At 61.6% G+C, this 48304-nt stretch carries 48 protein-coding genes; 11 read left to right on the forward strand and 37 right to left on the reverse strand.

Annotated features, from left to right (window positions below; translation table 11 throughout):
* Positions 1-171 precede the first annotated feature (171 nt).
* Positions 172-876, forward strand: a complete 705-nt coding sequence (gene traR / locus AC0CMF_RS23785) for an autoinducer-binding transcriptional regulator TraR (RefSeq protein ID WP_097143042.1) — start codon at positions 172-174, stop codon at positions 874-876.
* A 3-nt stretch (positions 877-879) separates the two neighbouring features.
* Here the strand turns inward: traR and AC0CMF_RS23790 are convergent, their stop codons facing one another.
* From AC0CMF_RS23790 to traA, 5 genes are all read right to left on the reverse strand, one after another.
* Entirely contained in the window at positions 880-1188 is a 309-nt protein-coding gene (locus AC0CMF_RS23790) for a transcriptional repressor TraM (RefSeq protein WP_097143041.1), read from the reverse strand.
* 319 nt (positions 1189-1507) lie between these two features.
* Complete coding sequence (locus AC0CMF_RS23795; RefSeq protein WP_097143040.1) at positions 1508-2137, reverse strand: TraH family protein; 630 nt, start codon at positions 2135-2137, stop codon at positions 1508-1510.
* A gap of 13 nt (positions 2138-2150) precedes the next feature.
* Positions 2151-3398: a conjugal transfer protein TraB gene (locus tag AC0CMF_RS23800; protein ID WP_472482494.1), complete on the reverse strand. Its 1248-nt coding sequence runs from the start codon at positions 3396-3398 to the stop codon at positions 2151-2153.
* Positions 3319-3831 (reverse strand): conjugative transfer signal peptidase TraF, encoded by a 513-nt coding sequence (gene traF / locus AC0CMF_RS23805; RefSeq protein ID WP_472482495.1) that lies wholly within the window; start codon positions 3829-3831, stop codon positions 3319-3321. Before traF ends, AC0CMF_RS23800 begins: the two co-directional genes overlap by 80 nt.
* Before the next feature lie 14 nt (positions 3832-3845).
* Entirely contained in the window at positions 3846-7148 is a 3303-nt protein-coding gene (gene traA, locus AC0CMF_RS23810; protein ID WP_097143037.1) for a Ti-type conjugative transfer relaxase TraA, read from the reverse strand.
* A 247-nt stretch (positions 7149-7395) separates the two neighbouring features.
* Between traA and traC the strand changes: the two genes are divergently transcribed.
* The 5 genes from traC (at position 7396) to AC0CMF_RS23835 (ending at position 10752) form a co-directional block, all read left to right on the forward strand.
* Positions 7396-7692 (forward strand): conjugal transfer protein TraC, encoded by a 297-nt coding sequence (traC, locus tag AC0CMF_RS23815; protein ID WP_064334954.1) that lies wholly within the window; start codon positions 7396-7398, stop codon positions 7690-7692.
* 4 nt (positions 7693-7696) lie between these two features.
* Positions 7697-7912, forward strand: a complete 216-nt coding sequence (gene traD, locus AC0CMF_RS23820; RefSeq protein ID WP_176526930.1) for a type IV conjugative transfer system coupling protein TraD — start codon at positions 7697-7699, stop codon at positions 7910-7912.
* Entirely contained in the window at positions 7899-9827 is a 1929-nt protein-coding gene (traG, locus tag AC0CMF_RS23825; protein ID WP_097143051.1) for a Ti-type conjugative transfer system protein TraG, read from the forward strand. The genes traD and traG overlap by 14 nt, the downstream gene beginning before the upstream one ends.
* A 248-nt stretch (positions 9828-10075) precedes the next feature.
* On the forward strand, positions 10076-10333 hold the full coding sequence (locus AC0CMF_RS23830) for a WGR domain-containing protein (RefSeq protein ID WP_064334951.1): 258 nt from the start codon (positions 10076-10078) through the stop codon (positions 10331-10333).
* 140 nt (positions 10334-10473) lie between these two features.
* A complete protein-coding gene (locus AC0CMF_RS23835; protein WP_097143035.1) occupies positions 10474-10752 on the forward strand; it encodes an HU family DNA-binding protein in 279 nt (92 codons plus the stop codon).
* Positions 10753-10793: 41 nt separating this feature from the next.
* Here AC0CMF_RS23835 and AC0CMF_RS23840 read toward each other — a convergent pair whose 3' ends face one another.
* The 6 genes from AC0CMF_RS23840 to AC0CMF_RS23865 form a co-directional block, all read right to left on the reverse strand.
* Complete coding sequence (locus AC0CMF_RS23840; RefSeq protein WP_176526929.1) at positions 10794-10964, reverse strand: hypothetical protein; 171 nt, start codon at positions 10962-10964, stop codon at positions 10794-10796.
* Between the two features lie 303 nt (positions 10965-11267).
* A complete protein-coding gene (locus AC0CMF_RS23845; protein ID WP_064334949.1) occupies positions 11268-11585 on the reverse strand; it encodes a DUF736 domain-containing protein in 318 nt (105 codons plus the stop codon).
* Positions 11586-12388: 803 nt separating this feature from the next.
* Positions 12389-12793, reverse strand: coding sequence for a type II toxin-antitoxin system VapC family toxin (locus AC0CMF_RS23850; RefSeq protein ID WP_097143033.1), 405 nt, complete (start codon positions 12791-12793; stop codon positions 12389-12391).
* On the reverse strand, positions 12793-13035 hold the full coding sequence (locus AC0CMF_RS23855; protein WP_097143032.1) for a type II toxin-antitoxin system VapB family antitoxin: 243 nt from the start codon (positions 13033-13035) through the stop codon (positions 12793-12795). Before AC0CMF_RS23855 ends, AC0CMF_RS23850 begins: the two co-directional genes overlap by 1 nt.
* Positions 13036-13180: 145 nt before the next feature.
* Positions 13181-14107, reverse strand: a complete 927-nt coding sequence (locus AC0CMF_RS23860) for an ArdC family protein (protein ID WP_097143031.1) — start codon at positions 14105-14107, stop codon at positions 13181-13183.
* Between the two features lie 319 nt (positions 14108-14426).
* The gene (locus tag AC0CMF_RS23865) at positions 14427-15014 is read right to left on the reverse strand and encodes a hypothetical protein (protein WP_097143030.1); all 588 of its coding nucleotides are present in this window, start codon (positions 15012-15014) and stop codon (positions 14427-14429) included.
* A gap of 529 nt (positions 15015-15543) precedes the next feature.
* On the opposite strand from AC0CMF_RS23865, the gene AC0CMF_RS23870 reads away from it, so the two are divergent.
* The gene (locus AC0CMF_RS23870; protein ID WP_064334944.1) at positions 15544-15849 is read left to right on the forward strand and encodes an alkylphosphonate utilization protein; all 306 of its coding nucleotides are present in this window, start codon (positions 15544-15546) and stop codon (positions 15847-15849) included.
* Positions 15850-15858: 9 nt separating this feature from the next.
* On the opposite strand, the gene AC0CMF_RS23875 is transcribed toward AC0CMF_RS23870, so the two are convergent.
* From AC0CMF_RS23875 to AC0CMF_RS23930, 12 genes are all read right to left on the reverse strand, one after another.
* Positions 15859-16074, reverse strand: a complete 216-nt coding sequence (locus AC0CMF_RS23875; protein ID WP_084438770.1) for a hypothetical protein — start codon at positions 16072-16074, stop codon at positions 15859-15861.
* On the reverse strand, positions 16071-16445 hold the full coding sequence (locus AC0CMF_RS23880) for a hypothetical protein (protein ID WP_097143029.1): 375 nt from the start codon (positions 16443-16445) through the stop codon (positions 16071-16073). Before AC0CMF_RS23880 ends, AC0CMF_RS23875 begins: the two co-directional genes overlap by 4 nt.
* Positions 16442-17329 carry a DUF7007 domain-containing protein gene (locus tag AC0CMF_RS23885; RefSeq protein ID WP_064334942.1) on the reverse strand — a complete coding sequence of 296 codons (888 nt, stop codon included), beginning with the start codon at positions 17327-17329 and terminating at the stop codon, positions 16442-16444. The genes AC0CMF_RS23880 and AC0CMF_RS23885 overlap by 4 nt, the downstream gene beginning before the upstream one ends.
* Complete coding sequence (locus AC0CMF_RS23890) at positions 17326-17799, reverse strand: hypothetical protein (protein ID WP_064334941.1); 474 nt, start codon at positions 17797-17799, stop codon at positions 17326-17328. The genes AC0CMF_RS23885 and AC0CMF_RS23890 overlap by 4 nt, the downstream gene beginning before the upstream one ends.
* 101 nt (positions 17800-17900) lie before the next feature.
* On the reverse strand, positions 17901-19745 hold the full coding sequence (locus AC0CMF_RS23895) for a ParB/RepB/Spo0J family partition protein (protein ID WP_097143028.1): 1845 nt from the start codon (positions 19743-19745) through the stop codon (positions 17901-17903).
* A gap of 566 nt (positions 19746-20311) precedes the next feature.
* Positions 20312-20749, reverse strand: coding sequence for a hypothetical protein (locus tag AC0CMF_RS23900; protein ID WP_097143027.1), 438 nt, complete (start codon positions 20747-20749; stop codon positions 20312-20314).
* A gap of 120 nt (positions 20750-20869) precedes the next feature.
* Positions 20870-26011, reverse strand: coding sequence for a DEAD/DEAH box helicase family protein (locus AC0CMF_RS23905; RefSeq protein WP_472482496.1), 5142 nt, complete (start codon positions 26009-26011; stop codon positions 20870-20872).
* Positions 26012-26116: 105 nt separating this feature from the next.
* On the reverse strand, positions 26117-26515 hold the full coding sequence (locus tag AC0CMF_RS23910; RefSeq protein WP_097143025.1) for a DUF3085 domain-containing protein: 399 nt from the start codon (positions 26513-26515) through the stop codon (positions 26117-26119).
* An 11-nt stretch (positions 26516-26526) separates the two neighbouring features.
* Complete coding sequence (locus AC0CMF_RS23915) at positions 26527-27129, reverse strand: DUF1419 domain-containing protein (protein WP_064334936.1); 603 nt, start codon at positions 27127-27129, stop codon at positions 26527-26529.
* Between the two features lie 145 nt (positions 27130-27274).
* Positions 27275-28234: a DUF3991 and toprim domain-containing protein gene (locus AC0CMF_RS23920; protein ID WP_097143024.1), complete on the reverse strand. Its 960-nt coding sequence runs from the start codon at positions 28232-28234 to the stop codon at positions 27275-27277.
* A gap of 219 nt (positions 28235-28453) precedes the next feature.
* The gene (locus AC0CMF_RS23925) at positions 28454-28636 is read right to left on the reverse strand and encodes a hypothetical protein (protein WP_003501420.1); all 183 of its coding nucleotides are present in this window, start codon (positions 28634-28636) and stop codon (positions 28454-28456) included.
* 284 nt (positions 28637-28920) lie between these two features.
* On the reverse strand, positions 28921-29187 hold the full coding sequence (locus AC0CMF_RS23930) for a hypothetical protein (RefSeq protein WP_245337580.1): 267 nt from the start codon (positions 29185-29187) through the stop codon (positions 28921-28923).
* Positions 29188-29443: 256 nt separating this feature from the next.
* Between AC0CMF_RS23930 and AC0CMF_RS23935 the strand changes: the two genes are divergently transcribed.
* Positions 29444-30982 (forward strand): Fic family protein, encoded by a 1539-nt coding sequence (locus AC0CMF_RS23935; protein WP_472482497.1) that lies wholly within the window; start codon positions 29444-29446, stop codon positions 30980-30982.
* 333 nt (positions 30983-31315) lie between these two features.
* On the opposite strand, the gene trbI is transcribed toward AC0CMF_RS23935, so the two are convergent.
* The 12 genes from trbI to traI are packed head-to-tail and all read right to left on the reverse strand — an operon-like array spanning position 31316 to position 41644.
* Positions 31316-32629: an IncP-type conjugal transfer protein TrbI gene (gene trbI / locus AC0CMF_RS23940; RefSeq protein WP_472482498.1), complete on the reverse strand. Its 1314-nt coding sequence runs from the start codon at positions 32627-32629 to the stop codon at positions 31316-31318.
* 11 nt (positions 32630-32640) lie between these two features.
* A complete protein-coding gene (gene trbH / locus AC0CMF_RS23945) occupies positions 32641-33114 on the reverse strand; it encodes a conjugal transfer protein TrbH (protein WP_097142906.1) in 474 nt (157 codons plus the stop codon).
* Complete coding sequence (gene trbG, locus AC0CMF_RS23950) at positions 33114-33968, reverse strand: P-type conjugative transfer protein TrbG (protein WP_097142907.1); 855 nt, start codon at positions 33966-33968, stop codon at positions 33114-33116. The genes trbH and trbG overlap by 1 nt, the downstream gene beginning before the upstream one ends.
* Positions 33969-33984: 16 nt before the next feature.
* Positions 33985-34662: a conjugal transfer protein TrbF gene (locus tag AC0CMF_RS23955; RefSeq protein WP_097142908.1), complete on the reverse strand. Its 678-nt coding sequence runs from the start codon at positions 34660-34662 to the stop codon at positions 33985-33987.
* Positions 34663-34678: 16 nt separating this feature from the next.
* Positions 34679-35875 carry a P-type conjugative transfer protein TrbL gene (gene trbL, locus AC0CMF_RS23960; protein ID WP_097142909.1) on the reverse strand — a complete coding sequence of 399 codons (1197 nt, stop codon included), beginning with the start codon at positions 35873-35875 and terminating at the stop codon, positions 34679-34681.
* A complete protein-coding gene (trbK, locus tag AC0CMF_RS23965) occupies positions 35869-36099 on the reverse strand; it encodes an entry exclusion protein TrbK (RefSeq protein ID WP_097142910.1) in 231 nt (76 codons plus the stop codon). The genes trbL and trbK overlap by 7 nt, the downstream gene beginning before the upstream one ends.
* Positions 36096-36905: a P-type conjugative transfer protein TrbJ gene (gene trbJ / locus AC0CMF_RS23970; protein ID WP_097142911.1), complete on the reverse strand. Its 810-nt coding sequence runs from the start codon at positions 36903-36905 to the stop codon at positions 36096-36098. The genes trbK and trbJ overlap by 4 nt, the downstream gene beginning before the upstream one ends.
* Entirely contained in the window at positions 36877-39345 is a 2469-nt protein-coding gene (locus AC0CMF_RS23975) for a conjugal transfer protein TrbE (RefSeq protein WP_097142912.1), read from the reverse strand. Before AC0CMF_RS23975 ends, trbJ begins: the two co-directional genes overlap by 29 nt.
* 9 nt (positions 39346-39354) lie before the next feature.
* On the reverse strand, positions 39355-39654 hold the full coding sequence (locus AC0CMF_RS23980; protein WP_097142913.1) for a conjugal transfer protein TrbD: 300 nt from the start codon (positions 39652-39654) through the stop codon (positions 39355-39357).
* Complete coding sequence (gene trbC / locus AC0CMF_RS23985) at positions 39647-40051, reverse strand: conjugal transfer pilin TrbC (RefSeq protein WP_097142914.1); 405 nt, start codon at positions 40049-40051, stop codon at positions 39647-39649. The genes AC0CMF_RS23980 and trbC overlap by 8 nt, the downstream gene beginning before the upstream one ends.
* Positions 40041-41012, reverse strand: a complete 972-nt coding sequence (gene trbB, locus AC0CMF_RS23990; protein ID WP_064334923.1) for a P-type conjugative transfer ATPase TrbB — start codon at positions 41010-41012, stop codon at positions 40041-40043. The genes trbC and trbB overlap by 11 nt, the downstream gene beginning before the upstream one ends.
* Positions 41009-41644: an acyl-homoserine-lactone synthase gene (gene traI, locus AC0CMF_RS23995; RefSeq protein ID WP_097142915.1), complete on the reverse strand. Its 636-nt coding sequence runs from the start codon at positions 41642-41644 to the stop codon at positions 41009-41011. The genes trbB and traI overlap by 4 nt, the downstream gene beginning before the upstream one ends.
* A gap of 375 nt (positions 41645-42019) precedes the next feature.
* On the opposite strand from traI, the gene repA reads away from it, so the two are divergent.
* The 3 genes from repA to repC all read left to right on the forward strand — a co-directional run bounded on the left by repA (position 42020) and on the right by repC (position 45691).
* Positions 42020-43210, forward strand: a complete 1191-nt coding sequence (gene repA / locus AC0CMF_RS24000) for a plasmid partitioning protein RepA (RefSeq protein ID WP_097142916.1) — start codon at positions 42020-42022, stop codon at positions 43208-43210.
* Positions 43211-43294: 84 nt separating this feature from the next.
* Positions 43295-44290 carry a plasmid partitioning protein RepB gene (gene repB / locus AC0CMF_RS24005; RefSeq protein ID WP_097142917.1) on the forward strand — a complete coding sequence of 332 codons (996 nt, stop codon included), beginning with the start codon at positions 43295-43297 and terminating at the stop codon, positions 44288-44290.
* A gap of 156 nt (positions 44291-44446) precedes the next feature.
* Positions 44447-45691 carry a plasmid replication protein RepC gene (repC, locus tag AC0CMF_RS24010; protein WP_097142918.1) on the forward strand — a complete coding sequence of 415 codons (1245 nt, stop codon included), beginning with the start codon at positions 44447-44449 and terminating at the stop codon, positions 45689-45691.
* A gap of 263 nt (positions 45692-45954) precedes the next feature.
* Here the strand turns inward: repC and AC0CMF_RS24015 are convergent, their stop codons facing one another.
* Positions 45955-46179 carry a hypothetical protein gene (locus AC0CMF_RS24015; RefSeq protein ID WP_141402138.1) on the reverse strand — a complete coding sequence of 75 codons (225 nt, stop codon included), beginning with the start codon at positions 46177-46179 and terminating at the stop codon, positions 45955-45957.
* 125 nt (positions 46180-46304) lie between these two features.
* Positions 46305-47861: an ISL3 family transposase gene (locus tag AC0CMF_RS24020; protein WP_097142919.1), complete on the reverse strand. Its 1557-nt coding sequence runs from the start codon at positions 47859-47861 to the stop codon at positions 46305-46307.
* Between the last annotated feature and the right edge of the window lie 443 nt (positions 47862-48304).

Below are 48304 nucleotides of genomic sequence, written 5' to 3' on the forward strand. Positions count from 1 at the left end.
TTTTGGTTCGTTTGGGAATCTTTGGGGTTCGTTTTACAATGTGCCAATCGGTGATAGAAGGCGTTAGAGTTCCATAATTATGCTTATGCAATCAAAGGTTGCATTGAAGAATGCCTACATATAAAGGGATCACATGATCTGTTCTAACTGACGATCCACAAGGAATTTTAAATGCGACACTGGCTGGACAAGCTGACCGACCTCGCCGCCATTCCTGGCGATGAAAGCATATTGAAGGACGCGCTAGCAAACTTTACCGAACATATCGGTTTTATAGGCTATGCCTATCTGAACATCCAGCCAGGACGCTCACTCGCAATCTCGAACTATCGTCGTGAGTTTCAATCCGACTACTTCGCGCGAGGCTATCTTGCGATAGACCCCGTCATTCGACGCGCCAAGTCCCTGAAGCGAGCCTTCACCTGGAGCATTAAGCAGGACAATCAACGACTGACCAAAGCTGAACGCTCGTTCTTTGCCCATGCAGCCGATTTCGGAATTCGCTCCGGCATCACGGTACCCGTCAGGGCCGCACATGGGTCCATGGCGATGTTTACGCTTGCCTCGGAGAAGTCGGCCATCGACCTGGACCGCGAGATCGACCCTGTCGAAGCTGCATCCGCAGTTGCGCAACTCCACGCCCGCATCAATTTTGCTGATTCGACCCCGAGTATCGAGGAGCCGATTGCTCTGGATCCCAAAGGGGCGGCCTATCTGAGTTGGATAGCTGTCGGGAAGACCATGGAGGAGGCAGCGGACCTTGAGGGCGTCAAATACAACAGCGTTCGAGTCAAAATCGCCGAAACGAAGAAGCGGTTTGACGTGCACACACTGACCCATCTCACTGCCGTCGCTATCCGCAGGAAGCTGATCTGAGCCTCAGTTCACCGACACTTTCGGAATATGACCAAGAATGGTGACCAGCGTGTTCACCACATACATCTGCGCATGCATCTCCATGCAGGACTGGATGTAAGTGAGGTGCTGCGCACCGCCCGCCTCCTTACCGGATTTGTAGGTGTCGGGCAGAGCCTGAAACAGCCGGTCTGCATCGTCGACCAGACGCCGATGGGTCCGGATAGCATCCACCGTCAAGCTCTCCAGGTCTGCCCTGGGCAGACCCTGCGTCAGCCCGTACACGGGACGCATTTCCAGTTTGTCTTCCGATGTCGGCGCGTCCGGTGTCATTCAATCCAATCTCCGGCTTGTCCGCGGTGCGCCCCCGCAAACGTTAATCCCTGATCCCAAGCCGGGGGTTGGAAACTGTGCTAGACAGTCCTGCGACCTTTAGTACCGAGGCACCTGGACATACGTCACAGGCCCCCGGCCACAATGGTCAGAGGATTCTGATGTCGAAACAGCCGACATCAACTGCTAGCAGGGGTTTCCACACCCCGAGGCAGCGCGTACTGCCCTGCCCGCCCTTATAGATGGCGGACGCTGAATTCGCCAGTGCAAACATGCACATGATCATGCTGTGGCATACTGACCTTCGCGAGCATCAATGTCATTTGGCACCGATCCCGGAGAGATCGACACGAATACCCGCCTTGTTGGGATCGTCGCTGTGGGCCGCGTCCTCAGAGGGCTTGCTCGCGTCCAATCCAGCAGAATCTGCTAACTCCTCGATAGCGTCGCTCGTGGGCTCGTCCCTACCACGTTCAGGGGCCTTCACCTCACCAGGGTCCTGCGCGCGAAATACGGCCACTCCCTCGAAATACCCCGTCTGCCAGGCGATGATCGCATCATCGAATACCTGTGGCAGCACTTCCTTCGCCGTCGGGTCGCCATACCATTTCATGACGATCCGGTAGACCTTGGCGAAGAGCGCCGAGCCCATGCGGAGATTTTCACAAGGATCGACCAGGTCCGGTTTCAGCGCTCCGGCCTCCATGATGCCAAGACCCGCCGGATATTGGGTGACGCCGACACGCACGATGTTGCGGCCGACATGCTGGCGGATCAGTTCCATCGCCTCGCCGGACGTGGCGGGCTTCGGCACCAGAACAATGCGGTTCCCGGATCGAACCGTGATCGCGAGTGGTTCCTGCGACCCCGCCCGCTCGATGAACTGTTCGACAATCGCGGGCTTTAAGCCCGGATCGGCGCATTGCTTGATGAGGGCAGCATCGACCATCTGGCGATCTCCATTATGTGTTGAAGGCCATGACGACGGGCAGGTCGAAGAGCTTAGCCCAGGCGGTCACGCTCGCCTTCTGGATAGCAACGATCGAGGTGCCTTCGGTCCACCAGCCGTTACCCGTTGCGACGATGACGCCAGGGGAATGCAGCATCGACTGCAGGACCGGCCAGAGGATGAGTTGCTCGTAGCAGATGAGCGGCGCAATCCTCGTTGTCCCAACCTCCACGACCGGGTTCGCGAACAGGTGCGCCTTGGCGCCGCCGCCCTGCCCTGTCCATCGCAACCATGGCTGCCACATGGAAACCGGAACCGGCATGCGCTCCTTGTAGAGGATGCCAGCGGCGCCGGAACCAACCGCCACTATGACGTTGTCGTAGCCTTGCGCATCGATGACGGCTGCGCCGGCGACGACCGTGAGGTCGAGCCCGTTCAACCCCTCCCGCCAAAGGCGAGCGACCGTCGGCGTCCAGAAGCCGAGCGCGCTCTCCGGAAAAACGACAACTTGCGCGCCCTTACTTGCGGATATGCGCGCTGTGGCGATCAGGCCACGGTGATGCTCGAGCGACCCGTCCCGGCCAAGGCTTCGTCCCAATTCAAGGTCTACGCCCATCCATCCTTCCGGTAGATTCGGCCCTGTCCACGTGGCAGTGGACCAGAGCCAGAAGCCTGCGAGGCCAATGGCGGCAGCCGACCAAAATCTCGTCACCATGACGAGCAAGCCGGCCGCAGCCGCAGCTAGGCCCCACCATCCCCATCCGGGAAACAGTACGCCGGCTGCGGTCAGCGGATGCGCCCATCCGCTGATGCCGAAGGGCGGCAGCCCCGTCAGCGCCGCAGCCACCAGATAGCGGAACGCCCTTCCTTTTCCCGGATGCCTTGTCAACGCGACCGCATGCACGGCGACGAAGGAGGCCGAGGCCGCCAGCCAAAGCAGAAGGCCGGGCCAGAGATCGGCAGCATAGAAGTTGGCGACGCCCTGCGGCAGACCGCGCGAGGCCGCCAGGAAATAGCCGGCCGACACGAGTGCCGCGACCCTGCGCGACGGCGACATCGCCCAAAGCGCCGGGAAGAGCATCGCAAGCGGAAGGGCGAGCACATTGCCGCTCCAGCCGAGTGGGCCGCAGGCAACGGATGCGAGGATGAGCAACACAGACCGCCAATGGTCAGAAATGTGGTCACGGATCAAAGGTGATGACCGGCCGGGCAAGGCCGAGAAGGCCGCTGTCGGGAACCGACCCGAAGTATCGGGAGTCATAGGAGCTCGCAAAAGAAGAGTAGAGATAGAGATGTCCTGATGGCACGATGCCACCAGGAAATGGCGTGATCGTCCTGTCCTCCCCGTCCGTCTTCCGGACGACAGATGCGGCAAGGGAACCGCCGTCGATCACGACGTGATCCGTGATTTCGACATGCTGTCCGGGAAGTGCTGCGATCATCTTGATCAGCGGCGCGAACCCACCGGCGCACAAGCCTCGTCGGAGATACCCTCGCCGTCGTGCCTCCTCGAATATTGCGGTCGGGGGCGGGCAGATGAAGACGAGATCTCCGGCCTCGAGCGGACGATCGAGTTTCTCGATACGCCAGAGCCCGACCGGTTCGCTCGGCGTCAGGTTCAACCTATAACCGCCGACGAACGCCGCTGTGATAAAGCAAGTGACAGCCACCATTGACGCGCTCAGCAGCATCATCGCGCCGCGCCGCCTCATTGCTTCACAACCGGAGTCTGGCGCTGCGCGAGACGCAATTCCTCTACCTGCCGCAGGGTCTCGGTCGTACGTTCATGGGCGGCGAGCTGCTGGGCCACGCGCATAATCGGCCAAGCTTCCTTCAGGCGTTCCTTCTCCTGTGGCTGCATTCCCTCGGAGAGCTTGTCGAAGAGTTTGCCCGATGGCTCACGTGCGGCATTGGTCAGCAGGGTGCGTTCGCCAAACCGTTGGGCCACAGCCTTGTTGAACTCGTCAATCTCCAGCTTCGTCTCGCGATTGCTCAGCGCATATGCAAGTGCGGCCGGCAGATCGTTCCTGTCGATCGCGTCGCGTACGCGCTCCAGCACGGCGCGCGCGGCCGGAGACAGCGCCGGTATGTCGATCGAGACACGCTGGCGCAGCGTGTTCTCTTCGGCTTCATGCCGTTGCACCGCGCTCTCGCGCATCTGCAGATAGCGTTCGAGGTCACGCCTGAGCGCCGGCACATTGATCTCGGCGATACGGCGCGCCTCGCGCTCCGCCTTGCTGGCGAGAATGCCGGTCTTGCCCCTGAGAGGACCGATCGACGCCGGCTCGGCCTCAAGCTTCTGAAGCGCCTGTCGCGCCATGTCCTTATCCGCCAGCACGGCGTCAAAGTTCATCGCCCGGAAGGCAGTTTCGGGATCTGCGAACACATAGCGGAACCGGATCGAAACCTCCTCCCAGTGCCTCTTCAATGCGGGATCAACGTCGAGCTTTTGCCCGACCGCGTCCGCAACGGAATTCTCGAACCGAGTTATGCCGGCGACCATGGGTTTCGACTCCTTAGCTGATTGGGTTGGCGGGGATTGCCGCAAGCCGAGCCGTTCGCCGAGAGCGCGAAGGCGGCTCGCGAGATCGGTGAGCTTGCTTTTCTGGCGCAGCGTCCAGTCGAGCCGGTCGCGCAGCAATGTTCGCGCCACCTGCAAGATGCGCAGCCCTCGGTTTTCGGCGAAGGCGAGCGCCTCGCGGTAGAGCGTACCGCGCTCGTAGTCGAGCGTCGTCTCCTTGGCGTTTCGCCGCGATAGGATCTTGGCCAGCCCGCCGTTCATCTCGAAGGAGCGGCGACCGAAATAGACCTGAAGGTCCTCTCGATGGCGCGTCATCGCGACATAGGTCAGGTGGCGATCCAGAGAAAGGGAAGCCAGTACCTTCACCCTATCGACGGTGGCGCCCTGGCTCTTGTGGATCGTGGTGGCATAACCGTGGTCGAGATTGTTGTAGAACCGCTGCTCGACCCTCACCTGCCGGCGCTGATCGCCCTCGCCCACCACCGCGACGATGCGGTTGGGCGCGGCCTCGATCACACGGCCGATCATCCCGTTCTTGACGTCGAGCGAACCCTCGTTCTTCAGGAAAACGATCTGGTCGCCGGCGTCGAACTGGCGGGTGCCGTCGGCGGTCCTGAAGACGTGTCCCTCTCCGACGATACCGCGCTCGACCAGCTTTGCGCGCGCCATCATGTTCAGCATGCGGACGTCGCGGCGCAGATGCGCCAGCATCAGCATCGACCTGGCGGGATCGTAGTCGTGGTTCCAGGCCGAGATGAGGCTCTCGACGGCTTCCGATTTCAGGTTTTCTCCAACGACATGACCGCGAGTGCGATAGGCCAGCAACCCCTGTTCGATGTTGCCGCGCGCGAGATCGAGCGAGGCATGCCGCATCCACTCCTCGCGCTGGCGGTAGATCGTCTCGAGCTCGGCGTAACCGATGCGATCGACGATGGCGCGGAAGGCAGCACCCGCCTCGATCGGCTGCAGTTGCTCGGGATCGCCGACGAGCACGATCTTCGCCCCCGCCCTGACGACGGCTTCGACGAATCCCGCCATCTGTTTCGAGGCGACCATGCCGGCCTCGTCCATGACGAAAACGGTCCTGGCATCGAGCGTGTCACGCCCCTGTTGCCACCGCAGCTCCCAGGAGGCGAGTGTGCGGGAGACGATGCCCGCCTCCTTCTCCAGTCCCTCGGCCGCCTTGCCGGCAAGGGCACCACCGACCACGCGATATCCGGCGAGTTCCCACGCCTCACGGGCCGCCTTCATCATGGTGGTCTTGCCAGCACCTGCGCGGCCGACCACGGCCGCGATGCGCGCGGAACCCGCAACATGCTCGATGGCAGTCCGCTGTTCTTCCGACAGACGCGAATGACGGGCGAAGGTGGCCTCCAGCACCTTGTCAGAGACGCCATGCGACGCGCTTGCCGCGAGCCAGCTCGATCGACGCGCCATCTCCGCCTCGAGCCGAATCAGCTCGCGCGTCGTGTAACGGGCCGGCACTCTTTCGCCGGTCGCGAAATCGATTGTGTCGCGCTGGAGACGCAGCACCTCCGGGCTCTGTATGATCCGAGCCAGAAGCTGCTGGAACACGGCCGGATCGTCGACATACCGGTTCAAAACCTTCGCGACATCCCGGCTGTCGAAGACGCTTTTCTCCCGCGTGATCAGGTCGAGCACGATCGCGGGATTGCGCAGAATACGGCGGGTATTTTCGCTGCGGCGTTTCTCGTTCAGCTCGATCCGTGCCAGCTCCGCCCGGACGCCTTGCCTCTCCGCCTTGCGCTCGATGGCCTTTGCCCCGACGCCGAGATGGATGGTCGGCTCAAGATCGATGCCCTGCTTCTCGTAGGAGCGGCCGTCGACGCGCAGCGAGATCCCGTTCAGCGCCAGGTGATGGTTGAGACGCTCGAACCAGGCGTCACGAAAAGCACTGAAGTCATCCGTCCCGCCGGCCCAGAGCTCGTAGACGATCTTTCCCGCCTTGTTGCGCAACGGTTGCCCGTCTTCGCCGAGAACCGGCATCTTCTTCGCGCCAAATCCGTCCTCGGTGAGCGGCCGCAATGTCGTCATCAGGTGGATATGCGGATTACCGGGGTTGTCATGATAGACCCAGTCCGCGACCATGCCCTTGGCGAGGATATGTTTCTCCACGAAATCCCGTATGAGCGCGATGTTCTGCTCGGGCGTCAGTTCCAGTGGCAGCGCGATGGTCAGGTCCTTGGCGAGTTGCGCATCGGAGCGCTTCTCGAAGGCCTCGACCTTGTTCCAGAAGGCTTCGGAGGCTCCCGGAATCGAGCGATCGGCTAACAGCATCCGCGCCCATTTCGGGGCGTCGACGGGCAAGACAAACTCCTCGTGCAGGAGCCCCTGTTTGCGGGTGTAGTCGATCGTGCGGGCCTCGCGCTCGTATTCCATCCTGGCGCAGTGCCGGTAGGCCGCCGACAGCACGGCGCTGCGGCCGTCGCCGCGGCTGACGATGCTGACGGAGAAGTGGGCAATGGCCACGGCGACAAAAGCTCCTGGTTCGAACCTCGTTCGTCGGAGCTGGCCAGGCCATTCAGAGCCCAACGCAAGGCGTCGCGTCAGCGACGTATAATTGCGCCCTTGGAACCGCTCCTTCGGAACGGCCGGGATCATCCTCCAAAGTGTAGGCCTTGCCGACGTGCAAATCTGCACATTTCCTTCCAAGGGCATCCGGAGGAGTTTTGGCGTCGCGCATGCAACGCCAAGACAGCCAGGGAGTGCCACCGGCATGAAGAAACCGTCATCGAAGATCAGGGAAGAAATCGCCAGGCTCCAGGAGCAGCTCAAAGCAGCAGAAACACGCGAGGCCGAGCGCATCGGCAGAATCGCGCTGAAGGCCGGTCTCGGCGAGATCGAGATCGAGGAAGCCGCACTTCAGGCGGCGTTCGAGGACATCGCCGGACGGTTTCGCGGAGGCAAGGGACAGACGACCGGAAAGAAGAATGCCGGCGACGGCAGGACCGGCGGCGACACGTCCACGGCGGTCGCGTCTGGCGCGGATGCGGGCGGCTCTGGCGAGGCTTGAGCGGATGCGGCGAACGACATCGACCGATGCCCGTAAGAAGGACACGCGCGAAAAAATCGAGCTGGGCGGCCTGATTGTGAAGGCCGGCCTGCGCTACGAAAAACGGGCGCTGCTGCTGGGGCTGCTGATCGATGCTGCCGGGCGTATCCGCGGTGACGAAACGGAGCGCTCGCGCCTGACCGCAATCGGTGCGGAGTCGTTTGGTCCTGACGGTGAATAGGCTCCTTCTTGCGACCCTGCCCGCGGCATTGATGATCACCACCATGTTGGCAATGCTGGGCATTGAGACCTGGCTCTCGGATTTCGGAGCATCGCCTCAGGCGAAACTGATGCTCGGGCGGATCGGTCTCGCCCTGCCCTACGCGGCCGCGGCCGCGATCGGCGTGATTGCCCTGTTCGCGACGGCGGGCGCGGCCAACATCAAGACTGCCGGTTTGAACGTATTGGCTGGTGCTTCCGTCGTCTGCATCGCAGCGATCGCACGCGAGGGGTGGCGGCTCCACGCTCTCGTCGATCGGGTGCCTCACGGCCAGTCGGTGTTCGCCTACACTGATCCATCGGCGATGCTTGGCGCATGCGCGGCCGTCTTCACAGGAATTTTCGCACTGCGCGTCGCGATCAGGGGGAACGGCGCCTTCGCGAAAGCAACGCCGCGGCGGATCGCGGGGAAGCGGGCCGTGCACGGCGAGGCCGACTGGATGAAGGTGGCTGACGCCGCCAGGCTGTTTCCCGATGCCGGCGGCATCGTGATCGGTGAACGCTACCGTGTCGACAAGGACAGCGTAGCGGCCATGCCGTTCCGGGCCGATGAGGCGCGGAGCTGGGGCGCCGGCGGCAAGTCTCCACTTTTGTGCTTCGACGGCTCGTTCGGTTCGTCGCACGGTATCGTCTTCGCCGGCTCGGGCGGCTTCAAGACGACATCCGTGACGATCCCGACCGCGCTCAAATGGGGCGGCGGCCTCGTCGTGCTCGACCCGTCGAGCGAGGTTGCGCCGATGGTTGTCGATCACCGGCGCAAGGCTGGACGCAACGTGATCGTGCTCGATCCCGCCACGCCCGCGATCGGTTTCAACGCGCTCGACTGGATCGGCCGTCACGGCAACACGAAGGAAGAGGATATTGTCGCGGTCGCGACCTGGATCATGACCGACAATGCGCGCACCGCGTCGGCCCGCGACGACTTCTTCCGGGCATCCGCCATGCAGCTCCTGACGGCGCTGATCGCCGACGTCTGCCTTTCCGGCCACACGGACGAGAAGGACCAGACGCTGCGCCGAGTCAGGGCCAATCTTTCCGAGCCGGAGCCGAAGCTGCGCGAGCGCCTGACGCGGATCTACGAGCAGTCGGAATCCGAGTTCGTGAAGGAGAACGTTGCCGTGTTCGTCAACATGACACCGGAGACGTTTTCCGGCGTCTACGCCAATGCGGTGAAGGAAACGCACTGGCTGTCCTATCCGAACTATGCGGCGCTCGTGTCAGGCGACAGTTTCTCGACCGATGATCTCGCGGAGGGCGGAGCGGACCTGTTCATCGCGCTCGACCTCAAGGTCCTGGAAGCCCATCCGGGACTGGCGCGCGTCGTCATCGGCTCGCTGCTCAACGCCATCTATAACCGCAATGGCAAGGTCAAGGGACGCACGCTCTTCCTGCTCGACGAGGTCGCGCGCCTCGGCTATCTGCGCATCCTCGAAACCGCGCGCGACGCCGGTCGCAAATACGGCATCACGCTCACCATGATCTTCCAGTCTATCGGCCAGATGCGCGAAGCCTATGGCGGCCGTGACGCGACCAGCAAATGGTTCGAGTCCGCGTCGTGGATCTCGTTCGCCGCGATCAATGATCCGGACACGGCCGACTACATCTCGAAACGCTGCGGCGACACGACGGTCGAGGTCGACCAGACAAACCATTCGACCGGGATGAAGGGATCGTCGCGATCGCGATCGAAGCAGCTCAGCCGTCGGCCACTGATCATGCCGCACGAAGTGCTGCGCATGCGCAGCGACGAACAGATCGTCTTCACATCAGGCAATCCGCCGCTCAGATGCGGTCGAGCCATCTGGTTCCGGCGCGACGACATGAAGGCCTGCGTCGGGCAGAACAGGTTCCATCGCGAAGAAGAGAGAGGTGGATGAGAGCCGCGCTCAAACGGGCTTTGTCTGATGCCGGCGTAAGCCGATCCGCGAGAGGATCGCAACCCGCATGGGACGAAACCGCTTGGCGGGTTCGGTGCGCTCCAGCGCATAGAGCCGTGCGGCAAAGCCGCCTCGCCCACGCCCCTCTTCCTCCGGAAGGGAAAACCATCAGCGAGATGAATCGATCACACCGCACCGATTCATGGAAGTCGTTGGACGCGGGCTCGCAAAGACGCGAGAATCCGGGCATGCAAAACGAGGAAACACGCCTGGTTCATCTTCACCGTATCGACGCTACACAGAATATGCGGCGCTTCTATATGCTCGCGATCCAGCCGACCCTGTTTGGTGGCGCCTCCGTCATCCGCAACTGGGGCCGGATCGGATCTAACGGTCAGACGATGATGGAAACCTTCGACTCTCAAGAAGATGCGGATACAGCGCTGTCGCGCCTCGAACGTACGAAACGAAAGCGGGGTTATCGCAACGTTCGCTGCGCCGAATGACACACCTTCAACATCCCGAGGCTGCTGTTTCCTGTGGTTTTCTCGCATCTGGCAACACTTCCAGCATTCGGACCTCTATCGGCGCCACACCTTCATCGTCATAGCTGAAGGACATCCACAAGCAGAGGAGACTGGCCTTCATGACCACCACCAACGAAATCGCCGACAAGATTGCCGCTGAGCAGAACCTGACCAAGGCACAGGCCAAGGCAATCGTCGAAAGCGTCTTCGGCCAGATCGCCGAGGCCGCAAAGGCTGGCGCGGAAACATCGATTCCCTCCTTCGGCAAGTTCAAGGTCAAGGAGACCCCGGAGCGCGATGGCCGCAATCCCGCAACCGGTGCAACGATCAAAATCGCTGCTTCGAAGAAGCTGACGTTCACGCCGGGCAAGGCGGTCAAGGACGCACTAAACGGCTGAGACGAGTGGGCTGCTGAGATCGGCAGCACTATGGAAGTCTCCTAGAAAGGAGGCTCCCCGCCGATGCGGCCGTCCTGCTCGGGCTCGATGACGGCAAGCTCGGCCAGCGCCATCTCCAGCTCCGCGGCAATCTGGCGGCGCTCGCTCGCGTCCAGAACGGCCCTGAGTTCAGCTTTCAATTCCTCGATTTGCATTTCGAGAGAAATCGTCATCGTCGTCTCCTTGACGTTTGTGAAAGACGACGCCGCGCGTCATGGCGGAGCGGAGGAGTCCAGGAGCGCGGAACGCGACCGGCGGAGCCGGCGAGTGGGGGAGCCGAAATGCGCCAGCATTTTGGGGGTACCGCTCGTGCTGGACGCCTTCGGTCCGCCATGGCATCCTCGGGCGCTCTGAGCAGACCCCCACCTCTCCGTATCACACCCGAAAAGCCGGAAGCGGGCTCGACGCCCGCGACCGGCTTCCTCTTGCGCAAGGAGAAGAGCCCCGCCATTTGGCGGAGCCCCTCGGGGTGGGGATCAGGCCTCCCGCTTCGGGCGGTTCCAGATGAGGGCGTATTCCCCTTCCTTCTCGCTCGGCCAAAGGGCCGCGGTGATCGGGGCGTTGAAGCTCGGGTCGTCCAGCTTGACCGAGATGTATTCCTCGCCGTCGTTGGAGACCGCCTTCCAGCCCGCGCCGACCTCGACGCCGTTGCCGGCGGTGATGCGGAAGTCCGGGGCGTCGCGCGAGACGCGCTCGATGGGGTTCAGGCGGGCCTTCATGCTGACCGTGAGCGTGCGGACGTTGCCGATGATCGAGTTGTTGCCGTTGGTGGTGAATTCGCCGATGACTGCCATTGTCGTGATCCTTTTCGGTTTGTTCGGGCCGCACCTGTCGCGGCCTCGATGGCGGTGTAAGGACCGGGGGCGATCGACACTGCACCCTCTGGGCCGAAACGAAGTGGAGGGCGGCCGGGAGCGGCTTTCTTGGACCGCGAGGAATGCGAACGCAGTTCGCAGGGGAAGAAAGTTGCGGATGGCCGTTGCGGGATGGCGATCGAGACGAAGTCGTCCTTCGGTCACACCAGATTCATCGAGGTCTGCGCGGGTGCGCCCCGCTTCAATCGGGAAGGAACCCGGCTTAAGGCCCGGAGTTCATCGGCGATCCCCGACGGCGACCGCGGTGATGGCACCGCTCTCTCACGATGGCTCCCGTCTGCACAGCCCGCCGTGTCAGTCGATCCCTCACCGACGCCCCATCCGCGTCATCTCACCGGCGAACGCGCTGACCGGCACCGATCGCATGGCGGCTCTTGCATCGGCCGCGTATTCTCGGACAAGCCGGCGACCGAGGTCTCACCGCACCTCCCTGGAGGCCGGTCGAGAAGAAAGGATGGGAGCGCTTCGAAACCAACAGGCTCGCGGCGTGCCTATATCGACCACACCTGATCCGCCGTCGCGCGGCGGGGCTCGTTCCGCGTGCCTGCCGACTGCGCCCGCTCGATCAGAGGGGCCTACACGTGATGATCGCCGACACTGCACGCGCCGTTAGACGTCGCTCGGCGAAATGAGCTTCGGCCCTCTCGTCGGGAGTGTCTGGCCGGGAATCTTCCAGGGCCTCCTGCACCTTCGCCCGGAACCAGCCGCCCTGGCTGGCCGCATCAGGGCACGGTTTCGATGTCTGTCTGTCTGAACTCATCTGCCGTCGCCAGAATGGGCACGTTGTAATATTTGGCGCATGCGTAATGCAGGCAGTCGCCGAGATTGAGGCCCCGGCGGCCTGCGCGATAACGATGCGCGGCGGAAAGCGCGATCCGGGTCGTCGCGTCCGCAGGCGGAAGATCGCGGATTTCGATCCCGCGCTCATCGAGGAACTCGATGACGATCGGTTCCACCTCCGCCACGGCGAGGCCGAACTTGTCGGGGCGGGCAAGGCCGAGCACCGCCTGAAGCACGGCAACGGGGGATGTGAAGGCGGCATTCGCGGACGCGATCGCATTGGAGACACGCTCCGCTTCCGGCTCGTCGGAGAGCAGCGCGATGATGGCGCAGGCATCGACGAACATCAGCTTTCCCACAATTCGTCATAGGCTTCGCGCGGAAGCGGCTGTCTCTGAGCCTCATCGAGTTTGATGCCATGTTGTTCGCGGAGGCGGGCAGCGGTTTGCAGCGGCGTCTCCTGGTGACGGCGGCGTTCGATCGCCTCTTTCATGGCAATCACGATGGCGTCGGTAATGCTGACGCCAGCCATATGCGCGAACTTGCGCGTGAGCGCGTCCGCTTCAGGATTGTTGACGTTGATCGGCATGGGTCACTCCATGTAGATAAATTCAGGAAGTAATGTAGATCGCCTCGCCCATATCTGCAAGGTTTCTCCAACGGGTGACACGAAGGTCGCGCGGCCGACGGGGAAGGCGTCTCGCCCTCCCCGTCGATCTCCGAGGCGGAAAGCATCAGGCGGCCTGCCGCCCGGTCTCCGCATTCGGCTGGAGGTCATGAAGATAGGCGACAGCGCGTTGCGCATGTGCGGCCGCCTGGAAGATTGCCCGGCGGTCACCGTCGAGCAGCTTCAACCACGAGGCCACATAGCTCGCGTGATCCGGCCGCGGCTCCAGTTCCGGGACGATCCCGAGATCGGCGCAGAGGAAACATGCCCCTATGTCGGCACAAAGCTCTTCGCGCGCGCGATCCGTGCGATCCTTATGGTAGCGGCTGAGATCTCTGTTCAGCCTATGGCTTGCGCCGACCCAGTGGGTGACCTCGTGTCCGAGGACGGCGTAGTAACTCTCGGCATCCCGGAACGTCTCGAAACCCGGCATCTGAATGCTATCGCTGGATGGCTGATAGAAGGCCTGTGACCCACCATGCCGGATCACCGCGCCGGTATTGGCGAAGAAACGATCTGCGTGCTCAATGCGCTCGAGCGGCTCTCCGACGGGTTCAGAGCGGCGATAGTAGTGACCCGGAAGCTCCTCGATTTGATCGCAATTGAACACCGTGTACGCCTTGAGGAACGGAATGTCGCGCTCGACTTCACCGCCGCCGGCATCCTTTTCTGTCTTCGTGAAGCGGCTGGCATAGACCACGGTTGCGCCGCTTTCGCCCTTGCGCACATGGGCGCCGAGTTCGTTCGCCTGGCGCAGCGTCATCCAAGTCGCCGACATGAACCCGCTGGCGATACTCTCGGACCAGAGCAGGAGGACATTCAGCCCCGTATATGGCTGTCCGTTGTGGCGCAGCGGCCGGGTGATCCGGCCCGACATGTTGCCGGCACTCCACGGCTGCACCCACGGGCGCACCCCCTTCTCCAGATCAGCGATGATCCGCTCCGTGATCCGTGCATAGATGTCAATCCTCGCGCTTTCTGATTTCCTGCTCATTCTTCTGACCTCCGTGTGCGGCCGCGCCCATCGCGGCCCGTCGCGGAGGGCCGATGGCAGGAGCAGTCAGGCGGCATGCGCACCGGAACGGCCGGAACGAAGAGAAGGACGGCGTAGCCGTTGCGCCTGTCGTCGGCTCCTGCAGGACCGACAGAAGGGACGGGCCGCGATGGCGGCTTTCTCTTGCCCCGATTTCTTTCTCTCTCACCTCTCCTGATGCGACTTCGCCGCGACGTAGAAACACGGAAAGCCGCCCCGCGAGGAGACGGCTTCTTCCTGGATACGATGAAGGCGGAGCCGAAGCCCCGCCAGGTCGGCCTCAATCGAAGGCCGACATCTGCGCCGCGGCCGCTTTGCGGTCGAGGGACTGGCCCGGATTGTCGACAGGCCGGTCGAAGGGCTTCCATGCCTCGCCGACGATTTGTTCGTAGGCGGCGACGGCACCTTCGGCGGCCATCCGGAGCGCGTGCGCCTGAACGCCCATGTCGGCCGCGAACTCGCGCTTGCGCTGGGCGGCACTGTCATAGCCGACAGGACCGTCGAGATCCTCGTCGCGCGCTTCGGCGGCCCCCTTGGCGGTGGCGTCACGCGCCTCAGTGACGGCGCGCGAGTAGAACTGGCCGGCGCCATGAGCGGATCCGACATAAGCGCCGACGATGCGCTGCAGATGGATCTGCATCGCCCGTTCGCTTAAGCCCTCGGAAAGGCCCGTGGCGGTCTCGACGATCAGGCGCTCATGCATGTCGCGGATGCCGTCGCTGTCGAGAATGGCGGTCCCGAAGCTCTCGGCGATCCGGAGCGCCTGCGTTTCATCGGGGCATGTCAGGCGGACCATTTCGATGGTGGCGCCCTTGCGGAGCTGGAGGACGCGGGCGGATTGGCGGGACTGGGTTGCGGGCTTTGCCATGATGGTTTCCTTTTTCGGTTTTCCCGAAGCGGTTCCGGCCCCTTGGCCGTTCTGCCCTTCGGTGCGGTCAAGAGGAGCCGGCGCAAGCCGGGCGTTTCAGGGTCCGGTCAGGCCAGATCGAGCGGAGCCGGTGCGCGGGCAAGCGGGTCTTTGAGACCTGCGAGGCCCGCGTTCCTGCTCTGCGACAAGCGGCATGACCGGCCGCCCCGCGGCGCGACAGCGGCCTTGAAACGACCGGCAGCCGGTTCAGACCGCAACGAAAGCGAAGGGCAGATCGGCAAAGGGATAGACATCGGATGCCAGAGCCGAAGAGGAAATCAGGCAAGGCGCGCGCCAAACCAGTTCCCATCTGCCGGAAGAGCTTCGATCACCAGGTTCGGAGTGCTTTGCCGCCCTCCTGATGTCCGCTGGTCTGCGAGGCGCTCTCGATGGGAAAGCGGCGGCGGTTTGCTCTCGGCGGCTTTCCGCGATAGATGCGCTCCTGACATGCGGGGCCGTTGCAAGGTCTCCTACGGAAGGGGCACAACAGATGAGCGACCAGAGCAACGACGATTACGTCTATGACGAAGCAACCGGGGAATGGCGGCCGGCCTCCGAACTTGCCGCGGAGAAGGCGAAGGCAGCCGAAGTCCGCGATGCCTCCGGCAATGTTCTCGCCGACGGCGACTCCGTCGTGCTGATCAAGGACCTGAAGGTCAAGGGCGCCGGCCAGACGCTGAAGCAGGGCACCGTCATCAGGTCGATCCGGCTCACCGATAATCCGGAAGAGATCGATTGCCGCCACGACGCGATCAAGGGGCTGGTCCTGCGCACGGAATTCGTGCGCAAGCGTTGACGGGGTGCGCTACCGTTTGGGCAAGCGGTAACGATCAAGCCAGGTGGGGCCGTGCGTGTTGCGAAGTCGGCGCAATATCCCGACATCGTCATGGGGCGCTTCGCCCATCCAGGCGTGGTTCAGGATGCGCTTCCACGAGCGGCCGTGTCTGGCGGCATAATCCTGAAGGGCATTCACCTCTTCCTCGGTCAGAGGTGGAAGCGGCTCGGCGTCAACGCGCCTCATGGCGCGCTCCTCTCACGACGGTGGTGACGACATTCTCGTTCCGGGCCCCGGGCGGAAGCATTGAATTCCGGTCGCGCCTGGAAAGCGGCGATGGCCGCCTCCTGGCGCGTGAGCTTGCGGGCAAGAGCATCGATCTCCGGCTGCCGTTCCGCGGTGATCGCCGCCAGACTGGAGCGATAGCGGGCGAGGAAGGCTTCCGGCGCGGGCGGTTTACCCCGCCGGTATCCGCTTCGGCGCCGCCCGAGCGACGGGACGAGAGCCGTCATCTTGGCGGTAATCTGCCGGTCGATCATGTCGAGCTGGCGTTGAGTCTGGCGGCGGGCCTCTTCCATCCGGAAAAGCAACGCCTGACGTTCCGGGGACCGGGTCATGATGTCTCCCTCCCCTGCCAGACGACAAAGCTCGACGGCCCGTCATAGGACCGATGACGATCGACATCGATGACGAAACCGAAACGGCCCGGTTCGTATTCGGCAGACGGCACGAGAAAACGTCGTTCCCCGGTATTGTGCTCCCGCTTCCCGCCGCGCGTGGCGATCACTTCGGTCATGCCGGGATGATGATCAGAGCGAAGGGCGGAGATGACGATCCAGTCACCGGCATGGGCCGCCTCGAAAGCGCGACGGTCCTTCACATGAGATTCACCGGGCGCCAGGGTCGTGCCGAAGATGGTTTCCCAGGCGTCGGGCCACCAATCCTTGATCGACCGTTCCGCGCAGCGGCGTTCGAACGCGGTGAACAGGAAGGGGAAGGTGATCGCGACGATCGCCCAAGCGGAGTCCTCCTCATAGAAGCCGTCTTTCGACCGCAGCAGCGGGTGAACCTTTCGGTTGCGCTCAGCCGAGAGCTTGAAGCCGCCGTGCCCGGCGGTGGAATGGCACTCGACGCCCTCCGCATAGACGATCGTGCGCTGCGACATTCCCCAGGGCGTATGGACACGGGTGAAGATCTCGCAGCGGCCAAGTGCCTGCCGTTCGCGTTGATGTTCGGCGTTCTCGATTACGCGTGCACGAAACGCCGCCTCGTCGGCGAGTTCGCCGGAATGACCGTAGAAGTCGGATCGCCGCCACTCGGCGAACGGCCGGGCGATCTTCCAGCCAGTGGCAAGATAGTGCCGGCCTTCACGGCTAGGCAACATCGCGAACGCCGTGTCGTGCAAGCGGGCGACCGGAAACCCGTCGGCGGATCGCCCAAAAGAGACCTCCGGATATCGGGAGGTATCATTGGCTTCGGTCATGACAGGGCTGGTGTTCATGCTGCCGCCCTCCCTTCCACGACGGCGGCTGCGACCTCATCCGCAGTGACGACCTCCAGCACGGCATGAGGATAACCATGTCGGGACAGCCATTCCTCTGCGACTTGGCGGTTCGCTGCGAGATGGACGAGCTCGGCATTGTCGCCGGCGCGGTCGAAGACCCGGCAACTGCCGATGGCAGGCCGTTCGACGATCGTGAACGTCAGACTTGTTTCCAGCGAAAAGCTGCGGTGGACGCGGATGGCGATGACGCCACCAGCGCCGTGGTCGGCCTCATGAAGCGTAAAATTAGCTGGCAGGATGATGTTGCCGGCGGCTCGTTCGTCCTGCTTGCGGATCAACCGGCCGCTGCTGTTATTGCTCTGCCATGCAGACAGCTTCCTGCGATGGCGTTCGGGTGGCTGCGGCGTGCCATCCGACCAGGCGATGAAGGAGCCGATGGGTGCCATAAATGCGATATGCGCTGACATGCAAGTTCTCCCTGAGTTTCGAGGGGTTGCGAAAACGAAACCGCCGCCGATGGAGATCACCGGCGGCGGAACATCATTCGGAAGGAAAGTGGGGCGTGCGGCTATTCCGCCGCGACGCGATAGGCGGCCTGCTCATCGTCGGGATCGGTTGTCGCCGGAGCATCGTCGAAGGTGTCGGGCAGATCGTCCCCGCCTTCGAACGGACCGAGACCGTCACCTTCAGCGGCGGGGCGGCCACCGCCCGGAGCGCCTTCACCAGTATCTCCACCCGTCTCCGTATCGACCGCGGCGCCCTCAACGGGCGCGTCGAGGCCATCCTCTGCGGCGTCAACCTGGGCTTCCTCGTCGTCGAGGGTGTCGGCATGCTTGATCAGATCGGCGACATCATTCGGATCGGGCGCGAAAAGCGCCAACGAATGAACGAAATGACCTTCCTTGAAGTGGTCGACCAGGGCCGCACGGGTTTCCCGCACCTTCTGGCGGGGGAGCACATTGGCCTCCTTCGCCGCCGCTTCCAGTGCCTGCCGCGACAGGCACAACAGGAAATCTTCCGAGCCCATGTTCGTGAGATACCCGTCGGCGCCGATGGCTTCACCGGCGATGCGGGAAACGACACCGCTGTTCGACATGCCGCGCCTGCACGACAGGACGTCGATCAACATGGAGCGGGCGGCGACGCGCACCGTCTCCGTATCGAAGGCGAGCTTTCCGTCCTGGGAAAACAGACGTGCGGCATGGCGCCGGAAACGCTTCGGTCCGAACACGGCGTCGTTGGAGCCAGAGTCGACGCGGACATTCTGGCCGGCAAAAGCGAGAACGAGCAAGGCCATGAGCATGTCGTCCTCGATCGGCGCGCGGCCGAGCGCCTCGTGCAGGGCGTCGGTGCGGAAAGCACCGATCATGTCATGGCCCTTCTGCGTGACGTCGGGACGCGGCTTCGGCGTGTCGATGATCCTGCCGTCATGGACATCGCCCTGCCCGCCTGTCGCGGAGACGCCGGACTTGCCCTTCGCTTGCCTGTCCTCCGGCATGCGGAAAGCAACTGACTGCACCTTGCCGTCGCGGTCGAGATACATGGCCACATGGTCGGACTTCGAAGGCTTGCCGTAAACGCGTTCGGCCTTCTTCGGCAGTTCCGGTTGACCCCAGTTGTTGACCTCGACGATCGAGCCCTTCTTCGGAAGGTTGTTGGTCATCCATTCCTGCTGGGCGCCAAGGAAAGCCTCGACATTGGTGGTATAGCGCGTGTCTTCGTCAGCCGGCGAAAACAGGTCCTCTACCCACTCGATGCCGTAGGCGGCGGCGAGATCGTCACCGAAGCTCGCATCCTTCGCATACATGCGCGTCTTCGAGAGCGCCCGGGAGATATTGTACCAGTCCGCCCGCTCGTTCTTCTTCGGCTTGTGCGCCTTCCACACCTCTTTCTGTTCGTCGAGCGAGGCTGCGGCGATGGTGCGGAGCTGCTGCTCGTTCGGCATGTCACCGAGCGCCATATGGTCGAGCATGGCCGGCAGCACATTGGCGAGTAGCCTGAGTTTCCTGATCTGGCGAACCGGCAGGGCGAGCGCAACGCCGATCCCTTCCTCCGTCCAGCCCAGCGCAACGAGCCGTTCTATGCCGCGCCACTGGTCCACCCCGTTGAGAGGTTCTCTCGCGATGTTCTCGACCATCGAACGCATGGCACCGTTATCGTTGGCCGCCTCGCGGACGATCACCTCGATTTCCTCGAGGCCGGCGACGATCGCCTGCCGGACACGGCGATGGCCAGCCTGGATGATATAGCCGTTCCCACCATCCGTCTGCGGCGATACGATGGGCGGCTGGATGATGCCGACCGCCTTCACCGTCGCCAGAAGCAGTGCGTCGGCCTGCGGCGACGATTTGGAACGGCGCGCGTCGTCGGGATTGTCCTTCAGCGCGCGGGGATCGAGTTTGAGGATCTGCATGGGATTTGCTCCTTCCGGGGTTTCGGAACCGGCACATCGCCGGCTCTTGTCCGCCTTCAGTTCTTTCCGAAGACATCTCCCGGACCGCAGGGCGGGCAGACCGGCGCAACTGCGCCCGAGCGGCCCTGCCGGTCAGGGCGAGCGGGGCGAAGCCTTGCGAGAACGACCGGCAGGGATGAGGAGGGGGCGGTTGAGCGCCAGCGGCGACGGGTCGACCGGTCTGCGAAAGGGTTTTCTCCTTGCTTTCCTCCTCTTACTTTTTCAGACGGGTGAGGGAAACGCGAGGCAGCACGGACAATCGAAGGCGCCTGCAGGTTCTGCCTGGCCCATGGTGTAGGGATTTATCCCCTCTCGGATTCGTCGTTGATATCCGTCTCCATGCCGGGCATGGTGGCCGATAAAGAGCGGACATCCTTAGCTGTGACCGTGCTGTCCTTGCACTCCACCACATACTGAAGGCGCAAAGCCGGGCTGAATTACCGGGCAGGCGGGATCGGCTTTATTGCTCAGGTGCAGGAAGACGTCGGAACCACTTGACCTTGCCTGTCTGCGTATCCGTATCACTGCTAGTGGGGTTTTATCAGCGATTGTTTCGCAGCCCATGTTTCATATTCCCGGAGGAAGTCCTCGACTACCGACCACTGCGGATATTTGCTCCGCAAGAGTTCATCGTGCTGGTCCACGCACGGTGACTCTCGCATAGCACTTTGCCGGAATGACTCGAGGGCGCTGTGGCGCATCAGGGCCAGGCATTCAGGCGACGACAGATCGCGTGGCAGATGTTCCAGCAAGCCGCTGACGATGATCACCCAATTGTTGACGACAAACGGACGACCAGCCTCTTCCACCTGAGCTGTGATCTCCTCCAACATCGACAGCAGCGCGACAAACCGCACGGGCCAGGCTTCGGCAAGGAATTGCGGCGCCATCATCTCGATCGTCCCGCGAATTTCCTCGGGTAGTGCGTCGCAGAAGCCGAGTTTCGAATATTCTATCCACGCCATTGACTGATCCTGGCATCCTTGACAGCAGATTTCCGCTCTCCGTTGAGGCGCTCCTGCGTTGCCCATCCTTATCCTTCGAGAGCGAGACAGGGCAAGGTCAGAAGCCACGTCAGAAACGTGCTAAGCGGCAATTTCCTCGGCCTCGGCATCACCGCGCGCAGACTTCGCCAGCGCCTCCTCGACCTCACGCAACTTCTGGCGCTTCTCAGCCAGTTCGTCGGCAAAGGCGAAGGTGCCACCCTGACGCGACTGGTAGGAGGAAAGCCGCCGCTGGTACTCATCCAACCTCAGGCGATAACGTTCCTGCTCCTCTTCGAACCCGCCGAGTGCATGCTCGAGGCGGGAGATGGCCCCAAGCGGCGTGACGGTCACCGGCAGATCGATCTCATAATCCGCGCCGGTGCGCTGAAGCAGGGTCTGGTAGTGGTAGTTGTCACCCCGGCCGAAGCGCTCGCCTTCATAGGTGATATCAAAGCCGCCGATCGACGCGATGTGAACCTCGCCCTCTTGTCCGAGCTGGACGAGGGTGAGGATCTCCTTCATCAACGCCCGACCGGCATCCTTCCGCTCCGTGTATGGCTTGCCCATCACGGTCATGGTGAAGGCATCGCCGGAGGTCGGAACCAGCCGTTCGATGTCCTGGCCGATTTCGCCGATACGGCGGTTTGCCGTCTCGATCTCACGCTCGGCATCGCGAAGCTGCCGGCGCACGGCGAACAGGTCGTCGTCATGGGCGGCGCGCAGGCGCTCAAGTCGGGCAATATCGGCTTCCAGGCCCGCTTTCTGCATCAGGCGCTCGTCACCACTGGCAATCGCCTTGGCCATGGCGAACTGGTTCGCCTGACCTTCGTTCAGATCTTCGAGCCGGCGGATGGAGGTATCGCCAGAGAGTGCCGCGGCGATGAACCGGGCCTTGCGCTCGTTCTGCTGCCACATCGTCGCGTCGAGGCTTCCCTGCGTGGCGTAAGCATAGATATCGACCTCGTCGTGCTGGTTGCCCTGACGCACGATGCGGCCCTCCCGCTGCTCGATCTGCGACGGCAACCACGGCACATCGAGATGATGCAGGGCCTTCAGGCGAAGCTGGGCGTTGACGCCGGTGCCCATCGTTTCGGAACTGCCGATCAGGAAGCGGACCTTGCCGGCGCGGACGTCGCCGAACAGGCGCTGCTTCGCCTCGGTCTTCTTGTAATCCTGCATGAAGGCGATTTCGGTCGCCGGCACGCCCATGCGGATCAATTCGTCGCGGATCCATCGATAAGCCGAGAAGCCACGGGTCTTCTCGACATTGATCGTGCCAAGATCGGAAAAGATCATCTGCGCGGCGCCGGGCAGGTCGTAGGCTTTGCCGTCCGGGCGCAGATAGCTGTTCTCCGAAGTTTCCTTCCAGATACGGAAGGCATTGCGGACGAGGAGATTGAGCTTGTTCTCCGCCTCGTCATCCATGGCCGGCATGACCAGGCGGAGGTCGATCGCGGCATGGCGGCCGTCGGTAATGACGGACAGCAGGATGTCGTCACCGGGCTGCACCGGCCCCTCGCGCATCTCGATCGCCTTGATGCGGGTTTCGAGGATCTGCTGGTAGGCTTTGAAGGCAGGCGTTGGCGCGGCGGTCAGGATTTGCCGCTTGCCCGTCGCGATCTCCGGCACCCTGACGTGCGCTTTAAGATCCTCCGGCATCACCACGTCGGCGAAGGCCCGAAACATAGCAATCAGTTCGGGGACGTTGACGAAACTGGCGAAGCGGCTGACCGGCTTGTATTTGCCGGATGGCTGAAGCTCCAGTTCGGTGCGTTCATCCCCGAAATTGCTCGCCCAGGCGTCGAACTCGTGAAGCCCGCGCTCACGCAAGGCCTCGTAGCCGAGCAGGCGCTGGATCGAAAACATCTCGCCGAGCGTGTTGGTGATCGGGGTGCCGGAGGCAAGCACGAGCGGCCGGCCCGGATTCTTCGTCTCGATGTAACGGGATTTCACATAGAGGTCCCAGGCCTTCTGCGAACCGTTTGGATCGATGCCCTTCAGCGTCGACATATTGGTTGCGAAGCTGAGTTTTCGGAACTCCTGCGCCTCGTCGACGACGATCTGGTCGACGCCGATTTCAGAGATGGTCAGAAGATCGTCCTTGCGGGTGGAGAGAGATTCCAGCCGCTCCTGCAAGGCCTCTTTCAGCCGCTCGAGCCGCTTGCGGGAGACCCGGTCCTCGTCTTCAACTTTGGTCAGCAGGTCCTCGTAGAGCTGCAGCTCGTCGTGGATCATCTGTTGTTCGAAGGCGGATGGCACGCCGATGAACCTGAACGCGGAGTGCGTGATGATGATCGCATCCCAGACAGCCGTCGCAGCCCGCGACAGGAAACGTTGACGCTTGTCTTTGGTGAAGTTGGTCTCATCGGCGACGAGGATGTTCGCCGAGGGATAGAGCGCCAGGAACTCGCGTGCCGCCTGTGCGAGGCAGTGGCCGGGAACGACCAGCATCGCCTTGGCGATCAGGCCCAACCTCCGCTGCTCCATGATGGCGGCTGCCATCGTCATCGTCTTGCCGGCACCCACGGCATGGGCGAGATAGGTGGAGCCGGAGGAGATGATCCGCCAGATGCCGCGTTTCTGATGCCCATAAAGAACGAAGGCGCCAGAGGCGCCGGGTAAATTCAGATGGGAGCCGTCGAATTTGCGCGGCGCGATGTTGTTGAAGCGGTCATTATAGACCCGCGCCAACCGGTCGGTGCGATCAGGGTCTGACCAGACCCAATTCTGGAACGCCTCCTTCATCCGCTGCAGCTTGTCGCGGGCCGCTTCCGTGTCGACGACATTCAGCACCCGGCGCTCGCCGTCGGCGTCCTTGAAGGTGTCGAAGATCTGCGGCACGCGGCTGTTCAGCGCATCTGCCAGAAGTTCGCCGGCATGGCGGCGGCTGGTGCCCCATTCGGAGGTGCCTGCGGCAGTGTAACCAAGCTGCCGGGCCTCGACCGTCCATGATCCAAGCTCCGGCATATGATGGATGCGGATGTCTGTCCCCATTATCTCCTTGACGAAGGCGACGACATCGGACGCCGGGATCCACGGCGCACCGAGGCGTGCGGTGATATCGGCCGGACGCAGATCGGCCGGCTGAACCTCCTGAAGTGCCGCGACATTACGCTCGAAAGCAGGATCCAGCGCAGCGGCGGCCTCCGCGGCCGCAAGCTTGGTGCGGACCGGGCCGGAGAGGTAGGCGTCGGACGTTTGCCACGAACCGTCGGTCGGATCGCGGAAGATGGCCTCGCCGAGGTCGGCGATCACCACCTCCGGATCGCGGTGCAGCAGCTCGGCGATGTGGTCGACATCGACGCGGCCGCGCTCGTTGAGCACGACCGCCAGTGCATCAGCGGCGCTGGTGATAACCGGCGCGGCAGGCGGCGAGATCACCCGTTCGGAAAAGATCGGCCCCGGTCTGGCCGTATCCGTTTCGAGGTCGTAGTCCTCGATGGAAGCGACCAGCCAGCAATCGGGATCGTCGAGGAAGGGCTGAAGGTTCGGTCGGCGGTGGCTTTCCCGGACCTCGCCGGTTTCCTCGTCCTCCGAGATCGAAACCGTCGTGTGGTTGATCGGACCGAAGTCGCGGACGAACGACGACCAGGCAATGCGCAGGCGGACCTGCATATCCCTCCAGGGATGGTCCTGCTCCTGCGCTTTCAGCACCTCGCGCACCGCATCCCTAACCGGGATCAGCTTGCTGATGATGCGGACGTGCTTTTCCGTCAGACCTTCGCCAGTGCGACCCTTGCGCACCTTGATCTGGACCGGCGAACCGTCGACCATCTGCATCAGGCCGTGCCTGGTGTCGATGAAGAAGCTGCCTTCACGAACCTTCTCGTTTCTGGGCCGAAGATCAACGATCTCCCCGAGCTCCTCCTCCAGGTCGATGTCGATCTTGGTCGGCTCGCCGTCGTAAAGGTCTTCCGGAAGGAGAGAGATGACGGCCTTCAGTGCCGTTTCGAGCTCGACGCCGGCGCGAGCGCGGCAGGTATAAGTCTCGCCGAAGGGGCCTGACGTCAGCGCGTGGGCGCCGAGCACGAAGCCGGGATGTTCGGCGAACCAGCGATTGACGCGGATAGCGCCTTCGTCCTCTGTCGCCGGACGTACTTCCTCCAGATCGAGCCACGACAGGTCGCCCTCCGGCTCGGCGACCTTGCGCTTGCGGAAAAACAGGATGTCGACCACGACGTTCGTACCGGCGTCCCGGCGGAAGCTGCCTTCGGGCAGGCGGATGGCCGCGATCAGGTCGGCGGACCTGGCGATATGCTCCCTGGCTGTCGCGTCGGCCTTGTCCATCGTGCCGGAACTGGTGACGAAGGCCGCAAAGGCGCCGGGCTTCAAAAGGTCGATCGACCGGGCAATGAAATAATCATGCAGCCTGAGACCAAGCGAGCGATATTGCCGGTCGGAGCGCACGGTGCGATCGGAAAACGGTGGATTGCCGATGGCGAGATCGTAGATCGGCGAGAGATCGGTTCGCGCGAAATCCCCTTCGATAATCCGCGCTTTCGGTTGAAGCAGCCGCACGATGCGCGCCGTGACCGGATCGAGCTCGACGCCGGTGACATAGCTGTTGTCGCGATACACCCTCGGCATCAGCGCCGGAAACAGGCCCGTGCCGATGCCCGGTTCCAGCACGCGACCACCGCGCCAGCCCAAGCGCAGCAATCCGGACCAGATCGCGCGAACGATGAGCTCCGGCGTGAAATGCGCATACTGCGTGCAACGCGACAGGCTGGAATAGTCGCTCTCCGAGACGGCACTTTCGAGCGAACGGGCGAGATCGTCCCAGCTGTCCCGAAACTCTACTTCACCCGGACGGCGAAACATGCCGTTGGCCAGCTCGGAGGCGCCGAAGCCGGTGAAGCGGATCAATCGCTTCTGATGCTCGCGCGTGACCGGAATGTTGTGCCGCTCGATCTCGTTCGCGGTCAAAATGGCCGCCACGTTCAATCTGGCGCGTTCCTTCCAGGACGCAGCAAGGCCGCGATCCTCGCCGACATCGAAATAGAAGTTTGCACGGTCGCCCTGCCGGCGTGGTGCTGACCTCTGGGGCAGCGCGATCGGCAGCGCCGGTGCGGGCGCCGGCGGCGTCGGATCGGGATCGTCGTCATTCGCAGGTTCGGGGGCCGTCTCGGGTGCAAAATCACCGAAGGCCGTGACGCCAAGGCCGAGCCCGGACGACAGGGCTGTATTCCCGAACATGTCGAGGGTGCCAGACGGATCAAGCGAAAATGGATCGTTGGACATGAAAATGCTCTCCTTGGAAAAGGGGCGAGCGCCATCGTTCCGCTGGAGATGAGCCTCTGGGCGGGGCGGTCGCGAAGTTGTTGGAAGGGTGCGGCAAACGCCGCGTCAGCGGCGGATCAGGCTGATGGATATGGACGCGTCGTCCATCACGATCTGCAGATGCGTCGCGTCGGGCTGAGCCGGGACGAGCTTTTCGAGTTCGACGGCGTCGATGAATTCGACCCCGTCATCGCCACCGAAATATCGTCGCTTGTAATGCCAGTAATCCGGATTGGTCTTCGGATCGCACTCCTCGGCATAGATGACGAGCGGACGCTGTCCCTCGGCGAGTTGCCCGTTCGAGAGAACATATACGCTCTCGTCACCGACCAGCCACAGGCCGGCTCTGGCCTCGGCTTCAGGGGATATTCCCTGATACGGAAGGCGAAATCCGCCGTTTGCGGCCGCGTCGGCCCGACCGCGGGCGAGCACAGCGCCGATGTCGGTGAGGGAGAAGGTGAACATGCCGCTCTCCCTCACGCTGCGATCGCGTCGGGCAGGTAACGCAGATGGACCGGCAGCTTCGCCGCGACCTCCGCGTCGGTCAGATCCTCCAGCACCTTGAGCGTGGTGCCGCCTGGTCTGGCGAAGAACATCACCGTGCGCTTGCCACGATCATCCTCTGGCCAACGCTCGCCGGCATAGCCGCGATAGTCGTCAGCCGTGCTGCTCCAGATGTGCTCCAGACGCTCCTCGCGCGTCATCGCCCGGACAGGACGGGATTCACGCTCGATGATCGCCGTGCGCATGCGCTGGGGCGAGCCCTTGTCGGCGAGGTCGCAATAACCGTGGAAGTGCCGGATTCGCCCGTCGATCGACAGCGTGAAAAAGATGCTGGTGATCGAGCCGGTGAGGAATTCGCGCATCGCGAACATCTCACCCCGCATCCAGAGGGGCGGCAGGATCTCGAACATGTAATCGTGGCAAGCCTCCCCGATCTCGAACCATTCGCCGCGATAAAGCGCACTGTCGTCGCACTCCCATCGGTTCGGGCGCTGCGCATGACGGTCGAACATGCGGAACATCTGGCGGCGATCGGCGATGCCCTGATAGACTTTACGGATGGGAGAGAGGTTCATGAGCGGGCTCCTTTCAGCCTCGTCGGGCTGAAGCGCGGCTCATCTTGGCGATGACTCCATCTTCTCTTCAGCCCTTCCTGACCCCTCCCCCGCGGCCGCCTCTCCGTCCGGTCGGGTCAAGGGCCGGCTTCAGCCGGGCGAAGCTTCACCCTTGACGCGGCCGGCGGGCATGCGGCAGGCCTCCCCTACCCACCCTTCTTTCCTTTTCTTCTCCTTTTCTCTCCTGCAATGCGTCGTTCCAGTCCTCAGCCGGCGGCGTCAGGCGGAACCAGTCGCAGCCGGCATCTTCTGCGATGTCGCGCAGGCGGCCGGCAAAGGCCTCGCCCTGACTGTTGGCATCCGTGGCGGCGACGAGCTGCGCGCCGGGGCGCGCGGCGAGCACGCGAACCGCGGCTTCTGTCGTCGGCGACCATCCCCCGCCTGTGCTGAGATAGAGGCTTCCCTCTCGCATTCCTTCGAACGCGGCCAGGCTCATGGCGTCGATCGCCGCCTCGGTGACGCAGAGGCGTGAGGCGTCGAGGGCGCCGAACCGGAACAGAACCTTTGACCCTCCTGTCGAGAAGCCACGCCAGTCGGGGCCGCGCTCCTCCCAGCCGGTGACGCCGCCATCGGCATCAACATGGGCGGCCCACATGCTGCCGTAGGGACCTTCCCGCAGCACATCGCTTTGGAGGGCGGCACGGATGATGGTCTCCGGCAGGCAGCGTTCAGCACGCAGATAGCGCCACGTCATCGACCCTCGCCAAGGCTTGCGGCGTTTTGCCCACCGCTCGGGGATGGTCGCGGCCGGAACGGGATCTCGAGCTTTTCGGGTCCACACCGGCTCTTTGGCGACAAAATCGACCAATGCGGCGACCTGGTCGAGCGCTTCGACGAAGGACACTCCTTCGAGATGCGCGGCGAGACTGAAGACGTCGCCTTTCGCGTCGGACAGGGGATCGAACCAACCCCGCCCGTCATGGATGACGATGACGATTTCCGCACCGCGCCGATATTTGACCGCCTTGCGGGTGCTCTCCTTCACGTCGACCGCAAAGCCGGACTGCTCCAACACGACGCCGCAGAGAACACGGTCCCGCAAGTCTTCCAGTTCTTTTTTCTCCATGCTTTCTGTCGGCGCTCGCACGTCCGCCCTTCTTGTCCGTTTCCTTTCTCCCCGCAGTTTGCGGGACCCCTTTCCGGCGGCCCGCGAAGAGCAAAGGGGGCAAGGGCGCGGCCGGCAAGGTGCAGATCTGCACCTTGCCGAGCTGGCCGTGCCAGCCGCGGCGAAGCTTCCCTTGCCGCCTGCCGCTCGCAAGCGGCACCTAAAAAGGGGAAAGCCGGCTCAATGAGCCGGCCCGTATTCGAAGGGATCGAATTCGGCGATGGTCTCGACCTCGCCGTCATCGAGTTCGTCGCTCGGGAGAACGCCAAACTCGTTTCCGGACCTGAAGAGCGTGACCGGGACCATCAGAGTGCGGGCAAGTGCGAATGCGTGGCGTTGAGCGAGTGCAAGATCCTGTGCCATGTGAGAAACCTCCGTCCGGAGCGGGCCGATCCCGCTCGATGGCTCCTCGAAGGACCGGGGACGGTCGCGATCACCGCGAAGGCGAAGCCGAGCGGCGGCAGCTTGCTAGCCGACCCTCAACGGGTTGATCGACGGAGATCCGGACCTGGTCCAGGACGCCATCCATAAAGAGCGGGGTTGGTTTGCTTCGGAGGGCCAGGCGGTTTTTCCGGCACAGATCTTTCACCGGTTCCGCAGCGACAGCCACGACCCGGCGTTCTTTCCATCACGCGCCATGCAGGTGTTTAGCGGCGACCGGCGCTTTCCTGATCGGCAATCGCCTTGACGACCTCGAAGTCCATCTCGGCATGCGGTTCGATGCGGGCGACTTCGCTGGCAACCTTGGCCCAATGCCAGTATTCACCGACATTACCTTGCGCTCGGCTGCGGGCGGCTCTTCGCTGCGCCTCGTAATAGGCACCAACCGGGTCCGTTGCGGCAAGCCGCCTAGCATCTGCCCGCCAACGGCGGCGGATAGCTCGCCGATGTTCGATCCTGCCGTAAGAATCCAATCACCACCAACTCACCTTTGCATCTTGATGCAGGCTGCTTAGCTCGACACGAAATGCTGTGATGAGTCACGACACCAAAGACGTGTTATGACTCATCATCAAAAACGTTTATTAAATCATCACCTTGAACGTGTATTGAGTCGACGTTCAAAACGCGCATATAAACGACATCAAAAACGTGCAATGATGCAGGCATTGCCTTATGAGACGCGGCATTGTGAGTTTGCGCAAGAACACCGAGGTCGTGAGAACCAAAATGGCTACACCAAATGAAAAGTTGGCTGACGCCCTGCAAGCCCTCAAAACATTGCAGGATGGCGGGCGTCGAATATTCAAGTCCGACGAGTTCAGCCGACTACACCGAGAGCGCCTTACACGGAGCGGATTTCTCCAAGAAGTCATCCGCGGATGGCAAATGTCAACGGGACCCCAGTCCCAAGACGGCGACACAACCCTTTGGTACGCTTCATTCTGGGAGTTCTGCTCCCTCTACTGCAACGACCGCTTTGGACGGGAATGGCATCTGTCACCGGAACAATCGATGCTACTCCACGCAGAAGCAACTGCGATTCCGCCCCAGGTGATTGTCAACAGCCCAAAGGCAATGGGCAACAATTTATCACTGCTTTTTGGCACATCCATCTACGATCTCAAGACCAAGCAAATGCCACCGCGCGAGGATCTTGTCGAGAAAAACGGATTGAGGTTCTATACTGCGGACGCCGCCCTGGTAAAAGTTGCTGAAGCGTTTTTCAAAAGATCACCTATCGAAGCCCAGATCGTGCTGAACTCCATGCGCGATGTGCCGGGTGTCCTCGGTCGATTACTCGACGGAGGGCATTCGGCCGTGGCAGGCCGTCTGGCCGGGGCGTTTCGGCGCATAGGAAAAGGCGAGTTCGCCGACGATATCTTGAAAACGATGAAAGGCGCGATGTACGACGTTAGAGAGACCGACCCGTTCGATCAAAACCAGCGAGTATCCACCTTAGCTGTCGGTGGATCTCCCATTGTGGCGCGTCTCAATGCTATATGGGAAAGCCAGCGTCAGGCGGTCCTCGATGTTTTTCCTGCTGCACCCGGACTTCCCTCGGACACCGTCGCTTTCATGAAATCGGTCGAGGACATATACAAGAACGACGCATACCATTCACTTTCGATCGAAGGGTACAGCGTTACTCCGGAACTCATTGATCGCGTGCGCGCTGGTACGTGGGATCCGGATGTGGATCAGCAGGATAGGCAAAACCGGGACGCCCTGGCAGCACGCGGTTATTGGCAGGCATTTCAGAGCGTGAAGGAATCTGTTGCGGAGATTCTCCGCGGTGCACCGGCTGGAGCCGTTATCCGTAAGCAACATAGGGATTGGTACCGCGAACTGTTCGGTCCCTCCGTAGCCGCAGGTATCCTGAAACCCAGCGCCCTCGCGGGCTATCGAAACCACCCTGTATATCTCCGCGGATCATGGCATGTACCACCGCGTTCCGAAGCAGTTCCGGATGGAATGGAGACCCTGTTCGATCTACTGGAGAAGGAAAGCGAGCCGGCGGTTAGGGCAGTCCTTGGCCATTGGTTGATAGGCTATGTTCATCCCTATCCTGACGGCAACGGACGGATGGCGCGCTTCCTGATGAATGCCATGTTCGCCTCGGGTGGTTTTCCATGGGCAGTGGTTAGGGTTGAGGATCGGTCAACTTATTTGGCCGGCCTCGAACAGGCGAGCGTCCATATGAACGTCAAACCGTTCGCGGAATTCATCGCCGAGCGCACCTCTTGGTCGATGAGTAAGCAACTCTAAAATCATCGATCGCCTTGACAGGATTCGAACCACCGACCCGTTCGCCCGCCCCTAAAATCAGCGAACGCTTCGGCTCTTGATTTACTGATTGTCGATAGGTGATCCTTGAGCGCAGCGTTTGGGACGTTTTGCTCGACCCAACGGTTTTGTGAAGACGCTAATCAGGTCGTTTTCAGCGGCGACGCTGGCCGTGGAGCGGGTCGGCTAAAGCGTCCAGCCGCTTGCCGAGGCGCGGCGCATTTTGATAGTCGCCGTGAATGTCTGAACTCGCATAAGGGAACGGTCCTTCCACTTCCGGCCATGGACCACGCACGGCTTGCCGACCGTCGAAGTCTAGGTTCGGTATGTCCCTGGGAATATGATGTCCTGATCTACAAGAACGTTGAACCTGTAGCCGGGCCGAATCTTCAGTGTTGGCTGGACATTGAAATTGCGACTGATTGTTTGCTCCGCGAAGCGACCGAAGCTCTCCGCGAAATTCCGCCTTGCCGCATCTGATGCCGTATCCTGCGTGGCAAGCGTCGAACTTTCGGGTATTGACGCATCGATCCCGGTTCCAATCAGCGCGATCAGCGCCGCTGAGCCGAACGTCCTCCAATAATGGTTGTTCACCTTGTCGTGGAAGCCACCGTACCCTTGCGTGTCCGTGCCCGCCATCCCGCCAATCTGTAGCGTGGATCCATCAGGGAAGATGATATCGGTCCAGACGACGAGAACGCGACTTTGCCCGAACGACACCTTGCTGTCGTAGCGCCCGAAGAGCTTCGCTCCTTGCGGGATCAGCAGGCGATGCCCTGTAGCGCTATCGTAGACATTCTGACTTACCTGGGCTGTGATGCGACCGGGAAGGTCCGAATTGATGCCTGATATGAGCGTCGCCGGAATGACCGAACCGCGCTTGAGTTCATACGGTGATTGCTGAGGCACGACCCGATTGGGGAGATATCCGAGTTCTTTGAGATCGGCGTTGAAAAAGTCCTCCTTGGAGGACTGTCCGTTCGGATCGACATTCTGCCCCCCGAGCCCGGCCCGCAACGCGGCGGCATATAGATCCGAGGTGGCGTCGGTGGTCGTCGATGACGCAGCGTTCGTAGTCGTTCTTGCCGAGTTTGTCTCGTCTGCCCTCGCCTCCAGCTTGCTACGGTCAATCGCGAGCGGCGCGTCATAGGCCGCGTCATTCGCCTGCAATCGAGCCATCCGCTGGCGATGGCGCTCGCGCAGGTATTGCTCCCTCTGCTCGCGCTCGAGGCGGGCGCGCCAGACCGCTTCGTTTTCCAACTCCTGCCCGCGCTGCTGTTCCTGGTTTTGTCCCGGCTGCGGCGTGAAGGGATTGTTCGCCTTCTCGTCCTGTCTTGTCTCGACGGGTGTCGGCTGGAACGTGGTCTGTTGCTGCGGCTCGCCGATGATGCCGTCCGTCACGCCGCGCTTGATCTGGTCGGCGAAGGTCGAGGCCGGATTGCCCGAGCTCGTTTCGGGACCGCTGTCCTTTCCGAAGTAGAGACCACGGGAGGAAAGCCCGTAGAAAATCACGCCCAGGAAAGCGATGACCAGCACGATCACCACTATAGTCGGCAGGCGATTGATCCGCTTGATGCCTGATTCCGCCTCAGCATTTGTTGTGCCACCGAGTTGCAAGGATTGGACCATGATGCTTCCCTTCAGCCACGTCGCATCAGCGAGAGTGCGCTCGCAGGCGCAGCACCGCTGGCAGTCACGGTGTAGGCGCGGCCAAGTTCGACATTATCGGTCGAAAGACGCGCCAGCACTTGTCCGTCGAAGGGCACGATCATATAGGCGAGTGGGATGATCTTCGTGCCGTCGTCCGTCTTCTGGTCCGTTACGACGCCATAACCCCAGCCTTTCAGCGCCGCCTCCAGAGCCTGCCCGAAGGGTGAAGTATCTGCCTTCAGCGCAACGGTCGCCTTGCCAGGGCCGATCTGCTCGGCAAGCCGGCTGACCATATCGCCGGCGATGGCGCTTGCCGCCGGGCCGGAGATTTCCGCCGGTGCGTTGCTGGCGACGAGACCGTTAGTCCCCAACGACTGGCATCCGGAAAGGAGTATGGTGAGGGCGAAGGCTGTGGCAAGGGTGCGGATGGGGCGCAAGAGGAGATTGTCGGCAAAGGTTCGCATCACTGCCCTCCCCTTCTGATCGTCACCTTCTCCTGTTTCCAGCCGACGCCGGAGACGAGCACCGCGCGATCGACATGATAATCGACCACCATCATGTCGCCCTTCATCCGGTAGTTGACGATGCGGTTCTGGCCGCCAGATGTAACGAAGAGAACCGGTGCATCCTGGCCGGAAATCGAGCGCGGGAACTGGATGTAGGTTTTCAGGCCATCGGAGTAGACCCGTGTCGGCCGCCAGCCGGCCCTGCCTGAGACCGAATAGGAGAAGTTGAGCTGCTCGGCCGGAACGCCGGCGCCGGGTATGGTGCTCGCCTCGAGGCGGGCATTGATGTCGGCGAGTTTCGCCGAAACGTCTTCCGGATATTCGAAGCCGACGCGGGCCATATATTGGCTCGAATGCGATTTGAGCTGGATATGATACGTCCGCCGTGATGTCGTCACCACCATCGAGGTGAGGAGACCGGGCTCAGACGGCTTGACGATCAAGTGGATCGCCTGGCCGCCCGCCGCCCCTGATGTGGCAGGTTCGATCTTCCACCGCACAGTGTCGCCAACGAGTACGTCGCGAACGACCTCGCCTCCCTGAAGCTCGATGTCGCACACCTGCAGAGGTGAGCAGACGACCGACGGCTGAACCTCGCCGTAAAGAAAGATCACCTTGCCGTCGGCGCCCTTGGTCACGAGACCACGCGATCCGCGCCACTGGCCGGAGATGCTCACGCCCTTCGCCTCATTGGCTGTGACGCCATCGGCCGCAACTGCATCGAGATGTGCAAGGGCGGAGAACGCCAGCGCCGCCGATATGATGGCGCCGGCAGTCAGCATGGCCGAATAATTCTCAAATCGGATATTCATGTTCGGGCCATGCCTTTCAAAGCTGCGCAGTCCAGTCGAAGTCCCTGACATAGAGACCGATGGGGTTGAGACGGATGACGCCCTCGTCCTGCGGTGGCGTGAGGGTCACGGTTGCGATGCCGCGGAAGCGGCGGGTGGCCGTCTCCTTGCCGCGGCGGTCGCGCTCGAATTCGGTCCAGTCAACCTGATAGGACTGGTTCGATAGAGCGACGATGTTGTTGACCTCGACCGCCACCGTCGCAGTCTTCGCTTTCTCGAAGGGCGAATTGGAACGGAACCAGGCATTGACCTTCTCTGTTGCAGGGTCCGAGGTCCTGAGTAGCGCATACGTCCGGTCGATATATTGCTTCTGCACCACCGCATCCGGCGTCACGCTCCGGAAATTCGAGACGAAGCTGCCGAGCGTGGCGCGCACCACACGCGGGTCGGCATATTCGATCTGCTGCGGGAAGCCGGCATTGGAGGCCGTTCCGAGCTTGTCGACCTCGACGATATAGGGAACGAGCTTCACCTGCGTGCTTTGATAAAGTGCGTAAGTGAAGCCGATCACCGCCATGGTCATGCCCGTGATGCCGACGATGCGCCAGGCCGCGGCCGCCTTCACATAGGAGCCATAGCGCTCGTTCCATTCGTTGCGCGCAGCGAGATAAGGATTGGCGATATGGGGAATATTTGGCGGATTGCGTCCGGCCATGGGGATAAACCTCCAGCTACTTGTTCTCGTTGATGGGTGGGGGCGGAGGTGGCGATGTTGGTCGGCCCGGCTGACGCGCCTGGTCGAGCTTGGCGTTGGCAAGCCCGAGCAGTGACCCGGCATAGGCACCGGGAGACGCGATCGCCTTATCCTTGGCTGCCGATCCGGCAGCCCATCCAGCGCTTCCAATACCGGACGCCATGCCGCGCAGTGCTGCACCCGCCATCGACGAGCCCCCTGCCCGCGCCGAACTCGCTGTCTGCGCCCCTTTCGTTGCAGCACTCGCACCGAGGAAAGCGCCGCCGGCTGCAAAGGTCGCTGCCTGGCCGCCGTGGCGGATCGCTTCCATGCCGCCGGCTATGGAGGCGCCCTGGACCACGCCCTGCAGGATCGGCGGCACATACATGGCGATGACGAAGACCACCACCGAGATGCCGGCGATCGCAAGCGTGGTGATGAACTGCTCGGAGGTGGCCGTCGGCGCCTCGGCGAGCCCCAGCAGGATGTCGGAGCCGATCTTGGCGATCATTACCAGCGCCATCAGTTTCATGCCGACGGAGAAGGCATAGACAAGATATTTGACCGCAAAATCCTTGGTGAAGGACGAGCCGCCGAGACCGAGCATGATCATGCCGGCGAGCAGGCCGACATACATCTCGACCATGACGGCGACGAAAATCGCGGCAACCAGTGAGAAGGAGACGACGACCACGACCATGGCGAAGACCGCGGCGATCGCCAGTGCATTGTCTTCCCACAAACCGAACTTCGCCTGTTCGGACATTTTTGTCGCGACCCGAATGCCGGCATCAAAAATGTTTGCCGGTGAGGCCGAGCCGCCGCCGGCGCCGATCTGGTAGAGGCTATCGACCACGGCTTTCGCGAAGGACGGACCCTGGTCGAGGATGAAGGCGAAGAGGCCGATGAACATGATCCGCCGGACGAGCTCGGCGAACCAGCTGTCAAGTGACGCGGCGTTGATCGCCAGCCAAACCGCGGCGACCCCGACCTCGATGCCAGCCAGGATCCAGAACAGCGAACGCGCCGCGTTCATCACTGTCGTCTCCCAGCCCTTGGCGGCCGTGACGACGGAATTTTCCAGTGTGGTTAGAACCGATCCCTGTTGGGCAAGCGCCGGTGTCGAAACCAACAGGATGAGACCGATCGAAATGAACACGAGCTCCAGCTTTCGGGAGGGGTGGACGATTACCATCGCGGCTTCATCTCCTGGCCACCGCGGATGTCGCGGTCCGGATCGCCACTGAAGAACTTTTCCCGGTGTTCGCGGCGCTCTGCCTCGGAGGCAGGTGGCGTCGATACCGCGCTCGATCCTGACACGGGCACTGGACGCGACTGGACCACGTTCCAGGTGACGATGCCGGCGCCGAGTGCGGCGATGCCCGCCAATACGAGGATGATAATCAGACGCGGGCTCACCAGCGGGGCTCCATCGTCTGGCCGCTGCGGATGTCACGCTCGGTCCCGCTGAAGAACTGCTCCCGCCGCGCCTGCGCCAGGTCCTTCTGTGCCTGCTCGGACTGGAACCACGTGCCCATCATGGTCATCTGCTGGGACACGAGGCCTCGCAACTTCTGCATCTGCGCAACCTGTTGGGCGGCGATCTGGTGTCCGACCTGCAGCGCCTTCATCTGGCCGTCCGCCGATTCTGACATCGAGCGCAGCGACGACATTGTGCTCTCTTCGCTCGAGAACTGGTCGGCCGTCAGGTTCGCCGCCTTCAGCGCTCCGGCGATCGTGTCACGATTGGTGTCGGACCAATTATGGTAGGTCGTGGAGAAGCTCGCCCCGTCCGGCAGATTGCTCTTCATCTCCGAGAAACTCTGGAAACGCTGCTTCAGCACGTCATCGATATTGCCCATCGAGAAGGCGACGCCCTGTCCTTGCGCGACGACGTCCTGCAGGCTCTTCAGGTCGCTTTCGACCTGGCCCCAGATGTGGTTCGGAAGCTGCGCCGTGTTCTGCAGGAGATTGTTGTAGATGTTGAGCTGGTTCTGGATCTGCTCGGCAAGCTGGGAGATCTGGGTGATCTGGTTGTTCACCTGTTCCGCTGATTTGCCGACCAGCGAGACTAGCTCGGCATTGTTGGCGAGCTGTGTCCACTCGGTCGCCTGCCCGGTGACGCCGCCGGCCTGAGCGGGGACTGGTAGAGTCGTGGAGAGCATAATAGCCGCCATAAAGGTGGCGCACGCCACCTTACTTGGCCGGGAAGAGTGTTTCGGCATGGGCGATCCCCCTTTGCTGGAGCCAAGGACAAGGCCATGTGGCCCCGTGTTCGGAATGCAGGGCGCGGATGCGCTTCAGATCTTCCTTGCCGGATGCCCCGACAAAGGAGAGCGCGACGGGGCCGAGCGCCATGTCGAAGAGTCTGCGGCCCTCGGGCGAGACGACGTAGTATTCGCGCTTTGGAAGCGCCGTCGCGACGATCTCGATCTGCCGTTCGTTGAAGCCGATGCGCTCATAGAACTCTCGCGTGCCGGGCTCGCGGGCAGCTCCATTCGGCAGGCAGATTTTTGTCGGGCAGGATTCCTTCAGTACGTCGATGATGCCCGAGCGCTCCGCATCTGAGATCGACTGGGTGGCGAGCACGACGGCGCAGTTCGCCTTGCGCAGGACCTTCAGCCACTCACGAATCTTGTCGCGGAAAACCGGATGGCCGAGCATCAGCCAGGCCTCGTCGAGGATGATCAGGCTGGGTGCACCGGTCAGACGTTTCTCGATGCGACGGAACAGGTAGGTCAGCACCGGCACGAGATTGCGCTCGCCCATGTTCATCAGTTCCTCGATCTCGAAGCACTGGAACGCACCGAGCGCCAGTCCGTCTTCCTCGGCATCGAGAAGCTGGCCCATCGGACCGTCCACGGTGTAGTGGTGCAGAGCGTCCTTGATCTCGCGCATCTGGACGCCGGATACAAAATCGGAGAGCGACCGGCCGCGCGATTCCGCCATCAGCCCGATCTGCCTGGAGATGGCGTTGCGATAGTCCGGCGTGAGGGTCACACCCTGCAGCGCCACCAGGATCTCGATCCATTCCGACGCCCAGGCGCGGTCGCCATCGGTCGAAAGTTCGGCGAGCGGGCAGAAGGCGAGTCCCCTCCCCTCGCCTTCCGCTGAAGAAGCGAAATCGCCGCCGATCTGGTAGTGATCGCCATTGAGCCCCAGCGTCAGCGGCAGCATTGAGCCGCCCTTGTCGAAGGCGAAGACCTGCGCGTCTGCGTAGCGCCGGAACTGCGCGGCGATCAGTGCCAGCAAGGTGGATTTGCCTGAGCCGGTCGGCCCGAAGATCAGCGTGTGCCCGACATCATTGACATGCAGGTTCAGCCGGAACGGTGTCGAGCCCGAGGCAACCTGCATCAGCGGCGGCGAGCCAGGCGGATAGAAGGGGCAAGGCGCCGTTGGGCTTCCCGACCAGACGCTATTGAGCGGGATAAGATCGGCGAGATTGCGCGTATTGATCAGCGGCTCGCGGATGTTGGCATAGGAAACGCCCGGCAGGCTGCCGAAAAAGGCATCGGTCGCATTCAGCGTTTCGATCCGTGCACCGAAACCTTCCGCCTGGATCAGCCGGCGGACCGCCTCGCACTTCTCCTGGAGGCGAGACTGGTCCTCGTCGAAGAGGACGATCACGGGCGTGTAATAGCCATAGGCGACGAGCTGGGATGAGGCTTCGGCGATCGCGTCCTCGGTCTCGGCCACCATCAACACGGCGTCCTGATCGACTGAGCGCGACTGGGTCTGAAACAGCTGGTCGAAGAAAGGTCTGACTTTCTGCTGCCATTTCTTGCGGGTGCGTTCGAGCCTTGCCCTTGCCTCCTCGGCATCGAGGAAGATGAAACGCGATGACCAGCGATAGGTGAGCGGCATCAGGTCGAGGCTGTTGAGGATCCCCGGCCAGCTCTCGGCCGGCAGGCCATCGATCGCCACGACGCCGAGAAAACGGTTCTCGACGAGCGGTGTCAGCCCGTGCTGCAACTCGGCCGTCACCAGCCAGTCGAGATACATCGGGATGTCCGGAAGACGGACCGGGTGGTTCTCGCCGGTAATGCAAAAGCGGATGAACTGGAAGAGCTCGTCATAGCGAGCGACCCGGAAGCCGCCGCGTTGTTCGGTCTCGCGCGTCATCATCCGGCGGACCGACACGACATTGGCGAGATATTGTTCGACCTCGCGGATCGAGGTCAGAAACGTCTCCAATGCCTTGTCGGCATAGGTGGCGGAGCGGCTGGCTGGATCCGAATAGATATAGCGGGTCAGCCCCGCGCGCCGCGGCTCCGGCGGCCGCCAGGTCAGGATCAGTGCGTGCCGGCTCTCGAAATGCCCCCTCTCCTTCTGGAAATGCGCCCGCCGTTCGGCGTCGATCGCCCGCGTGACCGGATCGGGGAAGTGGCAATCGGTATCGACCGGATAATCATCCGTCGGCACGCGAACCGCCTCGACCTGAATCATCCATCCGGAGCCGAGCCGAGACAGGATCGCGTTGATCTGCCGCGACACCTCGTTGCGTTCGGCGTCGGTCGAGCTCTCGCTGTCCGGTCCGGCGAAATACCAGCCGGCCATCAGCGAACCGTCCTTGAGCAGGATCACGCCGTTGTCGACCAGGCCGGCATAGGGCACGAGATCGGCAAAGGACGGCCCAGAATGGCGAAAGGTTTTGAGGGCAACCATCGAAAACCCTCAGAACTTGCGCCAGGGCGACGACGTCGCGCGATAGAACGCCTTGTAAGAGATGTGGCGGATATAGACCCGTCGCATCAGCGGATCGGCTTTCGCCATCATGCGCAACGCCCCGACTGCAATCAGCCAGATCGCGATGCCGAACAGCGCCGCATACCAGGTCAGCACGACGAAGATCAGGATGACGGCGGCAAGCGCCGTGAGCAGCACGAGCTCGCGGTCGGCACCCATCAGCAGGTTCGGACGCGACAGCGCCCGATGCACACGCGAGCGGGAGAGGTTCGAACCGGCATCAGCCATGCGCCCCCTCCCCTTCCGGGCGATCCATTGGCGTCGGCTCGGTGATGTGAGACGCCGATCGCGCTTCGGCCTCGCCGATGCTGGCGCCGGTCGCGCCGAAGAGGGCGACGATCTGCGTGGCGCCCAACAGAACCCCACCGACGAGGGCGACGTAGCAAAGCCTTCTCGCGAAATCATTCAGTTCGCCACCGAAGATCAGCATGCCGCCGGCGATGGCAACGGCTGCCAGGGCAATAAAGCCGGCGACGGGTCCGGTGATCGATTGCTGGATCTGCTGCAGCGGCGACTCCCATGGCAGGCCGCCGCCGCCCGAGGAGGCCAGTGCCGGTTCTGCGAGGGTTAAAGCGATGGTGGCGAGGCCTAGGGTGGCGAGATTTATCCTTGTCTCATGCGGCATGGCTGTCCTCATCAATCTGGGCGTAGTGTTCGGTCCGGTAGCGGGCATTGCTGAACCCCTCGACATGGATCACGTCCCGGACCCGTCTGCCCTTGCCCGTGCGCTCGATGGAAACGACCAGATCGACGGCCTCGCCGATCACCTCCTGCATCGGCTGCTGGCTCGCTTCCGCCGTCAGCTGCTCCAGCCGGCGGAGTGCTGACATCGCCGTATTGGAATGGATCGTGGTGACGCCTCCGGGATGGCCGGTGTTCCAGGCCTTGAGCAGCGTCAGTGCCGCGCCGTCCCGGACCTCGCCGACGATGATGCGGTCGGGTCTGAGACGCATTGTGCTTTTCAGCAGCCGGGCCATATCGACCGTGTCGGTGGTGTGAAGCGACACGGCATTTTCTGCCGAGCACCGGATCTCGGCGGTGTCTTCCAGGATGACCATGCGATCGTCGGGGGCTGTTGCGACAATCTCGGCGATAACGGCATTGGCAAGCGTCGTCTTTCCCGACCCGGTTCCGCCTGAGATGACGATGTTCATGCGCGAGGCGATCGCGCTTCGCAAAACCGAGGCCTGCGCTTCGGTCATCACCTTCGATGTCACGTAGTCGTCCAGCGGAATGAGCCGCGATGCTCGCCGCCGGATGGTAAACGCTGGCGCCGATACCACGGGCGGCAGCAACCCCTCGAACCTGTGACCACCGATCGGTAGTTCGCCTGAAATGATCGGCCGTTCATCGTCTGCTTCCGATTGCAGCGCATGGGCGACGCTGCCGATGACGATTTCGGCCGTGGCAGCGCTCATGGCGCCGGCCGGGGCGACCCCGTGCCCCAACCGTTCGATGAATAGCTTTCCGTCGGGATTGAGCATGATCTCGACGACCGTCGCGTCGTCGAGTGCGATGCAGAGCTGGTCGCCGAGGGCGTCCTGGAGTTTGCGCACGAGGCGGGGATGGGAGCGGAGTTGGGTCACGCGGCGCTCCTGAAGAGGCCGGAACCGTTGCGCACGATTGCCGAGCGGTATCCTGGCGGGCAGACCTGTTCGAAGCTGGCGCGATCAGCCGGCAGACTGCCCGCGACGGCGACGGTGTTCCCGATCGCAACCGGATTGCCGAGGCGGTGCATTGGCCAGCCCGCACGCTTCAGGATCCGTTCAAAACGAAGATCGGTCGCGGTGACGATCTCGCTGTAACCGTTCGCCATCGACCATTCGATGATGCCGGCGAACATGGTGAGCGTGACGTGATGGAGGCTACCTCTCCTCCCCGCTTGAAGCGACGTGTCGACGCAGAAGCGTGAGCTCTCGACCATTGCGGCATGGGGGTCGAGCGAACCGCGCTCCAGCAGTTGCGCGAATGTCTGCTCCAGCATCGTCGGGCCAGATGCAGGCAGCAGGCGCGCGCAGCCGACGACTTTCTGGTCGGTTGAGATCGTCAGAATGTAGGTTGGGTGGAGATCATCGTACTGATCCCGCTCTCCCTGGTCCGTAATCGTGACATCCCATTCCAGGCGGTCGCCAAACACGGCGGCCCTAAGACGGTGCATCTGGTTCAGGTAGTTGCGGTTGCTTGCGTAGTGGTTGGCCGAGACGCTCAGAATCTGCATTGTGATCTCCGCATGAACTGGTCAGGCGAAGGGAAATCATCTCGTGTTGCGTGTGGCTATGTGCAGATTTGCACCCAGTGATTCTACCGAATCGGCGCTATACGTCTCAAACGCCGGTTGGGAACCGGGTTCTAGGATGTTGATAAGAGGTGCAGATCTGCATTTCGCGTTCAGTGGTGCCGGCGGACAAAGCCGGGCTAACATGCGGAAGTCTTTGGATGAATCGATATTCTGTCAGCCCCTCCGGCAGTCCCGTTAACTACTTGTTAACTTTAAATCTCTTGCGACGATGCCGGAATCGCAGGATAGTTTCGCAAATGATGGCGTTCGAGCCATTTTTTCGAAACTGACGACCTCCGGGAAATAGTTCGCAAAATGAGCAATATGCTGCCCAACAGATTTGATATTGAGATTGCCGAGCAAGGGGCGAAGATCTCAAGCGCGTTGCATATGTTGCGCAGCCAGCAGTACCCGCCTGATGCTCGCAAGGGGCTGCGCAAGTTTCAGCTTGCTGAAGTAGCGGACTTCATGGGTGTCACTCAGACGCATCTGAGGCAACTGCACTCTGACGGGAAAGGACCCGAGATTGAGTCCATCGGTGGGCGCCGATACTATACAGCTGACCAGATGCTCGAGCTTCGGGACTATCTTGAGGCAAACAAGAAGTCCGACAAGAGATACTATGTGCCAAGGCGTAAAGAAGGAGAGCCGATGCAGGTTGTATCGGTCGTCAACTTCAAGGGCGGAAGCGGCAAGACCACCACTGCCGCGCATTTGGCGCAATATCTCGCCCTCACCGGCCATCGTGTGCTGGCGATCGATCTTGACCCACAGGCTTCACTCACGTCGCTTTTCGGGATCCAGCCGGAGCTTGACGATACTGCCTCTCTTTATGAGGCTCTTCGATTTGACGACGAGCGGAAGTCAATCGCTGACGTCATCCAGCCGACCAACATTCCTGGACTGGATGTCGTGCCCGCCAACCTGGTTCTGCAGGAATACGAATATGACGTGCCACTGGCGATTTCCTCCAAGAAGGGGGAGGATGGCCGACTGTTCTATATGCGGATCGCCAGCGCTCTGAAGCAGGTGGATGACAAGTACGATGTAGTCGTCATCGATTGCCCTCCTCAACTGGGCTATTTGACGATTACCGCCCTCATGGCTTCGACCGGGATCCTTATCACCATTCATCCTCAGATGCTGGACATCATGTCGATGAGCCAGTTTCTCATGATGCTCGGGGGCATCATGGGGCCGGTTGCGGAGGCCGGGGCCGAGATGCGTGTTCAGTGGTTCCGGTATCTTATCACCCGCTTTGAGCCCACGGATATTCCGCAGGCACAGATGGTCGGGTTCATGCAGTCGATGTTCGCACAGCAAATGCTGAGAAACCACGTTCTTAAGTCCACTGCGATTTCCGACGCGTCCATCAAGAAGCAAACCCTGTACGAGGTTGAGCGGGGTGAATTTGTCCGGGCAACCTATGACAGGGCCATGGAGAGCTTGAATTCTACCAACGCCGAAATCGTGGAACTCATCCATGGGGTTTGGGGGAGGAAATGAGCAGCTTGTCAGCCGTTTTTTTCGCCAATTGTTCTAACTTTGCCAGTCCCTTACCGGCGTTGACGCAAGATTTGGAGTGCGCCTATGTCCCGTAAAAATCCGTTCGCCAGTCTGGATATGGACGCAATCTCGGCGAGCCAGACGCCGACAAAGCCTGGTTATGGCATGACAGGCGCCGCCAAGACGGTTGTTCGCTCCATTGAAGATATGGCCGAGAACACCAAGAAGCTCATGGAAGGTGAGGTGATCGTGGATCTCGATCCGCGATTGATTGACGTGTCCTTCGTGGCCGACCGCCTTTCAGACGACGGGGAAGAATTTCAGGAACTGCTTCAGGCAATCAAGGAATCGGGACAGACGACGCCTATCCTTGTCCGCCCGAGTTCCATGGATGCCAAGCGATACATGGTCGTGTTCGGTCACCGTCGCCTCAGGGTGGCTCGCGAACTCGGAGTTCCGGTCAAGGCGATCGTAAAGAAGCTCGACGATATCACCTCCGCGATCGTGCAGGGACAGGAAAACGCAGCCCGTTCAAACCTGTCTTTCATTGAACGCGCCTACTTCGCTCAGAACCTGATAGCGTCTGGGATGAACAAGGAAACGGTTCGTTCGTCGCTCGCCATCGATGAGGCGATGCTGTCGAAGATGCTTGCTGTCGTCGAGGCCGTGCCAGCGTCAGTCATTCAGGTCTTGGGTGCATCGAAGAAAATTGGGCGCGACCGGTGGCTCAGCCTCCGGCAGTTGCTACTCGCCCCTGCCCTCTCGAAGGTCGCTGTTGAGCACGCAGCTTCGGCCGACTTTCAAAAGCTTCCTGAAGCCGAGCGGTTTGATGAACTTCATGACTACGTGAAGCGATACAAGGCCAAATCGGCTGCGAAAAAGCCCAAAGCCGATACCGCAGCAAAAGACTGGATCTCGTCTGATCGCTCGCTGAATTTCGCGATGACCGCCAAAGCGAAGAAGGTTGCCATCGAGCTCACGAATGTAGAAGCCAAGCCTTTCAGCGAATGGCTGTCTTCTCGCATGGATCGCTTGTACGAGGAGTACAAGGGGTCGCAAAACGAAACCAACGGAGACTAAACCGCAAAAGAAAAAGGCCCCCAAACGGCGAACCGTGGAAGCCTCTCTCGTCATCTCTAGCAGGATCGAGAATCGCATTTCCCGGAATCACAGTCAAGAGTCTTGGCGCCATTTTGGTGAGCGGATTTTCTTTGCCTGAAGAAAGGTGAGAGAAAAATGCAAACGGGAGATGTGACGACGCCCTTTGGGCGGCGGTCGATGTCGCTTGCCCTGGTCAAAAGACAGATGGCGATCAAGGATCCGGATCACAACACGCGCATTGAAAAGTGGAAAGTGTTTCGCGATGTCTGCGAGGCGCGAGAACGCCTTGGAATTCAGGATCGGGCGTTGGCCGTTCTCGATGCCCTCCTGACGTTTTACCCGCACGGGGAGCTCGATTCGAGCAGCGGGCTCGTCGTTTTCCCATCCAATGCGCAGCTATCGGTTCGCGCTCATGGGATCACGGAAAGCACACTCAGACGCCAACTTGCGGCCCTCGTTGAGGCGGGGCTCATCTTGCGTCGCGACAGCCCTAACGGGAAGCGGTACGCCCATCGCAGTCGTGACGGTGAGGTCGAGCAGGCCTACGGCTTCGATCTGACCCCTCTTCTGGCTCGCGCCCATGAACTTGCGCAAATCGCACAGGATGTCGTTGCGGAGCGAACACGGTTCCGTCGGACAAAAGAAGCTCTTACGATCTGCCGGCGAGACGTGCGCAAGCTCATCTCAGCAGCGGTGGAGGAGGGCGCGCCCGGCAACTGGGGGCAGGTAGAAGCGGTCTATGTCGGCATTCTTGCCCGCCTTCCACGCTATCCGGAGAGGGCCCAGATAGACCTCGCACTCGATGAAATGCAGCTGCTTCGGGCAGAGATCCTGAACATCCTGGAAATGCAGCTAGAATCTGAAAATATGCACGGCAATGCCGGCCAGGATGACCGGCACATACAGAATTCAAATACCGAATCTATCTATGAACTTGAACCTAGCTCTGGAAAAGAGCAGGGCGGAAACCCGGAGGATGAACGTCAGGCCAAGAGCGAGGCGAACGGGGGAGCGAAGGCCAAGCCAGAGCCAATAAAGGCCTTCCCACTCGGGATGGTACTTCGGGCCTGCCCGCAGATCGCCGACTATGGTCCCGGCGGACGTATAGAAAACTGGCGCGAGCTCATGAAGGCCGCCGTCGTGGTGCGCTCCATGCTCGGCGTCAGTCCGTCAGCCTACGAGGAGGCGTGCAGCGCGATGGGGCCGGAAAATGCGGCGGTGGCTATGGCCTGCATTCTTGAACGGTCGAACTTTATTACATCTGCCGGTGGCTATCTTCGGGATCTCACCAGGCGCTCGGAACGTGGGGAGTTTTCACTCGGGCCGATGCTTATGGCTCTCATGAAAGTGAATGACCCGGGAAATCGAAGGACTGCTTGACGTCAGTGAGGCGAGACGGGCGAAGGAAATCGGCGCACGGGCTCTCTCGGGGCATGCGACTTGTCAGCCGTTTTTTTTCGCAATTTCCTGTTGCAATACAGGGTTTTACGGGTTTTGAAGGCTAAATTCCGACAGCGGATGGTAAGCCTCTTAGGCTTTGTTGTTTTCTTCCGATTTGCGCCAAAAGTGGACATCGCAACGGACCGTGTAGACGTGAGAGGCCTCATTCAAAGCGCCATTCGACATCGAACTCCAGAGTAAGTCTAGATTTGTCCTGAAAAGTCTGGCGTGCCAGCCGCTGCACGTCGAGTGTCTTCGGCCAACAAATGGCTTCTTATTTCAGACAGTGCGCCGTTCACGGCCTGCATAGATTGCAGGAGCTGCTCCAAATCCGAAAGCGATGACGGAGCTGCTTCAGGTTGGTTCTCTTCACCGCGCGCGGCAGATGGCCTGAAATGCAAAATTACCCCCATTTTCTCCTCCTCCATCGTGACCATTTCTTTTGGGCAGACAGGACAAAGTGCTACGGGAGCACTCTGTCTTTTCACTCGGCGCCTTACACTGTGTTTCGGCATGGAATAAGGGCTCTGACGCAGTTTTGGTGGTCAGAGGTCTATCCGGCGCCAATGACGCGGGCCTGAAGGAGGTCGATTTTCCCTCGGCCGTACATCTGGCGTTTTACAAGCTTGAGCTTGGTAATCTGCCCCTCTGTCTGTCCATTCGACCAAGGCGAACTGATCGCGGCACTCACGGCTGCCCGGTCTTTGGCGACACCGTTGGCGAAGGCCGCGACCAAGCTTGATCGGGCCCGTTCCAGCCATGATTCGAGATCGGCGAGAGATTTCTTGCGGATCATGGCTTGGAAGGCGGCGACGACTTCCCGCGCCTCGACGAGTTGCGGCACGCCGCCTTCAATCGCGGCAACTGTAACGGTCTGAGACTTGGAGAGATCGTCGCGACCGATGGTCATGAGGCGTGCGACAGTCCGTGCCGACGGCGTACGGCTCAAAGCCTCGCAATCCATCTTTTCCGCCTTTCTCCGACGCGTCGCCCACTCGGTGACAACACGAAGGCAGCCCCGGAATCCCTGACGCGTCAGCTCTCGCCACAACTGTGTGCCATTGCGGTGACCGGCGCTCCACTGCGCGTCGAGCCATGGCAGATAAACTTCAAGGGAGCTCTCCCGCACGCGGAACACGTCGGATCGCTGACCACGTAGTACCCGCCTGACAAGGCCGCGACTGTGCCCTGTGCAACGAACGATTTCTTTGATTGCAACACCGGACTTGGCCAAGTCCAAAATGACGGCGTTCGTGTCTTCTCGATGCAGATATCCCTGATATTGGATCCGCTCAGCGGCCGTCAGCAGCTCCGGGTTGATCGTTACCGAGCCGATCGCTGTTCTGATCTGACGCATCGATTTGCGGACGGCGTCGAGGAATGCCCGACTGGCGTTCTCCATCAAATGCCATCGATCGGCCACTTGGGTTGCGTCCGGCAATGCCTTGGCTGCAGCAAGGGCGTAGGCGCCACCGCGATCGCGGGCGACAATACTGATCTGTTGCTGATCCGAAAGCCAGGCCTGAGCGGTTGCCGGCTCTCGGTCCGGCAGAAGTGCGATGGTTTTGCGCCGTTCGAGATCGCAGATGATCGTCCCGTAACGCTGGTTGCGCCGCCATGCCCAGTCATCGATGCCGATCACCGTCGGCGGAACGATACGCGGGGTGCCGCGCCGTCGGACAACACGCAGCAAGGTGTCGTTGCTGACCGGCACCATCAGTCTGCGGGCGATAGTCGCCGCCGGTCGCCCACCCAAAGCAAGCCCGAGATGATGGACGATATGATCAAGCCGCGCAGTACGCCGGGCCCACGGCGCCAGGACATCTGCCTCGAAGCGCTCGGCAAAGATCCTTCGGCAACACAGCACTGCGTCACAGTAGAACCGGCGTGCGGCAATTACCAATCGCACAGACTTTCCCGCTATGGGAAGATCCGTTAGACGTCGATGATAACGACTGTGTATCCGCTCAGATCTTGTTCCACAGCCTGGACAAGGACTGGACATATCCGCCGATCGGACAGCGAGTATTATCGAGTCGTCAGCAGAAGCTGTCTCGTCGATGACAAAGCCTCGGGGCACGAGTGCGGAGGGGCGAAGCGAATGAACCATGGCGCTGATTCCTTTTGCAAAACCAACGCCAGCCGACGCCCAGAATTCATCAAAAGTGAGTCAGAGCCCCGTTTCGATGCCGATTGACAGCTTTTGACTCGAAGCCGCCATTCCAAACGCGCAGAACGAATGACCTCAATGGGGTCGAAACACGAACTTCATCAAAGTAGCTACGTCCGGTTTTGGCGCAGAGCGGACACCATTTCCGCTATCGGCCCTAACCGGCCATTCCAGAACTGACTACACATGTCTGAGAGGGGGTGGTCAGCCGTCTGTCCGCTGCTGGGCAACCACCGTATAGTGCGGACATTAGCACGCTTGCCGCGGCAATTGAAAATCTATCCGGCGAATGACGTTCGGCCACTCCTTCAGAATGGAAGCCTACTTGTAGCGGCTTGCCAACATAAGCGCCTCTGCTCGCAAACATCGGCATTTTCTGCTCG

It is taken from the genome of Pannonibacter sp. CBAS1226 (assembly GCF_055685825.1).

Bases quoted from the DNA above. Each gene is read 5' to 3' on its own strand.
- repB (WP_097142917.1), top strand. From the start codon at position 43,295: ATGTCCCGTAAAAATCCGTTCGCCAGTCTGGATATGGACGCAATCTCG.
- AC0CMF_RS24020 (WP_097142919.1), bottom strand. From the start codon at position 47,861: ATGGTTCATTCGCTTCGCCCCTCCGCACTCGTGCCCCGAGGCTTTGTC.
- AC0CMF_RS23900 (WP_097143027.1), bottom strand. From the start codon at position 20,749: ATGGCGTGGATAGAATATTCGAAACTCGGCTTCTGCGACGCACTACCC.
- trbG (WP_097142907.1), bottom strand. From the start codon at position 33,968: ATGAATATCCGATTTGAGAATTATTCGGCCATGCTGACTGCCGGCGCC.
- AC0CMF_RS23935 (WP_472482497.1), top strand. From the start codon at position 29,444: ATGGCTACACCAAATGAAAAGTTGGCTGACGCCCTGCAAGCCCTCAAA.
- traC (WP_064334954.1), top strand. From the start codon at position 7,396: ATGAAGAAACCGTCATCGAAGATCAGGGAAGAAATCGCCAGGCTCCAG.
- AC0CMF_RS23800 (WP_472482494.1), bottom strand. From the start codon at position 3,398: ATGACTCCCGATACTTCGGGTCGGTTCCCGACAGCGGCCTTCTCGGCC.
- AC0CMF_RS23905 (WP_472482496.1), bottom strand. From the start codon at position 26,011: ATGTCCAACGATCCATTTTCGCTTGATCCGTCTGGCACCCTCGACATG.
- AC0CMF_RS24015 (WP_141402138.1), bottom strand. From the start codon at position 46,179: ATGGAGGAGGAGAAAATGGGGGTAATTTTGCATTTCAGGCCATCTGCC.
- AC0CMF_RS23855 (WP_097143032.1), bottom strand. From the start codon at position 13,035: ATGCCGATCAACGTCAACAATCCTGAAGCGGACGCGCTCACGCGCAAG.
- AC0CMF_RS23875 (WP_084438770.1), bottom strand. From the start codon at position 16,074: ATGAGGCGCGTTGACGCCGAGCCGCTTCCACCTCTGACCGAGGAAGAG.
- AC0CMF_RS23895 (WP_097143028.1), bottom strand. From the start codon at position 19,745: ATGCAGATCCTCAAACTCGATCCCCGCGCGCTGAAGGACAATCCCGAC.
- AC0CMF_RS23910 (WP_097143025.1), bottom strand. From the start codon at position 26,515: ATGTTCACCTTCTCCCTCACCGACATCGGCGCTGTGCTCGCCCGCGGT.
- repA (WP_097142916.1), top strand. From the start codon at position 42,020: ATGAGCAATATGCTGCCCAACAGATTTGATATTGAGATTGCCGAGCAA.
- AC0CMF_RS23920 (WP_097143024.1), bottom strand. From the start codon at position 28,234: ATGGAGAAAAAAGAACTGGAAGACTTGCGGGACCGTGTTCTCTGCGGC.
- AC0CMF_RS23795 (WP_097143040.1), bottom strand. From the start codon at position 2,137: ATGGTCGATGCTGCCCTCATCAAGCAATGCGCCGATCCGGGCTTAAAG.
- trbJ (WP_097142911.1), bottom strand. From the start codon at position 36,905: ATGCCGAAACACTCTTCCCGGCCAAGTAAGGTGGCGTGCGCCACCTTT.
- AC0CMF_RS23845 (WP_064334949.1), bottom strand. From the start codon at position 11,585: ATGGCAGTCATCGGCGAATTCACCACCAACGGCAACAACTCGATCATC.
- traD (WP_176526930.1), top strand. From the start codon at position 7,697: ATGCGGCGAACGACATCGACCGATGCCCGTAAGAAGGACACGCGCGAA.
- repC (WP_097142918.1), top strand. From the start codon at position 44,447: ATGCAAACGGGAGATGTGACGACGCCCTTTGGGCGGCGGTCGATGTCG.
- traR (WP_097143042.1), top strand. From the start codon at position 172: ATGCGACACTGGCTGGACAAGCTGACCGACCTCGCCGCCATTCCTGGC.
- traF (WP_472482495.1), bottom strand. From the start codon at position 3,831: ATGATGCTGCTGAGCGCGTCAATGGTGGCTGTCACTTGCTTTATCACA.
- trbC (WP_097142914.1), bottom strand. From the start codon at position 40,051: ATGCCGCATGAGACAAGGATAAATCTCGCCACCCTAGGCCTCGCCACC.
- AC0CMF_RS23850 (WP_097143033.1), bottom strand. From the start codon at position 12,793: ATGTTCGTCGATGCCTGCGCCATCATCGCGCTGCTCTCCGACGAGCCG.
- trbL (WP_097142909.1), bottom strand. From the start codon at position 35,875: ATGGTAATCGTCCACCCCTCCCGAAAGCTGGAGCTCGTGTTCATTTCG.
- traI (WP_097142915.1), bottom strand. From the start codon at position 41,644: ATGCAGATTCTGAGCGTCTCGGCCAACCACTACGCAAGCAACCGCAAC.
- AC0CMF_RS23975 (WP_097142912.1), bottom strand. From the start codon at position 39,345: ATGGTTGCCCTCAAAACCTTTCGCCATTCTGGGCCGTCCTTTGCCGAT.
- AC0CMF_RS23890 (WP_064334941.1), bottom strand. From the start codon at position 17,799: ATGTCAGCGCATATCGCATTTATGGCACCCATCGGCTCCTTCATCGCC.
- AC0CMF_RS23870 (WP_064334944.1), top strand. From the start codon at position 15,544: ATGAGCGACCAGAGCAACGACGATTACGTCTATGACGAAGCAACCGGG.
- AC0CMF_RS23980 (WP_097142913.1), bottom strand. From the start codon at position 39,654: ATGGCTGATGCCGGTTCGAACCTCTCCCGCTCGCGTGTGCATCGGGCG.
- trbI (WP_472482498.1), bottom strand. From the start codon at position 32,629: ATGGTCCAATCCTTGCAACTCGGTGGCACAACAAATGCTGAGGCGGAA.
- AC0CMF_RS23885 (WP_064334942.1), bottom strand. From the start codon at position 17,329: ATGAACACCAGCCCTGTCATGACCGAAGCCAATGATACCTCCCGATAT.
- AC0CMF_RS23830 (WP_064334951.1), top strand. From the start codon at position 10,076: ATGCAAAACGAGGAAACACGCCTGGTTCATCTTCACCGTATCGACGCT.
- AC0CMF_RS23915 (WP_064334936.1), bottom strand. From the start codon at position 27,129: ATGAACCTCTCTCCCATCCGTAAAGTCTATCAGGGCATCGCCGATCGC.
- AC0CMF_RS23865 (WP_097143030.1), bottom strand. From the start codon at position 15,014: ATGGCAAAGCCCGCAACCCAGTCCCGCCAATCCGCCCGCGTCCTCCAG.
- AC0CMF_RS23880 (WP_097143029.1), bottom strand. From the start codon at position 16,445: ATGACCCGGTCCCCGGAACGTCAGGCGTTGCTTTTCCGGATGGAAGAG.
- AC0CMF_RS23835 (WP_097143035.1), top strand. From the start codon at position 10,474: ATGACCACCACCAACGAAATCGCCGACAAGATTGCCGCTGAGCAGAAC.
- AC0CMF_RS23840 (WP_176526929.1), bottom strand. From the start codon at position 10,964: ATGACGATTTCTCTCGAAATGCAAATCGAGGAATTGAAAGCTGAACTC.
- AC0CMF_RS23790 (WP_097143041.1), bottom strand. From the start codon at position 1,188: ATGACACCGGACGCGCCGACATCGGAAGACAAACTGGAAATGCGTCCC.
- AC0CMF_RS23955 (WP_097142908.1), bottom strand. From the start codon at position 34,662: ATGGCCGGACGCAATCCGCCAAATATTCCCCATATCGCCAATCCTTAT.
- AC0CMF_RS23860 (WP_097143031.1), bottom strand. From the start codon at position 14,107: ATGAGCAGGAAATCAGAAAGCGCGAGGATTGACATCTATGCACGGATC.
- trbH (WP_097142906.1), bottom strand. From the start codon at position 33,114: ATGCGAACCTTTGCCGACAATCTCCTCTTGCGCCCCATCCGCACCCTT.
- AC0CMF_RS23925 (WP_003501420.1), bottom strand. From the start codon at position 28,636: ATGGCACAGGATCTTGCACTCGCTCAACGCCACGCATTCGCACTTGCC.